Annotated in this window: 50 protein-coding genes (1 of these 50 running past the window's edge); 38 read left to right on the top strand and 12 right to left on the bottom strand. The window is 52.0% G+C overall.

Going from position 1 to position 57,671, the window contains the following annotated elements; all coding sequences use genetic code 11:
* The 5 genes from hisH to AC52PS_RS08715 form a co-directional block, all read left to right on the top strand.
* Positions 1–122, top strand: partial view of an imidazole glycerol phosphate synthase subunit HisH gene (gene hisH, locus AC52PS_RS08735; protein ID WP_495562675.1) — the 3' end only. 511 nt of this gene lie to the left of the window's left edge; only the last 122 of its 633 coding nucleotides appear in the window; its start codon lies off the left edge, out of view; its stop codon occupies positions 120–122.
* A gap of 29 nt (positions 123–151) precedes the next feature.
* A complete protein-coding gene (gene hisF / locus AC52PS_RS08730; RefSeq protein WP_495562674.1) occupies positions 152–931 on the top strand; it encodes an imidazole glycerol phosphate synthase subunit HisF in 780 nt (259 codons plus the stop codon).
* A gap of 97 nt (positions 932–1,028) precedes the next feature.
* Entirely contained in the window at positions 1,029–1,289 is a 261-nt protein-coding gene (locus tag AC52PS_RS08725) for an FmdB family zinc ribbon protein (RefSeq protein WP_495562673.1), read from the top strand.
* A 40-nt stretch (positions 1,290–1,329) separates the two neighbouring features.
* Positions 1,330–1,710 (top strand): ArsR/SmtB family transcription factor, encoded by a 381-nt coding sequence (locus AC52PS_RS08720; protein ID WP_495562672.1) that lies wholly within the window; start codon positions 1,330–1,332, stop codon positions 1,708–1,710.
* Positions 1,711–1,755: 45 nt separating this feature from the next.
* The gene (locus tag AC52PS_RS08715) at positions 1,756–2,874 is read left to right on the top strand and encodes a 3-dehydroquinate synthase (protein ID WP_495562671.1); all 1,119 of its coding nucleotides are present in this window, start codon (positions 1,756–1,758) and stop codon (positions 2,872–2,874) included.
* Here the strand turns inward: AC52PS_RS08715 and AC52PS_RS08710 are convergent.
* The 5 genes from AC52PS_RS08710 to AC52PS_RS08690 all read right to left on the bottom strand — a co-directional run bounded on the left by AC52PS_RS08710 (position 2,857) and on the right by AC52PS_RS08690 (position 9,930).
* On the bottom strand, positions 2,857–3,735 hold the full coding sequence (locus tag AC52PS_RS08710) for a hypothetical protein (protein WP_495562670.1): 879 nt from the start codon (positions 3,733–3,735) through the stop codon (positions 2,857–2,859). The genes AC52PS_RS08715 and AC52PS_RS08710 overlap by 18 nt on opposite strands.
* Positions 3,725–6,457 carry a helicase-related protein gene (locus AC52PS_RS08705; protein WP_495562669.1) on the bottom strand — a complete coding sequence of 911 codons (2,733 nt, stop codon included), beginning with the start codon at positions 6,455–6,457 and terminating at the stop codon, positions 3,725–3,727. The genes AC52PS_RS08710 and AC52PS_RS08705 overlap by 11 nt, the downstream gene beginning before the upstream one ends.
* A gap of 90 nt (positions 6,458–6,547) precedes the next feature.
* A complete protein-coding gene (gene hisS / locus AC52PS_RS08700; protein WP_495562668.1) occupies positions 6,548–7,876 on the bottom strand; it encodes a histidine--tRNA ligase in 1,329 nt (442 codons plus the stop codon).
* Positions 7,877–7,984: 108 nt separating this feature from the next.
* Positions 7,985–8,731, bottom strand: a complete 747-nt coding sequence (locus AC52PS_RS08695; RefSeq protein ID WP_495562667.1) for an aminotransferase class IV — start codon at positions 8,729–8,731, stop codon at positions 7,985–7,987.
* Between the two features lie 125 nt (positions 8,732–8,856).
* The gene (locus AC52PS_RS08690; RefSeq protein ID WP_495562666.1) at positions 8,857–9,930 is read right to left on the bottom strand and encodes an aminodeoxychorismate synthase component I; all 1,074 of its coding nucleotides are present in this window, start codon (positions 9,928–9,930) and stop codon (positions 8,857–8,859) included.
* 72 nt (positions 9,931–10,002) lie between these two features.
* Here AC52PS_RS08690 and pcnB point away from each other — a divergent pair, with 72 nt between their 5' ends.
* Positions 10,003–11,121, top strand: a complete 1,119-nt coding sequence (gene pcnB / locus AC52PS_RS08685) for a polynucleotide adenylyltransferase PcnB (protein WP_495562665.1) — start codon at positions 10,003–10,005, stop codon at positions 11,119–11,121.
* Between the two features lie 100 nt (positions 11,122–11,221).
* Here pcnB and AC52PS_RS08680 read toward each other — a convergent pair whose 3' ends face one another.
* Complete coding sequence (locus AC52PS_RS08680) at positions 11,222–12,406, bottom strand: DUF1570 domain-containing protein (protein ID WP_495562664.1); 1,185 nt, start codon at positions 12,404–12,406, stop codon at positions 11,222–11,224.
* Positions 12,407–12,523: 117 nt separating this feature from the next.
* The gene (locus AC52PS_RS08675) at positions 12,524–13,477 is read right to left on the bottom strand and encodes an Asp23/Gls24 family envelope stress response protein (protein WP_495562663.1); all 954 of its coding nucleotides are present in this window, start codon (positions 13,475–13,477) and stop codon (positions 12,524–12,526) included.
* An 84-nt stretch (positions 13,478–13,561) separates the two neighbouring features.
* Here AC52PS_RS08675 and AC52PS_RS08670 point away from each other — a divergent pair, with 84 nt between their 5' ends.
* The 8 genes from AC52PS_RS08670 (at position 13,562) to AC52PS_RS08635 (ending at position 22,064) form a co-directional block, all read left to right on the top strand.
* A complete protein-coding gene (locus tag AC52PS_RS08670; protein ID WP_495562662.1) occupies positions 13,562–14,023 on the top strand; it encodes a divergent PAP2 family protein in 462 nt (153 codons plus the stop codon).
* Positions 14,020–15,678, top strand: coding sequence for a hypothetical protein (locus tag AC52PS_RS08665; protein WP_495562661.1), 1,659 nt, complete (start codon positions 14,020–14,022; stop codon positions 15,676–15,678). Before AC52PS_RS08670 ends, AC52PS_RS08665 begins: the two co-directional genes overlap by 4 nt.
* 43 nt (positions 15,679–15,721) lie before the next feature.
* Positions 15,722–17,098 carry an RnfC family protein gene (locus tag AC52PS_RS08660; protein ID WP_495562660.1) on the top strand — a complete coding sequence of 459 codons (1,377 nt, stop codon included), beginning with the start codon at positions 15,722–15,724 and terminating at the stop codon, positions 17,096–17,098.
* A 1-nt stretch (position 17,099) separates the two neighbouring features.
* Positions 17,100–18,248: an RnfABCDGE type electron transport complex subunit D gene (locus AC52PS_RS08655; protein ID WP_495562659.1), complete on the top strand. Its 1,149-nt coding sequence runs from the start codon at positions 17,100–17,102 to the stop codon at positions 18,246–18,248.
* Positions 18,245–18,718 carry a hypothetical protein gene (locus AC52PS_RS08650; protein WP_495562658.1) on the top strand — a complete coding sequence of 158 codons (474 nt, stop codon included), beginning with the start codon at positions 18,245–18,247 and terminating at the stop codon, positions 18,716–18,718. The genes AC52PS_RS08655 and AC52PS_RS08650 overlap by 4 nt, the downstream gene beginning before the upstream one ends.
* Positions 18,715–19,329, top strand: coding sequence for an Rnf-Nqr domain containing protein (locus AC52PS_RS08645; protein ID WP_495562657.1), 615 nt, complete (start codon positions 18,715–18,717; stop codon positions 19,327–19,329). Before AC52PS_RS08650 ends, AC52PS_RS08645 begins: the two co-directional genes overlap by 4 nt.
* Positions 19,326–19,934 carry a hypothetical protein gene (locus AC52PS_RS08640; protein ID WP_495562656.1) on the top strand — a complete coding sequence of 203 codons (609 nt, stop codon included), beginning with the start codon at positions 19,326–19,328 and terminating at the stop codon, positions 19,932–19,934. The genes AC52PS_RS08645 and AC52PS_RS08640 overlap by 4 nt, the downstream gene beginning before the upstream one ends.
* A gap of 84 nt (positions 19,935–20,018) precedes the next feature.
* Complete coding sequence (locus AC52PS_RS08635; protein WP_495562655.1) at positions 20,019–22,064, top strand: alpha-amylase/4-alpha-glucanotransferase domain-containing protein; 2,046 nt, start codon at positions 20,019–20,021, stop codon at positions 22,062–22,064.
* Positions 22,065–22,231: 167 nt separating this feature from the next.
* On the opposite strand, the gene AC52PS_RS08630 is transcribed toward AC52PS_RS08635, so the two are convergent.
* The gene (locus AC52PS_RS08630; RefSeq protein ID WP_495562654.1) at positions 22,232–23,500 is read right to left on the bottom strand and encodes a tetratricopeptide repeat protein; all 1,269 of its coding nucleotides are present in this window, start codon (positions 23,498–23,500) and stop codon (positions 22,232–22,234) included.
* Between the two features lie 112 nt (positions 23,501–23,612).
* Between AC52PS_RS08630 and prfB the strand changes: the two genes are divergently transcribed.
* From prfB to AC52PS_RS08575, 11 genes are all read left to right on the top strand, one after another.
* Positions 23,613–24,717, top strand: a protein-coding gene (gene prfB, locus AC52PS_RS08625) for a peptide chain release factor 2 (protein WP_495562653.1) whose coding sequence is annotated in 2 segments (ribosomal slippage) — positions 23,613–23,672 and positions 23,674–24,717 — 1,104 coding nt in all. Because the reading frame shifts where the segments join, the coding sequence is not laid out codon by codon here.
* A gap of 18 nt (positions 24,718–24,735) precedes the next feature.
* On the top strand, positions 24,736–25,113 hold the full coding sequence (locus AC52PS_RS08620) for a response regulator (RefSeq protein ID WP_495562652.1): 378 nt from the start codon (positions 24,736–24,738) through the stop codon (positions 25,111–25,113).
* Positions 25,110–26,798, top strand: coding sequence for a PEGA domain-containing protein (locus tag AC52PS_RS08615; RefSeq protein WP_495562651.1), 1,689 nt, complete (start codon positions 25,110–25,112; stop codon positions 26,796–26,798). Before AC52PS_RS08620 ends, AC52PS_RS08615 begins: the two co-directional genes overlap by 4 nt.
* A 151-nt stretch (positions 26,799–26,949) precedes the next feature.
* Positions 26,950–27,843 (top strand): signal recognition particle-docking protein FtsY, encoded by an 894-nt coding sequence (gene ftsY, locus AC52PS_RS08610; RefSeq protein ID WP_495562650.1) that lies wholly within the window; start codon positions 26,950–26,952, stop codon positions 27,841–27,843.
* Positions 27,844–27,850: 7 nt separating this feature from the next.
* Positions 27,851–29,329 (top strand): hypothetical protein, encoded by a 1,479-nt coding sequence (locus tag AC52PS_RS08605; protein ID WP_495562649.1) that lies wholly within the window; start codon positions 27,851–27,853, stop codon positions 29,327–29,329.
* Positions 29,326–30,654, top strand: coding sequence for an FtsX-like permease family protein (locus AC52PS_RS08600; protein ID WP_495562648.1), 1,329 nt, complete (start codon positions 29,326–29,328; stop codon positions 30,652–30,654). Before AC52PS_RS08605 ends, AC52PS_RS08600 begins: the two co-directional genes overlap by 4 nt.
* A complete protein-coding gene (locus AC52PS_RS08595) occupies positions 30,647–31,390 on the top strand; it encodes an ABC transporter ATP-binding protein (protein WP_495562647.1) in 744 nt (247 codons plus the stop codon). Before AC52PS_RS08600 ends, AC52PS_RS08595 begins: the two co-directional genes overlap by 8 nt.
* A complete protein-coding gene (locus AC52PS_RS08590; RefSeq protein ID WP_495562646.1) occupies positions 31,387–32,823 on the top strand; it encodes an ABC transporter permease in 1,437 nt (478 codons plus the stop codon). Before AC52PS_RS08595 ends, AC52PS_RS08590 begins: the two co-directional genes overlap by 4 nt.
* A 48-nt stretch (positions 32,824–32,871) precedes the next feature.
* Positions 32,872–33,471, top strand: coding sequence for a hypothetical protein (locus tag AC52PS_RS08585; protein ID WP_495562645.1), 600 nt, complete (start codon positions 32,872–32,874; stop codon positions 33,469–33,471).
* Positions 33,458–34,531, top strand: a complete 1,074-nt coding sequence (locus AC52PS_RS08580; RefSeq protein ID WP_495562644.1) for a hypothetical protein — start codon at positions 33,458–33,460, stop codon at positions 34,529–34,531. The genes AC52PS_RS08585 and AC52PS_RS08580 overlap by 14 nt, the downstream gene beginning before the upstream one ends.
* Positions 34,532–34,602: 71 nt before the next feature.
* On the top strand, positions 34,603–37,146 hold the full coding sequence (locus AC52PS_RS08575) for an ATP-dependent Clp protease ATP-binding subunit (protein ID WP_495562643.1): 2,544 nt from the start codon (positions 34,603–34,605) through the stop codon (positions 37,144–37,146).
* A 103-nt stretch (positions 37,147–37,249) separates the two neighbouring features.
* Here AC52PS_RS08575 and AC52PS_RS08570 read toward each other — a convergent pair whose 3' ends face one another.
* Positions 37,250–38,440: a hypothetical protein gene (locus AC52PS_RS08570; RefSeq protein ID WP_495562642.1), complete on the bottom strand. Its 1,191-nt coding sequence runs from the start codon at positions 38,438–38,440 to the stop codon at positions 37,250–37,252.
* A gap of 87 nt (positions 38,441–38,527) precedes the next feature.
* Between AC52PS_RS08570 and AC52PS_RS08565 the strand changes: the two genes are divergently transcribed.
* The gene (locus tag AC52PS_RS08565; protein WP_495562641.1) at positions 38,528–40,432 is read left to right on the top strand and encodes a toprim domain-containing protein; all 1,905 of its coding nucleotides are present in this window, start codon (positions 38,528–38,530) and stop codon (positions 40,430–40,432) included.
* 10 nt (positions 40,433–40,442) lie between these two features.
* Positions 40,443–42,353 (top strand): DNA topoisomerase IV subunit A, encoded by a 1,911-nt coding sequence (locus AC52PS_RS08560; protein WP_495562640.1) that lies wholly within the window; start codon positions 40,443–40,445, stop codon positions 42,351–42,353.
* A gap of 188 nt (positions 42,354–42,541) precedes the next feature.
* On the opposite strand, the gene AC52PS_RS08555 is transcribed toward AC52PS_RS08560, so the two are convergent.
* Positions 42,542–43,615 carry a histidine kinase dimerization/phosphoacceptor domain -containing protein gene (locus AC52PS_RS08555; protein ID WP_495562639.1) on the bottom strand — a complete coding sequence of 358 codons (1,074 nt, stop codon included), beginning with the start codon at positions 43,613–43,615 and terminating at the stop codon, positions 42,542–42,544.
* Between the two features lie 107 nt (positions 43,616–43,722).
* Between AC52PS_RS08555 and AC52PS_RS08550 the strand changes: the two genes are divergently transcribed.
* A complete protein-coding gene (locus AC52PS_RS08550; protein WP_495562638.1) occupies positions 43,723–44,085 on the top strand; it encodes a response regulator in 363 nt (120 codons plus the stop codon).
* Here the strand turns inward: AC52PS_RS08550 and AC52PS_RS08545 are convergent.
* On the bottom strand, positions 44,057–45,322 hold the full coding sequence (locus AC52PS_RS08545; RefSeq protein WP_495562637.1) for an RluA family pseudouridine synthase: 1,266 nt from the start codon (positions 45,320–45,322) through the stop codon (positions 44,057–44,059). The two genes, AC52PS_RS08550 and AC52PS_RS08545, sit on opposite strands and share 29 nt — an antisense overlap.
* A 104-nt stretch (positions 45,323–45,426) precedes the next feature.
* Between AC52PS_RS08545 and AC52PS_RS08540 the strand changes: the two genes are divergently transcribed.
* Genes AC52PS_RS08540 through AC52PS_RS08510 form a run of 7 tightly spaced genes read left to right on the top strand, consistent with a single transcriptional unit; the run spans position 45,427 to position 53,696 of the window.
* Positions 45,427–46,257, top strand: coding sequence for a TrmH family RNA methyltransferase (locus AC52PS_RS08540; protein WP_495562636.1), 831 nt, complete (start codon positions 45,427–45,429; stop codon positions 46,255–46,257).
* Positions 46,258–46,316: 59 nt separating this feature from the next.
* Positions 46,317–48,290, top strand: a complete 1,974-nt coding sequence (locus AC52PS_RS08535; protein WP_495562635.1) for a PPC domain-containing protein — start codon at positions 46,317–46,319, stop codon at positions 48,288–48,290.
* Positions 48,287–49,018: an RluA family pseudouridine synthase gene (locus tag AC52PS_RS08530; RefSeq protein ID WP_495562634.1), complete on the top strand. Its 732-nt coding sequence runs from the start codon at positions 48,287–48,289 to the stop codon at positions 49,016–49,018. Before AC52PS_RS08535 ends, AC52PS_RS08530 begins: the two co-directional genes overlap by 4 nt.
* A 16-nt stretch (positions 49,019–49,034) precedes the next feature.
* Entirely contained in the window at positions 49,035–49,469 is a 435-nt protein-coding gene (locus AC52PS_RS08525) for a response regulator (protein ID WP_495562633.1), read from the top strand.
* Positions 49,470–49,489: 20 nt separating this feature from the next.
* A complete protein-coding gene (locus AC52PS_RS08520) occupies positions 49,490–49,702 on the top strand; it encodes a hypothetical protein (RefSeq protein WP_495562632.1) in 213 nt (70 codons plus the stop codon).
* Positions 49,703–49,725: 23 nt separating this feature from the next.
* The gene (locus AC52PS_RS08515) at positions 49,726–51,378 is read left to right on the top strand and encodes a bifunctional metallophosphatase/5'-nucleotidase (protein WP_495562631.1); all 1,653 of its coding nucleotides are present in this window, start codon (positions 49,726–49,728) and stop codon (positions 51,376–51,378) included.
* Positions 51,379–51,392: 14 nt separating this feature from the next.
* Positions 51,393–53,696, top strand: a complete 2,304-nt coding sequence (locus AC52PS_RS08510; protein WP_495562630.1) for a sensor histidine kinase — start codon at positions 51,393–51,395, stop codon at positions 53,694–53,696.
* A 121-nt stretch (positions 53,697–53,817) separates the two neighbouring features.
* Here the strand turns inward: AC52PS_RS08510 and AC52PS_RS08505 are convergent, their stop codons facing one another.
* The gene (locus AC52PS_RS08505; protein WP_495562629.1) at positions 53,818–55,281 is read right to left on the bottom strand and encodes an NADP-dependent isocitrate dehydrogenase; all 1,464 of its coding nucleotides are present in this window, start codon (positions 55,279–55,281) and stop codon (positions 53,818–53,820) included.
* A gap of 199 nt (positions 55,282–55,480) precedes the next feature.
* Between AC52PS_RS08505 and def the strand changes: the two genes are divergently transcribed.
* From def to AC52PS_RS08490, 3 genes are all read left to right on the top strand, one after another.
* Positions 55,481–55,969, top strand: coding sequence for a peptide deformylase (gene def, locus AC52PS_RS08500; RefSeq protein ID WP_495562628.1), 489 nt, complete (start codon positions 55,481–55,483; stop codon positions 55,967–55,969).
* Positions 55,966–56,958: a methionyl-tRNA formyltransferase gene (gene fmt / locus AC52PS_RS08495; protein WP_495562627.1), complete on the top strand. Its 993-nt coding sequence runs from the start codon at positions 55,966–55,968 to the stop codon at positions 56,956–56,958. Before def ends, fmt begins: the two co-directional genes overlap by 4 nt.
* A 42-nt stretch (positions 56,959–57,000) precedes the next feature.
* The coding region (locus tag AC52PS_RS08490; protein WP_495562626.1) for a PASTA domain-containing protein at positions 57,001–57,671 on the top strand (671 nt) is incomplete at its 3' end.

Genomic DNA, 57,671 nt, shown 5'->3' with positions numbered 1-57,671 from the left:
ATTATGGTTTTCCGTTTGTCTCAGCCTATGGCAGGGATAACCTGATTGCGTGTCAGTTTCATCCTGAAAAGTCCGGACCCGCCGGCTTGCGGCTGCTGGAGAATTTTATCAGGGATTTCTAGTTAAAAGATGATTCCAACGGAGGATGCAGATGCTTGAAAAACGGGTAATCGTCTGCCTGGATGTACGTGACGGGAAGACGACCAAAGGAATTAAGTTCAAAGGGAATGTTGATATCGGCGATCCGGTGGAAATGGCCCGTGATTACTATGAACAGGGCTGTGATGAACTGGTGTTTTACGATATCACCGCATCCAGTGAAAACCGGGGCATATTTATCGATGTGGTGGAAAAAGTTGCCAGAGAAATCTTCATTCCTTTTTGCGTTGGGGGCGGTCTTTCGGGAATCGATGATATCCGCAGGGTAATCTCCGCCGGGGCGGAGAAGGTGAGTCTCAACTCCCAGGCAGTGAAAAATCCCGGAATTATTTCCCAGGGGGCGGCGGTGTTCGGCCGGCAGTGTATTGTGCTGGGCATGGACGCCTTGAAGGATGAGCACATGCCCTCGGGCTACCAGGTGGTGATTAACGGGGGCCGCACAAAGACGGGAAAGGATGCCCTTGAGTGGGCGCTGAAAGCCCAACAGCTGGGAGCGGGGGAGATTGTACTGAACTCAATCGACACCGACGGCGTGCGCAACGGATATGAAATTCAACTCACTTCCATGATCAGCCGGGCGGTTGATATTCCCGTGGTGGCTTCCGGTGGAGCCGGACGCCCCGAGCATCTAAGTGAAGTCCTTACCCGGGGGCATGCGGATGCAGCCCTTGTTGCCAGCATGGTCCACTATGGTGATTACAGCATATCCCGGATCAAGGAAACATTAAGAAAGGACGGCGTCGCGGTGCGCATCCCGGAGAAGATAGTGTAACGGAATATCTTGTCCTAATGAAAAAAAACCGATATATTTATTCTGGAAGTACTTTCTTATATATTAAAATAGTTATATAGTATAACGGAGAATAGAAATGCCCTATTATGATTATGAATGTAAAAGCTGCGGACATGAGTTCGAAACGTTTCAAAGCATGTCCGATGCACCTCTTCAGGAGTGCCCGGAATGCCGGACCGCCAGTCTGCGCCGGCTCATCGGAGGCGGAAGCGGCGTGATATTTAAAGGCAGCGGCTTTTACATTAATGACAGCCGGAAAAAAAGCACCGGAGAGCAGGGCGGCGGCTCAAAGAGCAGCAGCTCACAGAGCAGTCCGGCAACCAGCTCCGCCAAATGAGCGGCTGTGACGCCAGATGGCTGGGTCTAAGGAGAAATGAATGAGCAATGTTCAACAAGTTGATTCCCTTGATACTTCCCGGGCGGAAGAATTTGCGGATGCAAACTGCCCTGAAGACGTTATGGCCGATGCGGCGCAAAAGCTGAAAGTATGCGGACATCCTGTTCGGTTGAAACTCCTGTGTATGATTTCCCAGCATGCCGAACCCTGTGTGAGTGAACTGTGGGTATGTCTCAACCAGCCTCAGCCTGTTGTGAGTCAACACCTGGCCATTTTGAAAGAAAAGGGAATCGTCCAGTCTGAAGTGAAAGGAAACCGGAGGATATATTCCATTGTGGATCCTTTTATTGACCGACTGGTTGGAAGTATCCGGAAAAAAGTGGATGAAGTGGAGATGGAGGATGCGGCACTGGAAGCCTGATCCTCCGCTTTACAACCCTCACCCTTCCGCTGTACTCTTTCCACCATGAAGAGACAGATGCAATTTACCCTCGGGGAGTTCTCCACCCGACTTAGCCTCCATGAAGAAGCAGCGGATGTAATGACAGATCTGCACAATCCTATGCTTCTTATCTGCGATGAAAACACTCTGAAACTGATTCAATCCCATTCCCTGCTTCCCGCCGGCACTCAGCTGCCCGAAGTCCGAAGCGAGGAAGATCTATCCGGGCTGGTGGAGACCCCAGCGTCCGCTCACTATGCTCCCCAGGCGGCGGTGGTGCTCCCTCCGGGAGAATCGGGGAAAACCCTTCCCAATGTGGAACTGATCCTGAAGACCGCGTTTTCTCTGGGATTTGCCAGGGACAGCAGTTTCGTGGCACTGGGAGGCGGTGCCGTCACCGATGCGGCCGCATTCGCATCTTCCCTGTTTATGCGGGGGAACACATTAATTCTTATTCCCACAACCCTCCTGGCCATGGTTGATGCAGCCTTCGGGGGAAAGACGGGGATCAACTATTACGGCTATAAAAATATGGTGGGGAGTTTTTATCCCGCCGGCCAGCTGCGGGTATACCCCGGCTTCCTCAAGAATTTACCCCAGCGTGAATACCTGAGCGGTCTGGCGGAAGTAATTAAAAGCGCAATGCTGGACGATGCCGAACTGTTTACATACCTGGAAAAGCAGCGCAGTTCGATTCTGAACCGGGATCCCCAGGCCCTGGAACATATCATCTGGAAGAGTCTTATGGTGAAAGGACGGGTGGTGTTGGCGGATCTCAGGGAAGGGGGAATACGGGCCCAGCTGAATCTGGGTCACACCTTCGCTCATGCCCTGGAAGCGGTGAGCGGTCTCGGTTTGTGGAGCCATGGGGAAGCGGTTGCCTGGGGGCTTCTCCGGGCTCTTGAGCTGGGCAGAGTTCTGGAGGTAACCCCCGATTCATATATCTCCCGGGTGGAGACACTTCTCAGGACATACGGGTACCGACTGGATTCAAGCGGCTGTCCGTCAGATAAGCTGATCCATGCCATGAAAAATGATAAGAAGAAAAAAGGCGGTCAGGTGGGATTTATTCTCCAGAAAGATCTGTGTGAAACGTTCCAACGGCCGGTAGAGGATGCGGCAATTTTACAAGTGCTCAACTGAATCGACTCCAGGAAGGCGGGCCGCTTCCTCCCAGTCGCTGAGACCGGGGGTGCAGGGGGCGGTATGGATAGTGCCCGGATGATTCCGGATGAAGGGAATCAGCCCTTGGAGTTCACCGGGCAGCAGCCTCTCAATCCAATCCGGGTCTTCTCGTCTCCGCTCCGCCAGCCGTCTGCGTTTATCGGTGGAGTAATTCCGTTTTTCCAGCATGGAACGAAGCACTTCAATATCCTTTCCGGAATAGCTGCATCCCTCCTGCTCTCCTCCTGAAACGGAAAGACCGATCCGGGCCAGCAGCACGGCTGCATCCCTGTCGCCTCCCATAATTCCCGGTAGAGCGTCATAGAGCCGGGCAAGAGTAATCCAGGGATCGGAGAATGAAGGCTCAAGGGCGATGGAGCGTAGCATGCTGTTTCTCACCACATCAATCTCCCTCAGGGCGGCAAATATTCCTTTCTGCTCCCCTAAAGCTCCTGCGGCAACCCCGTACCAGTACCAGGAACGGGAGGAATCCGGTGAGATCTCAAGGGCGCGGGCGGCCCATCCAAGCGCCTTCTCATAATCGCCGATGAGCTCGTTTTTCGAAAGCAGGCTCTCCTCAAGTCGTGTGCGGTTCACCATCGTCCAGGCTTTTCGCCACAGGAGCGCAGCCTGGAAAGCTGAAGCATCATCCCGACTCTCAGATACCGCTGAATTCTCAAGGCTGCGAATTGCCTCAAAGGCGGCCGCGTACTCTCCTTCTTCAATCAGCACATCGATGTCATCAAGGAGCTGGGCGGACAGATTCACCGATGAAAAAAGGATGCCGATAAGCAAGGGGAAGAGAAAACGGGATATGGAACCTAGTCTGTTACAGTTCATCTAATAATTGCGAAAAGTGCCGGTACAGCGATCCGCTGAGCTCCTTCAATTCCGGTATTCCCGGAGGCAGGGTATGGCCTCCCCCCTGGGATCTCACTGCCTCCAGGGCTGCAAGATCATCAAAGAGGGAATCAAGGCTTGCCAAACTGTCGCTCAAGGAGCTGCTGAAATTTTTCACAGCCTTCAGCCAGTACAACCCCTGGTTATCAGTATAGAGGGAAATAAAGCCCAGTTCACGATCATTTTTCTTCACCGGACTGATTCCCGGCATATACCCCAAAAGACTGCTTACTTCATCCGGGAGTTCCCAGGGGCTCACCTTGGCGGTCTTGGGCCAGTGTTCCCGGAAATGGGTTTCGGGACTGAGAATCCGGGCTATGCCCATGGCGTTGCCCAGCCGCTCCTGCTTCAAAAACAGATATTTTCGGTAGCTTACGATTATCCGGAGGTCCCGGTGCTGGGGGATGAGTTCCACATCCTCCCGGTGAGCAAGGGATGAGAGTTCTCTCCAGCTCAATTCCAGAATCTTCTTTTTTCCCTTAAACGGTTTCAGGGGAAATGTCTCACCGGCAATGCGGACTTCCATTCCATCGGGGCTGATTTTATCCTTCGGCGCAGCACGGCTCCCGTTTTTCGGGGATAGGTCTGCCTGGAATGAGCTGCTGTCCCTGGATACCTGATCCGTAGTGCGGATTTTCCGTCGTCCCATACCCGCTGCTGGTTTTTCCCCGGATTTGCTTCGCCCGCTTTCCAGTCTCCGGGCAAGCTCTTTGCTTTTCTTGCCTTTCTTGCCGCCGCCGGAATTCTTATCCAGTTGTCTGGCCAGCATGCCGGATATTTCCGGGGATATCCGCTTCAGCCACTCTGCTTTGAGAGGGCTGACGCTCCGGGCGAAGGTGCGGCTGGTTTTTACAATTTCTCCCGCTACCATGATATCCGGTGTTTCCCGGAACATCACTGATCCGGGGTGAATTTCAATTCTGTCTGCGGTGAGGCTCTTGTAGGAACTCCGCCCGGTTCTCACACAGATAAACTGCATCAGGCCTGTGGATACTGCGCAAAGGTAGGCGGCCAGCATTTCACCCTTCAGGGGAAAAACCGGGGAGGGTATGGGGACGCCCATTTCTGAGACGATCTCTCCCAACTGTTCCTTTACATTGGCGATCTCCGCCATAATCTGTTCATCCAGATAATAGCGCTTACAAAACTTTTCTTTGTTCTGACTGTCCCTGTAGGATCGAAGCATCTTCAAATAGCTTACGAAATCCCCCGCCTCATCCCGGAAATGATGGTGGGCGTTCCGGGCCTCGCTTTCTTCTCCCTGGGGAAGCAGAAAGGGGTTGTTGGTGGTGAGAAAGCTGGTTGCCGTTACCACATGATCCAGAACGTCCGGATATCTGTGCACCCCTTCAATAATCATTCTTGAATGCCGGGGCAGCAGGGGAAAACGGGCCATCTGCCGCCCGGTGTTGCTAAGACTCCTGTCTTCGTCCAGGGCCTCAAGCAAATTGAGGGTTTCTACGGCACTTGCTATGCCTCCCCTGCCCGGGGAAGAAATAAAGTCAAAGGACTCAAAATCCCTGATGCCCAGTTCCGCCATCCGAAGTACCACCTCAGACAGGTCTGTACGGTAGATTTCTTCCTGGGTGTAATCCGGACGGTATTGAAAATCATCCATGGGATACAAACGGTAGCAGGTTCCCGGCTGAGTTCTTCCGGCCCGTCCCCTCCGCTGGTTTGCAGACGCCTTGGAAATCGGCTTTTCCACCAGACTGGATGTGAAGGTCCGGGGATTATAAAAATTCATTTTCGCAAGCCCCGAATCTATTACCGTGGTAATTCCATCGATGGTGATGGATGTCTCGGCAATATTGGTGGCTACCACCAGTTTAATTTTTCCCGGGGGCGGGGGAGGAAAAACTTCATCCTGTTCTTCTTTGCTCAATCTGCCATAAAGGGGGAGAATGTAGAGCTTTTTCCGGAAGGGCTGGGAGTACAGGGCGGTGATGGTGTCTTTAATGATCCGTTCGCCGGAGAGAAATATCAGCATATCCCCCTGCCGTTTCTCATCAATAACATGTCCCACAATTTCCACAATTTTTTGAACCAGCGCTTCATCATTCCCCTGAACCGGAGGAGGAGCATAGATGGTGCTCACCGGGAATGTTTCCGTATCGATCCGAACTACAGGAGCGGAAGCGAAATAGGCTGAGAATATATCTGCGTTGATAGTGGCTGAAGAGATGATTAATTTTAAATCCGGGCGCAGCTCCAGACTCCGTTTCAGCAGTCCCAGAATAAAATCGATATTGAGACTCCGTTCATGGGCCTCATCCACCATGATAACCGAATACCGGCTCAGGTTGGGGTCTGCCTTCAATTCCTGGAGGAGGATGCCGTCGGTCATCACCTTGATCCGTGTATCTCCGGAGGTTGTGTCGTGAAAACGCATCTTGTACCCGCAGAATGATCGGGCCTGTTCGCCAAGTTCCCGATGCAGCTGCTTCCGGATATATTCGCTTACGCTTACCGCTGCAATGCGCCGGGGCTGGGTAATTCCGATAATACCCCGGTTCTCGAAACCTGCTTCGTGGAGAATGATGGGCAATTGGGTGGTTTTTCCGCTGCCCGTGGGACTCTCCACCACGATTACCTGATGGTCACGGAGTGAGCTGAGAATTTTCTCCCGCTGCTGGTACACCGGCAGATCTCGGGGGTTCATATGCCTTCCTCTTGGATCGTTGCTGTTGGGACCAATCCGGTACATGGGAAAAAAGCCCCGGCCCCGGTGAATAACCGGAGCCTCCGGTATCTATTTTTTCAGGTCCTTTCGGGCCTGCTCCAGGGCCTGCTCCAGGGTGATGCCCTCCCTGCTTTCCCGGGTAAGCAGATTCTTATAGTTTACCCTAGCTGCTGAGATTTCCGCTTCCCCGGCAATGATTCCCAGGGGGATGCGCTTCTTTTCCGCGTAGCTGAACTGCTGCCCCATTTTCTTGTTGAGGGGGTAAATTTCCACGGAGAGTCCCGCTGCTCTCAGTTCCCGGGCCATTTGGTTGTATGTGCCCAGGAAGGTTTCATCCATCATGAAAATCAGAACATCTGCAAATCGCAGGGACGCAGGGGCGTTCTCCTGCGCATCCTCCTGCTTTTTGCCCTCAAGTTCCTCCATGGCGGCCATAAGCCGGTCCAGACCGATGGAGCTTCCCACGCCCTGAATCTCCGTCTTGGTATAGAGGGAGGCCAGATCATTATAGCGGCCGCCGGAACATACGGATCCGATTCCCGGGAGTTCATCCAGGAATGTCTCGTACACAATACCGGTGTAGTAGTCCAATCCCCGGGTGATTGACGGGTTAATATGGAAGAAATCCCCCATACCTGTCGTATCCGCCAGCTCCAGAATTGTCCTCAGTCTCTTACTGTAATCAGAAGGACCTCCTGCAAGCCGTTCCATTTTATCCAGAGTAGTGGCATTGCTCTCTTCACTGTGGATAAAGCTGAGGATTTGATCCGCATTCTCGTCGCCTGTGAGCTCTTTCAGGGTTTCCCGGGTTTTCTCAGCCCCCAGCTTATTCAGCTTATCCACAGTACGAAGGATCTCTTCACTTTTTTCGCTGATACCCAGATGTCCGAGGAAGTCATTAAAAATACCCCGGTGACTGATGTGAAATTTCACTCCGGGAATTCCCATGTTTCCGAAATTGGCATACATCAGTTGAAGAATTTCAAAATCTGCGGCGGCGCTGTCCACCCCTACAATATCGAAGTCACACTGCATGAATTCCCGGTAGCGCCCTTTCTGAGTGTTTTCTCCCCGGAAAACTTTGCCGAAATGGTAGCGCTTAAAGGGAAGATAGACTTCGTTCACATGTGCACCCATGAAGCGGGCGAAGGGAACGGTGAGATCGAATCGCATGGATACATCCCGTTTCCCGTGATCCTGGAATCGGTAAATTTGCTTATCTGTTTCACCGCTGCCCTTTCCCAGGAGTACTTCGCTGTACTCCAGAATCGGGGTGTCGATGGGGACAAATCCGAAACTTCTGCAACTGTCTTCGATGCTCCGGAGAATATTTCTCCGAAGAATTTCCTGATCGGGGAGAATATCCCGAAAACCTTTTAAAACTCTGGGTTGTATCATGCCACAGAGTCTAATAAAACGGATGAAGATTGTACATAGCGGGTAATTTTCCCATCTTCCCGGGCCGTGGTCCAGCCGATTACCGGGAGAACAAGGCGGGGCGGCGGTTTACTCCGCTGTCAGATAATCCAGGGTTTGGGGGGCAATCCACCCCAGCTGCCCCGGGGGATTCAGTGCGTTTATAAACCCCAGGCGCCATCCGTCGGGAATCCGCCTGATATGGATGGGCCGTGGGACCAGCAGGTCCCTCCGGAGCATTTCTTCCCGTCTGCAGCCCTGCAGCAGGGGGGATGAGGGAGTGCGGCAGGCTTCCTCTTCCGGAGATGAGGAAGAGGGGCAGATGATAAGGTTGGTAAATGTTCCGTCGCTTAGGTATCCGTTCCGGGTTATGATAATCTCGTCATATCCTGGATGTTTTCTGTGCAGCTCCCTGAACAGACTCCGGTCGGAGTATTTTTTGGAGTATTCCACATCGGGCATCTCTATGACTCCGGCTTTGTGAATGAACCGGGGTTGAAAAACCTCCACCTGAATATGCATCTGCAGGGGGAGGGGCTGCTTACCCGGGGCATACTGAATGCGGATTCGTAGACGGGAGGGATTGGGCGTCTCTATGGAAGCCCGCTGGTCTCTATTCTCCAGCGGTTCAATGCAAAGCCCTCGAACGGTTTGGAACAAAAACTCGGGGTCGGGGGGCAATTGGGGCGAAAGGCTGCGGGCCATCCGCTCCATATGACGGTGAAACAGCGGTATATCCAGGGATCTACCGTTTCGAATACCCAGCATGGTCTCAAGGAAGCCGTAATTCTGCTCCAGATGGGAAACCAATTGTACCTGTGAATAATGCTGCTTCATGTAATCGCCTTCGTATGGGAGCTGTTCATGGGCACCTCAGTCTTTTCTCTGGCAGTCTTTTCTCCGGCATTCATTTCTCTGGCAGTCTTTGGGCATTCCTCAGGTGTTCTTCTGGTATTCATTCTTCAGCTGCCCCTGAGGGGAAGTCTGACCTTGGCCTGAAGTTCCAGATACTCGGCCTGTTCTTGACTATAGATAGTGATGCCCCCTCCGCTGCGGAACAGCAGGGAGGAGTTCAGTGCCGGACGCTCCAGATACCGGATCATCACCCCTGAGTTTATATTATATCCGTCGAAAATGCCGCACACGCCGGTGTAATACCCCCGGGGAGAACCTTCCGCCCGGGCGATAATCCTGCAGGTTTCCCGTTTCGGCGCACCGCTGACCGAACCGGCGGGGAGCAGCCGGGCTGTCATATCTCCCAGGAAATCCTTCCAGTCCCGGGGCAGCGCTGCACTGATTCGGCTGGATACCTGAAGCAGGCGGCCCCCTGCCACGGGAATTGGGTCGCAGTAGCGGAATTTTTCCACCTGGATATCCCGTCCAACCCGTCCCAGATCATTTCGCAACAGATCCACAACAGTAATGTGCTCCGCCCGTTCTTTTTCATCTGCCAAAAGCCTTTGCTCTTCCTGCCGCAGGTTCTGTTCCGGCTCTACCAGGGCGGTGCCTTTCATGGGATAGGTATAGATCCGTTCATGATGTGTCTGCACGAAGGTTTCGGGGCTGAAGATGAGAATTTCCCGGGGGATATCCTTCACATCCGGACAGCAGGGGTAGATCCATTCATCGGGTAGGGTGGAAAAATTCATATATACCCGGTATGGGGCTTGAACCTGGAAAAACAGATCTTTCAGCGGAAGCTCCGGTTCGGGCTCCAGCGGGGTGGGAAACGTGAGGTTGCACAGAAATGAATTTCCTGATTGCTGTTCGCTCTGCACCAATTGAAAAGCCCTGGAATAATCCGCTCTTGATATGAAGCGGGGGTTCAGGCTAATATTATTAAACATATTCGAAGATACTGTGGGATGTCGGCCGTAGTCGTTACGTCTGCCCTGAATATTGAAGAGCAGAAAGCTGTCGTGCATCCGGCTCAGAGGTACTATTACGGGATACCGCATTTCAAAATCAATGGCGAAGAAAAACGGAGTCCCGGACCGCCCCAGGCGGTTCATTTCGTTAATCCAATCTGAGTTCATACGTCAGAAAAGTAGCAGCATGATCCCCGTGCTGCAAGTATGTAAAAGAAGAATTATAACTGGGAGAACCTGGTGTTAGTACGCTACAAGACTTTAGAGAATGGAAAAGCCGTCAAGCAGGCGGAAGTGTATACCAAAGCTGAGCATCACATTCGTCTCGGCGATGTGGACAACGATGCGGTTAAAATTATCCGGCGTCTGGAAAAGGCCGGCCATGAGAGCTACATTGTGGGCGGTGCGGTCCGGGACTTGCTCCTGGGTAAGCGACCGAAGGATTTTGACATTGTGACCTCTGCGGAGCCCAACCATATCCGGAAGCTGTTCAGGAATTCACGGATTATCGGGAAGCGCTTCAGGCTTGTTCATATCTTTTTTAAAGATAAGAAGATCATTGAAGTTTCAACCTTCCGGAGCGCCGATTCCAAGGGCTTCAATAATGTTTTCGGGGAAATTGAGGAAGACGCTCTTCGACGGGATTTCTCCATGAATGCCCTCTATTACCACCCCCTCCGTGAGCAGGTGGTGGATTTTGTAAAAGGATATCCTGATATCAAGGCCAGGCGGTTGCGGGCCGTCATCCCCCTGGGAAGAATTTTTCAGGAAGATCCTGTACGGATTATCAGAGCCATCAAGTACGGTGAAAAAACCGGCCTGAAGCCGGGGTTCAGGCTGAAGCGAAAGATGCGATCCCAGGCAGAGCTTTTGAAGGGAATATCCTACTCACGGCTCACCGAAGAAATTTACAAGATACTGGGAAGCGGCTATGCCCGCCCGATTTTTCAGGCCCTCTTTGATCATAATATTACCGAGTACATCCTGCCCGGCCTGGATCAGTTTTTCCGGGGAAAGGATCCGCAGCATGTGAATAACCGCAATGTGTTTTTCGAGCATCTGGCAATCCTGGATGACATTATACACAAGCACAGCGAAACTCCCCGTAGCGTTATGATTCAGTATCTGGTGCGGGATTATGTCATGCGCATAGGTCCGTGGAAGGAGCAGAAGCGCATCCACTTTCCCGAGGTGTATTCGGGTATTAAGGACGTCCTCAAGCCCATGGTTCCGGCGAATAAAGATGTGGAAGATGTAGTAGTAACCCTCATGCGGGAACGTCAGGAAGCGTTAGGAGTTCCCAAGAAGCGAAGCCGACGCAGGAGAAGGAAACCCTCCCCCAAACGGAACTCAGGCTGATCCACACCCGAGGGGCTTGAATCAGCCTGAAAATGATGTTCTGATATTTAGATAATGCCCCAAAGAGTGTGGAAACCTGAAGCTTCCCGAAGCGCTGGAATTACCCTTCTATCCGCTCCAGAATGCGTGTTACCTTTTGTGTATAATTGGAGGGGTCCAGCTGTACGGTGGTCTCAAGGAATTCTTGAGCCTCTTCCAGCCGGTTATCGGCGAACGCATTCACGCCCATTGCATAATAGGTAAGGGCGGCGGTGCTTCCTTTTTCCAGAGATTTCCGATAGTTCAGTTCCGCCAGAGTGTAGTTGCCTTTATCGTAATTAATTAAACCCAGATAGTAATAGGGTATGTGGCTGATATCCCGGCGGTTAATGGCAATGAGGAAATACTCCTCCGATGCATCCAGGTTGCCGGTCTCATATTCGGCGATACCCCCTTCTATCAGCTCCCGATAGGTTTTCTTGTTCTGGAAGTATTCCAGGAAGCTGTTTTGAAGTTCTTCCTGATTCACCCACTGGAAAGCCGAGTTGTAAACCCGCTGGGAGTTGCGTATCAGGTCGGCCTTGGGGTCCATTGCCGAGATGGCGTCCCAGAGTATGCGGTTGTGGCTCCGGTTGTCCGTATTTATCAGGTAATTGATAATTCCCCATGCTTCCGGATAAAAGGCATCTATTCGGTCTTTTGCACGTTCAACATCGATGGCCAGAATTTCCTCAGGAGTCAGGGCTTCATTGCTTCTGCTGCCGAAAAGAATTTCTTTCAGGGTTTCCAGCCATGCCAGATTTTCCCGGTTATTCACCGCAACGAAGTTTTCGTTGAACCGGGCTTTTTCAAAATACACCGCAAACCCTTCTCTGAGCCAGAGAGGAGGATTGTCAATAAAAGCCCTGAGAAACTGGATGAATGCCTGATGAGTGAAGCTCTCGTCCAGCGTCTCGTCATCCGACAGCGTGCCCACAAGCTCTGAACGGGTTACATCGCTGTAATGCAGGTACACAAATTCGTTTCGTGTTTCATCGATTACACGGTTGAGATACCGGTCATATGCACCCTGGCCGGTAAAGATTTGTACTTTCATTTTGAAATCAAGACTGTCCAGATCAAAGTGAAAATAGTCGTTGAACAGGTCCAAATATGCTTCCAGCCGCTCAGCTGTCTGATCCGCATGGTTCTGGCTGATATGGGAGCGCACCCGGTAGTGACTGCTTTCGGACACGAAAGAGTCCTGGGCCCACATGCTCCCCGCCGCAGTCATCAGCATGAGCAGAATAAAGATACTCTTTTTCATTATGTACCTCCGATTACAGTATCGAACACGGCAATATTGTAGGTCAAATTTTATTATCTTCCAGATAAACTATCGGCAGACCTGGACATAAACTTGAGGCCCGGCAAATACCCCGTCTCAGCCTTTCCGTCCCGAACGCCTTTTTGGAATCTCTCCCGAAGTTTTTCTGCCTTCTGGAGTAGGGAAATCATCGATGCTGTCAATTGAAACATGGAGTTCTTCAATGATAATTCCCGTGTACTTTTCAATTTTTTCGATAATATAATCATGCAGACTGTGGAGACTGGTGGCCAGCTCATAACCGAACGGTACAGCCAGTCCCACATCGATAATGTATCCACCCTTGTCCTGGCGGACAATAATTTTGGTCAGGCGTACCGAGTTCAGCTTCTCCTGAACGCAGTGCAGGATCATCTGGCTTAAAGCCGCCTCGGAGATACTCACTAATCCCTTGCGGCTGAATTCCGGCCGGACTACCGACTTTTCAAACTCCGACTCTTTTGCGAAAATCCCCAGACCTCTCCGGAAAAATACCTTGATGGAATCCGCCATGATTCTGGGATATGTACGTTTCACTTCAATTGCAGGCACGGGAATTACATGTTTCCCATGATGCTTTCGGAAATGGATTGCCGTCTCGATCTCATCCGCGGTGGCGATATCTTCGATCTGAATTGTTTTTGCCGGGGGAGGAATCTGGAGCGTACTGCAGATTTTGGCGATCATCCTGGTGCTGGTTCCGATGATAAGTACCTTCTTGGTGTGACTCTGCTCAAGGTAGTGCTTCACTTCCTGTCTGTGCTGCTTATCGGTAAACAGGGCGGTTTTTACCGCCGACAGATAGGCTTTTTCCTTTTTCGCTGATTTTCCCGCAACTATGCGGTTGTTCTCAATAAGGAGTCCGTCATCAACAATAACCGGAATTTTGTACTTCTCCGCAATCAGGCCGGCCCGGAAACTTTTGCCCGTCCCGCTTTTTCCCACCAGGGCAAAAACTCTGAGTCCCCGCATACGCCAGATAGCCTTCGTCCATGCGCGGTGAATATTTGTTAAAATGCCATGTGAAGCCATGTGCCCTCGCTATTGTTGTCTTTCTCTTTACATTATATAACACTGATATGCTATTATATGCACATAATTCGCCCTGGAGTGTAGATGTTCGACGCGGTTAATCCGGTTTTCACCTCGGCTCTGTTGAGCTGGTTTGCAGCACAATTTATTAAGACAATTCTCAATGGGATATATAAACGCAGACTTCATAATGCAGCCGATATTATTGCCAGCCTTATGTGGCGAACCGGAGGAATGCCCTCAAGCCACTCGGCTTTGGTGACTGCCCTCGCGGTGAGCACCGGAATTCTTGAGGGAATAAACACCACCCTGTTTGCACTTTCTCTGTTCTTCGCAATTGTCGTGATCAGGGACGCCCTGGGAGTCCGCCTATCAACAGGACGGCAGGCTCAGGCTCTGAACCGTTTGGGGCGCACCCTGGAGGAACGTGAGCAGATAGATTTCGCCCCGGTGAAAGAGGTTCACGGCCATACTCCCCCTGAGGTGCTGGCGGGAGTTCTTTTGGGCGGCGGCATAGCACTCCTTTCCAGTCTGATGGCCTCATGAAACATAGCGCTCATTCTCTGGCGAGCCCTCTGTTCTGGGCTGCCAGGATAGTACCTCCGGGAATTCTGCTGTTGATGCTGGCGGCGCTGTTTTTTCTGATTCCCGGAATCAGTTCCATGGATAGCACTGTGGGCAACCCGGATCAGGCGGAGCTTCTCATTGTGGAAGTGTCCGGTTCAACCTCCGCCGCAGCCCGTCTCATGGAAAATTACGGCATGGGGAAGATCATCCATCGGGGCAATGCCACCCTGCTGTTCAATAATTTCTCCCAGACCGGGGAGCTTCAGCTTGAACAACTGCTCCAGCGGAATTCTCCTGAAGATCCCAGAGTCCCCCCTTATATACAGGATCTTGCGGGAATATTTGAATCTTCCCGTCACCCGGGAGGTCTGCTGTATGTTCCCGGCGGAAACCACGGAGGGGCGGATCCGGATGCCCTTTCCCGTCACCTTTCACGGAACGGAATGGCCAATTTTGTTCATGTGGACAACCGTCTTCCCCCCTTGTTCGGAGTGCTCATCTGGACGGTACTGTTTGTCCTGGTGCTGATGTACAACCACGGGCGCTTCTGGACGTTCATTGCCGGTGCGGTGGTGCTCCCCCTTTTCTCTGTGCGTATACCCATCCATTTTTCCCTCTTGATTATATATTTCATTGCGCTGAGGGACTTTTTCTACCGCCAGGACCTGGAGTATCAGAGAGAACTCAACCGGGGAGACGCGGGCTCACCCGCCCAACCGGGATTACGGGGTGTATTGAAATATTATGCCCGTAAGCTGTGGGGGCAGCATCCGTATCACATGTTCTGGATCGGCGGACTCGCCGCCGCCATTCTTCTCTCCGCATTGTTTTACGGCAGTCTGGAGAGCATCATGCTTATTCCCCTTACCCTTACCGGCTTTTGGGTGCTTTTGGGTGTAATGAATCATCATGGGCATCTGCGTACCCAACGGGAACATCCCCTGTTTTTTACCCGGGGTATTACCCCCTCATGGGATCTGCCCGGGAGAAAGGAACGGATTCTGGTAATCGCCGCCGTACTCATTGCAGTCAGCGTACCGGTGGTGTTCCGGGTGAATGCCGCAGGTTTCCCGGTGACCTTTATTTCCACGGAGCTACAGGGTAGTCTGGAGAATGGGGAGGAGACCGACCAACTTCTGGGGGAGATCAGGGATGTAATGAAGCTCAGGGTGGAAAATGAAACCCGTCGGGACCCATACCGGGCATTTTCTCCCGCCGCACTTCTGCTGGCTAACCGGGCCTACCAACAGGCTTTTCCCTATTTAGCCCTTCGGCAGAGCGATGCCCAGCAGGCGGGGAGATTTGAGGACGGCCGTGTGCTTCTTAGCAGATTCCGCCGTGAGGAGAATGGTGAGCTGGAATCCTACGATGAGGTGGTCTTGGAAATCGGGAGAATCTGGCTGAAAAATGAGCTGGAGAGCATGGCAGACAATTCTATGCTTCAATTGTATAGTGACGGAGAAAGATGGTATGATGTGCGCCCGGAAAGTTCCATTCCCGTATTCTCCCGGGTTTGGAGTCTGATCCCTGAGTTACTTCTCCTGCTGCTGGCAGCTTTTCCCTGGATAAGTAAAGGCCGCTTCGCGGTTATCAGCAGAATAATTCACCGTGTGAAACCCGGTGGAAGAAAGTGATCCGGGGCTCGGCGTTACCATTTCCGGCCATAAAGAGGTGATCGTGATAGCTCATGAAAAGGGAATTAAGCCCTATTCAATTATAGAACCGGACTTTTCCCGTCCGGTGTGGTCGGCATCCCTGCCGTATCATGCAATAGTACCCCTGCTTCAGCACCAGGGAGTGGAGGCGCTTCCCCTTGTAAAGAAGGGGGATCATGTGAGAGAAGGGCTGCTTATCGGCCGCTGTGAAGAGGGGCGGGGCGCGGCAGTTCACGCACCCATTCCCGGAGTTGTTGAAGATGTGGTGGATATGAAGCTTCCCAGCGGCGAAAGCTGCCGGGGAATACGTATCAGACTGGAAGGGCAGTTCGATTATCTGGGAAAACCCCGGGAACCCCATCCCTGGGAGGATCTGAGCCCCCTGGCTCTTATCGATCTGATATCAGAGAAGGGCCTGGTGCACATGGACGGTTTCACCGAGCCCCTTGGAGACATGCTGAGGGATATGCGGAAGCATAAGGCGGGTTCCATCGTCATCAATGCAGCCAGCGGTTACCCGTTTTTATCCAACGAAATCCGTCTGCTGAAAGAGCATCCGGGAGAGGTTGTGGAAGCGTTGAAAATTCTCTCGAGAATTCTCAGTACCGAAGATGTATGGTTCGTACATCCCGCATCCCACCGCCGCTATGTTATGGAGTTCCGGAAAGCAGCACAATCCCGGGGGGTGAAACTCCGGAGGAAAATTCGTTCCGACAAGTACCCGGCGGGAGACCCGTATGAACTCATTCATATGGTCTCCAAAAAAGAGCTGATGCCCCAGGCTGATTTTTCCAGTTCCCCGGTTGCCGTGCTGGCAGTGTCCACCCTCTTTGCCGTGTATGAAGCGGTGGTGCTTCGTAAAGCGCTGGTCGACAGGCTCATCACCATTGGGGGGGGAGCTCTGGGGGCAGCACGAACTGTCCGGGTGCGCATCGGAACCCCGATTTCCGCAGTGTTTGCAGAGGTTGGGGGCCTCCAGCGGGAGGCGGCGAAGCTTTTGGTGGGAAATCCCCTTCAGGGGTATGAAATCGTGGAGGCGGACAGTCCGGTTACCAAACAGGTCACTGCGGTGCTCGCCCTCACCCAGGAAGAGCTTGGAATCGAACAGGAACGTCCCTGCATCCAATGCGGTGCATGTGTGGATCATTGTCCCGCCAATCTGGAGCCGGTGATCCTTCATAAACTGCTTCGCCAGGACAGACTCAATGAAGCCCTTGAGGCCGGGCTGAACGCATGCAGGGTGTGCGGTATCTGCTCCCATGTGTGTCCCTCCCACATTCCTCTTACGGGAATAATCCGGGATGGTATGGTACGAAGCTCCCAGGAGCTGCAGGAGTCACAGGAGCTGCAGGAGGTCCAGGGGCAGCAGGCATCAGACACAATTATCAAGGGAGACTGATGTGAGTTCACGAATCAATATGCCAAGGAATCTGTCATCTGCAGCCCTTCCCCATTATTCAGGAGCCATATCGGCTTCCAGGGGGATGTGGACCATGTCTGTCCTGCTGCTGCCCCTTCTGATTTGGGGTATTCTCGTTTTTGGTTTTTACAGTCTTGCGGTGGTCACCCTTGCGGTTCTCAGTTCCCTTTCCGGGGAGCTGTTGGGGATGCTCTTCACCCGCAAATCGGATTTCAGTGTTCAGCTGTACATGGATGAATTGGGCAATGGCAGTGCAGTTCTATCCGGTCTTCTTCTGGGGCTGATTCTCCCGGTTACTGTGAGTCCCTTCATTCCCATAATTGCAGGAATTTTCGGCATGGTGGTGGTGAAATGGAGTTTCGGGGGGCTGGGTGCCAACTGGCTGAATCCCGCTCTGGCCGGAACCCTGTTCGCCGGGCTAAGCTGGCCGGGGGGCATGCAGTCCCGGGACTGGAGTACTTCGCTCATTCCGGGATTGAATTGGAACCCCGGGACAAGCCGCCTTACGGATATGGCCAGGATTAAGATGAACCTGATGAACGACGGTGCGGCCCGGGTATTCCGGCCGATGGAAATGATCGACAGAGAATTCACCACCGCAGACAGTCTTATCTCCCGCTTCCTTAATGAGCAAATTCTTCTGTCAGGGGGGACCAAACTTCCCGACGGATATATTGATTATATTTTGGGATTCAAGCTGGAGGGGATCGGACAGACATCCATTCTTCTGATTCTCCTGGTTTCGGTGTTTTTGTTTGCCCGGGGAATTATTTCCTGGCAGATTCCCACGGGAGGCGTTCTGGCTCTCAGCGGCTTAACCGCGGTATTTTCCGGTGTGAACTGGGGCAGCAGCCTTTTCACCGGAGATGTATTGTTTGCATTAAGCAGCGGCGGATTTCTGTTTATTCTTTTTTTCATGGCAACCGACCCGGTAACCACACCCTACACATCCGGAGGGAAACTGCTCTTCGGAGTGGGAGTGGGGGTGTTGGTCTTCCTCTTCCGGGAATTTTCCCTGCTTCCTGACGGTTCAGTGCTGGCGGTTCTTATTATGAACATGTTCAGCCCGGCGATTATTATTTTTACCCGGCCCAAACCGTTCGGTTTCGAGAAAAGGGGCAGGAAATGACCAGAAAAAACGGATATGCCATTCTTCAGTTTTCTCTCCTGATTCTGTTCTCCGCCATGCTGATCCTGCTGATTCTGTTGTTAAGCAATGGAGTGAGAGAAGACACCCTTCTACGATATGAGCGGCAGGCATTGGACACATTGAACCTCAGCGGACGGATTGTTGAAATACGCGAACTGCCCCAGGGCCCTGCGAGGAGAATATATGTAAGCTCAGACGGGGAGCAGGTGCTTCTTATGGAGCAGGATACCGGCCTTTCCCGGCTTCGGATTCTGGTTCATCTGGATGTCCGGGGAGAGTACGCCGCCCACCGTCTGGTGCACATACATAACCCCCTGGAGGGATGGTATATGGGCAACGGGCACATGTGGAATCATGGAGATAACCCTTTTGCATCCCGGCCCCCAGACCCCCAGTGGGCCCAACGGCTGCGGGGGATTATCCGTGAAGCAGGGGAGCTTGCCTTATGAAACATTTTTTTCAGCATCTCTATCGGTCAAACACGCTGTTGTGCACCGTTGCGGGAATCGGACCGATCCTGCTTCTTTCCTCAAGACTTATCTATTCATTGAGTATCAGCATGGTACTTTTGATCTATGCTTCGCTGCTTTTGCTCATGAATCTGATTATTCAAAATCTTTTCGATGAGCGTCTCTGGTATTCAGCAAGAATTCTTACCGCTGCAGTCTGGATAAGCATTATCGATATTCTCATGGGGAGTTTCTTTCCCCTGCTCAGATCAGACCTGGGGATTCTTCTTCCCATGATTCTGGTCATGAATCAGGGGCTCATGTTTCTGCTGCCCGGAGAGGTGAAATGGCCCGGCGGGAAGTCCCCAAGGACGGAAGACCGGGAGGTCGGTGCCTTGTTTGCGGGCCTTTTCGGATATATTCTGCTGCTGAATTTCATTGCGTTGCTCCGGGAACTCATCAGTTTCGGTTCGTTGAATATGCGGCTTCGTCCCTGGGATCCTGAGCTCCTGCAGACCCCCGGGCCGTTCATGCTGTTTTCCACCGTGTTCGGCGCATTGCTGCTTCTGGCGTATATCAGGTCTGCCATTGAATCAGGGAGGGAAGAATGAACACCGCATCCCTTGTGTTTATATTTACGGTAAGTCTCAATGTTTTTGTCCTGTACCTGGCAGGTATGGCTGAGATTCTCGGCAGCCCGGTGGGTGGACGGAGCATGATCCGGGACAGTCTGAAGCGCCACTGGCTGTATAAAGGCGGATATCTGCTGTTGTGGGGTGTCATAGCCATCCTTATTCAGCGATTGTGCATACTTCTGCCCCGGGGCGAAGCGCTTTTCATCAGCTTTTTTGCACTGGCCTATCTTATTTTCCGGTCGCTTTTTATTCTCATCCTCTCGAAAATTCGGGGGTTGGAGCACCGGGAAATTATCGTAAAGGCGGTTGACAGACTCTTCCGTGATCCTGTACTTCTCATACCCGTACTGGTAATCGGCTACTCCAGGCTCACCGTGTATCAGAGTCTGATTGTGGTTGCATCCGCCTGGGCCGGTCTGGGAATTTCCCTGCTGCTGTTTGTCTCCATCCGGGTCAAAGTTGATCTTGAAGAGGGCAGACCCCGGCTAAAGGGCAGTAATATGATGATTCTTTCGGCTGCGTTGATGGCCATGCTGCTTATTGCGTTGGATCAGGCGTTTTTTATCCGCTTCATGCCATAATTTTCAGTTCAGATGTTGAGAGAACGTCTGTGTGCGAGTACAATTTAGAATTATAGGATAACCGTTCAACGGTACACGTTTATCATGAATCAAACCCAGGTCATTTTCGGAAGTGCACATTCTCCTCCCCTCGGTCTCCTCACAGATGAAATGGAAAATCTGTATCAGAGCTATTACCGACCTCTTCTGAAAGTACTTTATGCCCATCCCCGGGTGCGCATGGTGCTCTATTTCTCCGGAAGCCTTCTTGAATGGATAGAGGAGCAGCACAGCGAATTTATTGATGTCATCGGCGAGATGGTCAAACGTCGACAGCTGGAGTTGATCGGCGGCGGGTATTACGCACCGGTGTTCGGGCTTATTCCTAAACAGGACCGGATTGGTCAGATTGAACTGCTTACCACCTACCTTCGGCGAAATTTCGGCCGCCGACCCAGAGGCTGCTGGGTTACCGAGCAGATTTGGGAACCGGTAATGCCCTCCAGTTTTAAGTCCGCCGGAATGGATTTTGTGTTTCTGGATGAATACCATTTCTGGAAAGCAGGTTTTGAGGAGCGGGATTTCAATACTCCATGCATTACAGAGGATCAGGGTAAAACCATGGTGGTTTTTCCCATCTCCCACGATGTCAGACAGAATTTCTGGAGTATGAGTCCCGATCAAATCCAGAAAAAAATCGAATCGGTTCAGGCTGACCGTGAAGATCAGGTGCTCACCATGATTCACGGAATACATCAGGATGCGGAAGACGGTACCCTTGACCCCCGGCTGATTGAAGAGCATATGGAAAAAATTTTGGGACGGCTGGATTCTATGGTTCAGGAAAAAAAACTTGAGACCCTGCTTCCCGCCAAATATCTCCGGAAAAACCGCAGGAGATCCCGGGGTTACTTTCCCGCAACATCTTTCGATGAAATGCTGGCATACGGTTCCATCAGTGCATTGGAGCGCTATCTTCGCCGGAAAGGCACCATTACCTCGGGTGTGGGGCGCACCGGGTATTATTACGGAAGCATTTTTCGCCAGAATCTGGGGCGCTATTCGGAAGTCAATCTGATGTACGCCAAAATGCAGTTTGTGCAAAGCTTAACAGCCCAGATTCGGGGAGATAAATACCGCAAACAGGCAGCCCGGGAAGAACTCTGGCACGGACAGACCCATATGCCGTTCTGGCATGGGGAAAGGGGCGGTGTCTATTTCAATAACTACCGCAAGGAAATTTATTCTTCCCTGATCCGCTCGGAGTTGATGACCAGGGAAAAGGGAATTTTTGCTCCGTCGGTTACCAACTACGACTTCGACATGGACGGCATAGATGAATACCTGTATCAGGGAAATTTCATTAATGCATATGTCCATACCCAGGGCGGGATCCTGTTTGAACTGGATTATCTCAGCTCTCCATGGAATTATCTTGATAATATGGGCCGGTACCCTGAAGTGTATCACGGTCCCGTGCAGGAAGCCCGGGGCTATGACAACTATCCGCGCCGCAGTTTTGTGGACCATTTTCTGAACGAGGAAACGGGAATTCATGAGTTTGAACAAATGAGTTTTGAGGATTCCGGGAGTTTTATTTCCGACGCCTATGAGGTTATGGGCAACGGCAGTGCTCTGAAAAAGAAAACTGAGCTTACCCTCAGCTGTGAAGGGAACATCCACGTTGAGCATGAGCCCATTCCCATGAAGCTTGAAAAAACATACCACTTCGACAAAAAATCCGTTGTGGTGAAATACCGAATAGAAAACGTATCTGACCAGAAAGCTCTGCAGTATTTTGCTCCCGAATTGAATCTCAGCTTTATATCTAATGACGTGCAGTACCTGCGTCTCTATTCAAAGCTGAACAAAAGCAAAAAAGTGGAAATCGGTCCCTCCCTTTTAGATATTGAAACTTCCACAGGGTTTATTTTTGAAGATCTCTTCAACAAGGTAAAGATTGATATGGACTTTTCCCAGGATGTTCCCTGCTGGAGCATTCCCCAGATTACCGAGCACCTGGACAGAGAGCGCTGGCGGGAAATTTATCAGGCTTCCACAATAATTCCCCGATGGAAGCTGGATCTCGAACCCGGCCAGGCCATGGAATGCGAGATCAGTCTTTCCTTCTCACCTCTCCCCAGACGCTGAAAGAGATAGTCGCTGACAGGGCCAGACGCCGACAATGCCAGACGCTGACAATGCCGGACGCCGACAATGCCAGACGCTGACAGGGGAATATTCCTTTCCTGAACCTTCCTCAATATAGGCATCTACTCCGCTATTGTAGTGGAATTCGTGTGAATGTATGAATCAGTTCAGGAAAGTTCTCCCAGGATGTGGTCCATCCAGGGGGTAATGGTGCTGTAATTGTCTTCCTGAAGCAAAAGAAACTGAAGAAAGGCATCCTGAATTCTGCCCAGAAAGTAGAGGCTCTGGGCGTAATAGTATCGGGTCCTGAAACCCAGCTCGCCGGGGGGGGAGAGGCTGAGAAGCCGCTCCAGTTGTCTCCGGGCAATATCGTAGTTTTCCAGGGCAAAGCTCCCCTGAACAATTTCTGCCAGAACCCGGTCCCGGTCTGCAGTTTCGAGAAGATTACGTTCCGAAGGGAGAATATCCGGCAGAACCTCAGGCTCCCTGTCCAGTGTTATGGGATCCAAAAGGGCGGCGACGGCATTCCGGGAATCTTCGCCGATGGTTGTGGGAGAAGGGATTTCTTCCCCCGAAGGAGGAAGTCTGTCGCCGCTGACCACTGAGGTGTTCAGCATGAGAATGGGGAGTGTCTCACCCGACCCCTGTCTGAGGGAGGTGAATCCCGTTCCAAGGGGCAGCTCCACGGATTCGGTCGTGGTGTTCTGCCCTGGTATAAGGATTTCTTCAGCTTCGGCGCTTGAAAAATCATCAATCACGGCATAAAAATACGGAATTCCCGGCAAAACAAAATCACTGTAGGACTCCTGACCCGGAGGCAGTTCGCCTACTTTAACCGCCGACTCCAAATCTCTGGAATTCAGGATCTCAGATGTGCTTCTGAATAGACTGATATTTCCGTAATTGCCAACCACATCATAGCTGATCTGAATTGAAGCGTCGGAAGGGGACGCTTTAATGGCAGCAATACCTGGGGCACGCGATTCTTCAGCGAACGAATTGATCACCGTTGCAAGCACGGTCTTGTTCTGAAAGGGGATTAAAAGAGGGATTTCATTTTCGTTTTCGTCCAGGGTGAGCAGGGCGTAGTGGTAGCCGCCGTTTTCCCTCAGTTCGTCCACATAGGATTGGGCACCCTCGGGAATATCGGCCAGAGGTGTTGCCCGATTCAGGTTCTCCGGAAAGATTTCATCTTCGCTCCGGTACAGGCGGTATACCTCATTCTCCAATTCCGGAACATCTATCCAGGTTATCCGGACCTTATTGCCTGCAACGGCGGTTCGAAAGCGGCTCACATAGGGAGTAAACACCTCTGCCTGTGTAAAATCCTCCTCCTGGAGTTCCTGGGAATGGACTGCAGCCCCGGGTATTGCAGAGGAGGTGAGAACGAGGGTGAGAATAATCAATTTTTCTGCGACGGCGTTTGCACTTTTCATTGCTTCTGTTACAATAATCGGCAATTTCCCTGTTGTCTATATATCTATCTCCGGCTTTATACCCGGTTTACCAAGGAAATTCCATATATATTATAATGTAAGAGAGGAATACATGCTTGAAGAACTTCAAACGCCCATAAAAGAGCTGCAGAGCTTAATCTATGACACATGGAGGTCTCTTTGACTCGGATGCGCTGAAAGAGGAAGTGGCCCGGCTTGAAGGACAAACCTCCGATCCTGAGTTCTGGAACGATAGAACCCGGGCTGAAAAGATCATGACCCAAATCAAACAGATGCGGGACAGGTGGGAGCCCTGGGAGGAGATGACCGGGCAGATCGATGACCTGCTGGATCTTTTTGAAATGGCCAAGGCTGAAGGGGATGACTCACTGGAAGATGATATCCGGGGCACTCTGAAGGAGCTGGAGAACCGCTACGATAAACTGCGGGTTCTTGAACTTCTTTCCGACCAGCATGATCCCTCCAGCTGCTACCTTACCATCCATTCGGGTGCCGGAGGCACCGAGGCCTGTGATTGGGTGAGCATGCTTTTAAGAATGTACAGCCGATGGATAGAATCCCGGGGCTATAAAGCCCAGACCCTGGATCTTCAGGAGGCCGAAGGAGGCATTAAGTCCGTTACCCTTGAGGTGGACGGAGCTTACGCCTACGGATATCTGAAAAGTGAAACCGGGGTTCACCGGCTTGTGAGAATATCCCCATTCGATTCTTCCGGGAGACGTCATACATCCTTTGCATCGGTATATGCGTCCCCGGTGATTGATGATGAAATTGATGTGGATGTTTCCCCGGATGATATTCGAGTGGACACCTACCGTGCCGGTGGCGCCGGAGGCCAGCATGTGAACAAGACCGATTCGGCGGTGCGGATTACTCACTTGGAGACCGGCATCGTCGTCCAGTGTCAGAATGAACGGAGTCAGCACAAGAACAAGGACCGGGCAATGAAAATGCTCAAGTCCCGTCTGTATGATTATTACAAAGCGAAACAGGAAGAAGAAAAACAGGAGAATGCCGCGGAAAAGCTGGATATTTCCTGGGGATCCCAGATTCGCTCCTATGTTTTTCAGCCCTATACCATGGTGAAGGATGCCAGGACCAAAACGGAAACCGGCAACATTCAGGCCGTCATGGACGGCGGCATAGATGCTTTTATCGAATCCTATTTGAAAATGAAATGGGATGAGAGTCAGTAAATACCGGAGGCCGGTGAAATGAATGTGCTTGTAGTTGATGATTTGCCCTTTATGCGCATGCTTATGACCCAGGCGGTTGAGGAAGCGGGATTTCAGGTCTCCAGGCAGGCGGTGAACGGCAGGCAGGCTGTGAGATTGTTCAAAGAGAATCCGGAACTGCTTACGCTCATGGATATTAACATGCCCGTGATGGATGGCATGAAAGCCCTGGAAAAAATGCTCCATATAAACCCCCGGGGAAGCATTATTATGTGCAGCACCATAGATCAACGGGATTTAATACTCAGGGCTCTGAATATGGGAGCCCTTGATTATATTGTAAAGCCGTTTACATCCGAACGGGTTGCAGATGCCCTCAGTCGGGCCCGCCGTCGGGCGGGGCGCGGAGGAGTATGATCCCCATTTTCCGACGATATCTGCAGATTTTCCTCCTCATAGCTCTTTTCCCCCTGCCCCTCCACGCCCGGGGGGCCGGTGAAGATGCCGCGGGAGATGAGGGAGCACATTCCGCTGGGCAGCAGCTGGATGCGGAATATTCCAAAGCCTGGAAGGTGGGGGTGCTCCCCTTTATTTCTGACGACAGTGACGTTCTGCGAAGTATTCCTCTGGCTAAAAGCCTCCCAGAAGCGATTGTGGAAGCCCTTGCATATATCAGGTTCCGGACGCTCAGCGCCTCAGAACGTGAAGGATATTCAAATGTGGTTCGGGAAGCTCTCCAGGAGCGGGATGAGGAAGGGAACATCATCGGCCTACCCGAAATTCTTCCTCCCGAGAGGCGTGAGCTGGAAGTCGAAAACATCACCGGGTTGTCAACAAGCTACTACCGCAACTATGCCCGGGGGCTCCGGGCGTATCTTGCAGGGGAAGGAACCTTTCATCCCCGTCTGCTTGAAGATATGTCCCGACAGTCCGATGTGGACCTATTTATCGGCGGGCATGTGCAGATTCAGGACGGCTACGCGTTTGTGGATATTGTGATTTTCAGCCCCTATATTCCTTCTCCGGCCTCAGCGGTTCTGGCATCCCGGCTGTTCAGCATTAGAAGCATAGAAGCTCTGGATTCAATTAAGCAGTATATCTCCCGGGAGATCGGCGGCGATTTGTATAACGCCCCGTTTGCCTCCATGGAAATCAGTCTTCCAAAGGTCCGGACCGACGGAATTTCAGCAGAACCAGCCGTCTCTTCGGAAACAGATGTTGCTCCGGAAACAGGGGATGCGCCGAGAATAGGGGGTGAAGCGGAATCAGGGACTGCGCCGAGAATAGAGGGTGAAGCGGAAACAGGGACTGGGTCCGAATCCGCCGAGCCTGCCACGGCAGCCCTCTCCGAAAATACCCCGGAAGGAGGTCCGCCACAACCACCGGAAACGAATACCGGAGAGAACCCAAGCATGGATCGATACCGGGTCTACATCGATGGGGAATATCGGGGCACGGCTCCTGCGCTTCTTTCCGTACTGGAGCCGGGGCTCAGGAGAGTACAGATATACCTGGCTGACCGGATGGTTGTGGACAGAAAGGTTCAGCTCAACGGGGGAGAAACCGCCGGGATCACCCTGCCGCCTCCCCGGGAGCCCCAGGGACGTCTGGCCCTCCATACGGTTCCCGCCGGACTGCAGGTGTTCGACGGAAGCAGCCGCCTCGGGGTTACGCCCCTGCTTCTGGATCTGGAGCAGGAAACCCGGTATCTTCAAATCAGGGGAGAAGAGATCCAGAATTCCTATCTCCTTCTGGAACCGGATGTGGGCAGAATGCTCAAACTCCGTCTGCCGCCGGACAGCGTGGACTGGAAGCTCCAGATGCAGAGGGACCGCCGCCAGTTTTACGGGGCCCTTGGAATGACTCTGATCTCCGGAATTACGTCTCTCATTTCCCAGGGAGTGAACCTTAATCTCAGTGCCGCGGATTTTCTGAGCTGGCCGGCGGAGGAGCAGGATATTCACCGGGTGAAAATATACAGTGCCAGGACCGTCACGTTCACCGCTCTGAGCATCGCCGTGCTGAGCTCTGTACACAGTATTGATCAACTCATACAGTATCTGCAGACCGCAGAGCAGGCCCGGGGAGTACTTGATTATTGATCCAGCCAAAAAATGGGGGACCCGTACAAATTGAGTGCGAAAGGTCTTGGCAAATTTCAAAATCGCTGATTTTTGAAATTGCCTCACCAGATAGTATTATAGACGGGTACTGATTTCTCAGAGCTTCATTATAAGGATATTGGAAGGCAGCATGTTTAAACATTTCAGAAAGAAGAAGAAACTCACAAGCCGTATCGGGCGGCTTTTTCAAAAGGGGCCTGACACCCAGGGGTTCTACGAAGAGCTGGAAGATGCCCTCATAGAAGCTGATATTAAAGCTTCCATTGCCATGGACATTTCCGATGAACTGCGAAATTCCTCACAGGCGGGAAAAATCTCCTCTCCCGAGGAATTGCGGATTTTTGTCAGGGATGTTATCAGCCGTATGATTCTTACCGTAGATCTTGATCCCCGGCAGGAAGATAACGTCATATATCTGGTGCTGGGGGTAAACGGGGTGGGGAAAACAACTTCCATGGCCAAACTGGCCCGCCGCTGGCTGGATGCCGGGCGAAACGTCAGTTTTGCAGCCGGAGATACGTTCCGAGCAGCTGCGGTTGAGCAGTTGGGGGTGCACGCCCAGCGTCTGGGGGTGAAAATTTTCCAGCAGGGCCAGGGCGCCGATCCTTCCGCGGTAATTTTCGACGGTCTGGAAAGCATTAAAGCCAAAGGCGAGGGAATACTCCTTGCGGACACCGCTGGGAGAATGCATAACAAAAGTCAGCTGGTAAAGGAATTACAGAAAATTGACCGGGTAATCCGCAGCAAGGTGGATGACCCATCCTATAGACGGATTCTGGTTATCGATGCAACCACCGGACAGAACGGTATTCAGCAGGCGGAAGTGTTCCATGAGGCCGTGGGAATAGACGGCATAATTCTCAGTAAGTATGATTCACGGGCACGGGGAGGTCTTGCTCTGAGTATCAGCAGAACATTGGGAATTCCTTTTGCTTATATGGGTACCGGTGAACGCTATGAAGATATACGCCCAATGGACGCCGATGCCCTGGTTGACAGCATTATGTCGGCAATTGAAGGGTAGTCCGGTCATGAAGAATCCCTTCCCGGCGGCTCTGAAATGGGCATGCTGTTTACTGTTGTTGTTCACAGCCCAGCCAGTTTTGTGGGGGCAGCAGGATTCCCTTCCCGGCTCTCCCAGGGGGCAGGAACCTGCCCGGCAAGAGGAATCGGACCGGGCCCCTTCTGCGGACCGGGAATCCCCTGCGGACCGGGCTCCTTCCGCGGACCGGGAATCCCCTGCGGACCGGGAAGCAGAGCCTGTTTCTGTCGAACTGCCGCACAGCTACGCGTATCTTCCCGAAGATATGGGGGCCTTGGACCTGATTATCGGGGATCTTTCTCGGGGATATGTGGAGAGCCTGTATTCGGCCTCCAGGAGATGGATTCCTGGGGATAATCTGCGTTCCCCGCGGGTACAGACCATGAGCACCGTACTTCCCCCCGCCGCTCCCACCCCTGAAACGGGAGGTGAGGCGGAGTACCTCATGCTGATTCAGGAGTGGGATCTGGATGAGCTTCCCGGCCCCTTAAGAAGCAAGTCCGCATCGCTGTTCACCGGTTATCGGCTGAGATTGGAACATCTATATTTGTTGTCCGGAGATGGGGAGGACGGAGAGAGATATCTGGGCACCCGGCTGAAGCTGCACGGTATTGAGCGGGCATTTGAGGACAGCTCCGGATCCGGGGGAGACCCACATCTCCTTCCCGGCGCACCTCTGTTATCCTGGCCGGGCATTCACCCCTCCAAGACACAGGGAGCTGTCAATGCTGCCTCCGAAGTCCGGGGTTCTGTAACCGAGACCCTGCTTCTGCTGGAACTTCATTACAACTCCACGGGTAATATCAGTCTGTTCATTGAGAATCTATACGATAGGTCATTGGGCTTTTTATCCCAGACCCGATGGGAGAACGGCCGGATCCGGGAGTTTTCCTACGCCCGGGACGGTGACCGGGGGTTCAGAGAGATAATTCGGGATGAACAGCGGGATATTCTCAGTCTGCGCCGCTATGATGACGGGGGGAGAATTGAATTCAAAAACTCCCCTGAATCCAGGGTCGAGATGCGATACAGCGCGGACGGAGGGCGTAGGGAAGAAGAGCAATTCCCCGGCGGCGGAAGGGAAATCAGGCGCTACCGGGATGACAATCTTCTGGAATCTTCCCGGCGTGAGTATCCCGACGGCAGGGTTGAAGAGCGCAGTTTCAGCTATAATGATCAGGGTGATATACTGATGGAGCGTTATGAGGGACCTCTTGGCGTTCTGGAAACCAGCTACAGTTACCGGGAAGGACGTTTGGCTGAAGTGGTGAGTACCAGGGACGGCAAAATATTCCGGAAGCTTGAGTACGAGGGGAATGAAGTGTTGGAAACCCGGTATATCCGGGGGGAGGCGGTTCTCAGGGTTGTGTATGAGGGGGAGCGGCGCATATATGAGGAAGAACTTGTGAATGGTGAGGTGGTGCGACGTCGGGAATACGGTCAATCAGCGGCTGGAGGTAGTGAATGAATAGATTTTCAAGGCAGAATAGCGCCAGGGTAAGGACCTTTAGGCGTCTTGAATGGATTTTGTTCATCGCCCGGCGGCTTCTCCGGAGCAGGCGGAAATCCCGAAGTTCGGTAACCGCATCCCTTTCGGTTCTCGGTCTGGCAATGGGTGTGTTAACCATGATCACCGTCATCTCTGTTATGAATGGTTTTCAAATGAACACCATAGAGGATCTCATAGAGTTGAACAGTTTCCATATCAGAATTCCCATGGGAGCGGCCAACGAATCCGGGGATGAGGCCGTTGTTTCCAAACTGCCGACCACCCGGGAGCTGGAAGATATTCGGGGTGTTTCACTGGCCTTTCCTATTATTGAGACTCAGGCTCTGGTACAAGGCTATTTTAGCGGCACCCAGTCCATTGTTCTTAAGGGTATCGATCCTGAGCTTATTGCCCGTGACGGGGAGTTCGCCCGGCGGCTGAAGCTTGAGCGGGGTACACAGATTCCGGAAGACTCAATTATTCTGGGACGGGAATTGTCCCGTTTTCTGGGTGTGCAGCGGGGAGACTATATTCAACTTACCGGCCTGGGGGGAGATTCCATATCCCTGCGTGAACCGGTGAGCATTGAGCTGCGTGTGGCAGATACATTCGAAAGCGGATATTATGAATTCGACCGGAACTGGGGGTTTATCAGTCTGGATACCGCCAGAGAGCGTTTTCAGGCGGGGTACCGAATGGAATTGGCGGTGAAAATTGATAACCGCTTTGAAGATATTCTTGTAATGCAGCGGATACGCTCCCGCTTCCCATCTCTGGGCGAAAAATCCATTACCAGCTGGAGGGAGTTCAACCGGAGTATTTTCGGTGCTCTGAGAGTGGAGAAAACCATGATGTTTTTCCTGGTGGGCCTCATTTTCCTGGTTGTGGGGGTGAATATCTTTCAGGGACTGCGCCGCTCGGTGCATGAACGGATGGAAGATATCGCCGTTTTGAAGGTGATGGGAGCATCCGACAATGATGTGAGGAGCATTTTTGTAGTTGAGGGGGTGCTTATCGGATTATTGGGAACCCTGATCGGCCTAAGTGCCGGCATCCTTATTTCTGCCAACATAAACGGGATCTTTTCCGCCGTTGAATCCGCGGTGGTATTTTTGAGCCGACAGACGAATTTCAGCATTTTTTCCCCCAGCTATTTTTATCTGGAACAGGTGCCGGTGAGCATTATTCCCGGTGAGCTGCTGGGGATATCTCTGCTGTCCTTTTCCGCAGCCATGGTCTCCGCCCTGGCTGCATCCAGAAGAGTATCCAGCCTGAAGCCCAGAGAGGTGCTGAACGATGAGTGATGTTCTTGCAAACAGTCAATTTGAGCAAGCGGGGAACAACGAGGAGCAAAACGAGATGAACGGCCATGCATACCTGAGTGTTGAAGGTTTGGAAAAACGCTACGGCAACGGCAATGAAGGCATTACCATCCTGGATGATTTGAGTATGGAATGTTCCCGGGGTGAAATCACCATTATTACCGGAGAAAGCGGCTCGGGCAAAACCACCCTTCTGAATATTCTGGGCGGACTGGACAGCGCTGACCGGGGAACTGTGACCGTGGAGGACATTCGGGTGAGCTCCCTGAAAGAACAGCAGCTTTTTGCCTACCGTCAGAAAAAGCTGGGCTTTATTTTCCAGTTCCACCATCTACTCAGGGACTTTTCGGCTTTGGAGAACACCATTCTTCCGGCTCTGATTGCCGGAGAGAAGCGCCAGGATGCGGAAGCCAGGGGCCGGGAGCTTCTTTCCCGGGTCGGGTTGGGCGAGCGGCTGGATAATCTTCCCCACCAGCTATCCGGAGGAGAGCGGCAGCGGGTGGCCATTACCAGGGCTCTGATTAATAATCCTGCCCTCATATTGGCCGACGAACCCACCGGAAGCCTGGACGAGGAGCGAAGCCGAGAGGTTGAAGATGTCCTCTTCGAGTTGGTTCGCAGCCGGAACGGAACAATGATCATTGTAACCCACGATCAGCGTCTTGCTGCAAGGGGAGACCGATCCCTTCATCTCACCAAGGGGAGGCTTCAGCAGTGAATTCATCGGGCAATGACCTACAGGGTCTGTCGGGCGGCAGGGGGAGTCTGAGCTTCCTCTCGTCCATAACCCTTCGCTTTCTCTTCGGTTCCGGGGGCTTCCGCGGGGGAAAATCCCGGCGGGGCAGCAGTTTCCGCAGGGTCCGTGGAGGAGTTATCGGCATAACTCTCAGTCTGATACCTTTAGTGGTGGTATTCGTCGTGGCAAACGGAATGATCAGCGGAATTACTGCCAGGTATCTGGAAACCGGCAGCTATCACATTCAGCTGGTATCCCGGGGTCGGGCGGGAGCAGAGGCATCGGCAACACAGGTGCAAAAGGCTCTGGAATATCCCCAGGTGATTGGTGCATACCGTGAAGTACAGGGACTGGGACTCCTTGCCGGAGGCAAGGGGCACAACGGAGTGCAGATCAGAGGGGTCGATCCTCAGCTATATGCGAAGGACCGGGGGTTCCGCCGCTACATGGAAGTAAACTCAGGTGAGTTTAATCTGGAGGAGCGCCGATCCATAGTTATCGGACAGAATGTTGCAGCAACCCTTGATCTTGAAACAGGTGATCGGGTGAGGGTTATTACCGCCCGCAGTGACAGTTCCCGGGGGCTGTTGCCCAAGGTGAGCAGCTTCACGGTTACCGGCATTGTTTCCAGCGGGTATCGGGAGCTGGATGCACTCTGGGTTTTCATGAACAGTGAGGACGCCATGTCGGTCATCCCCCCGGGTGAAGCCCGGGAAATCATTGGAATTAAGGTGAGCGATCCGTTTTCCCTGGATCCCCAGGCCGGAAACCTCAGTTTCATCGATCTTCCCGGCAGTGGTATTGCAGAGAACCAGGGGGAAACGCCATTCATTTACCGCTTCCGGCAGGGGTTGGATACCGACTGGCGGCTGTATACCTGGTTTGATCTGGAACGCAGCCAGTATATGAGTTTTATTACCACCAGAAACCTGCTTCTGTTTATTATGGTACTGATTGTTTTAGTTGCCGCTGTGAATATTAGTGCGGCTATGATTATGCTGGTGCTGGAGAAACAGGAGGAAATTGCCGTTCTGAAAGCCATGGGAATGAGGAATTCCCAGCTGATGACGGTCTTTGTTGCTGCCGGGGGAATCACCGGTTCCATCGGTACGGTTCTGGGGCTTACACTGGGAAGCATCGCGGCGTATAATGTGAACGGCATTGTCAGAATACTTGAATTTATTGTAAATGCAGTGGGATTCCTGAAAACCCGGCTTATTTCTCCCAGGGATGTATATATTCCTTTCGAGCTGTTTAATCCGGATTTCTATCTGAGCAGTATCCCGGTGCACCTGCATCCTGCGGATGTTCTCTGGATGGCCGCAGTTTCTATTCTGCTGAGCATTATAATGTCTCTTCTTCCCGCCCGCAGGGCCGTTCGGCTGGATCCGATTTCCCTTCTGCACCGGCATTGAGTTTCCCGGAAATTCACCGGGGAATTGGTACATTACCAAGGAGCAGCTATGTCAATTTCTGACGATAAAAATCGTATTACCCCTGAAGATCCCGCCGGCAGCCCGGGCGGTGAATCTGCCTCCCCGCAGATTTGCGAGATTTGTTCCAGCGATGAGCAAATTCTGGTTCTTCAGCAAATGCTCGGCACCAGGGAGAGAAGGGTTCATATATGTGCCAACTGCGCGGCGATTCTGGGAATCGAGCGGCCGGAAAGCGGAATCCGCCCCCAGACCGGTGATTTGCTTGCTGCAGTGCTGGATCCGGGGGGGGTGGGTCCCCGGGACAGCAGGGTGTGTGAATCCTGCGGAATCAGTTACGCAGAGATCCGGAGACAGGGAGTTGCGGGGTGCGCCCGCTGCTACGATGAATTCAAGAGCGAGATAACAACCCTTCTGCGCCGGGTGACCACCCGCAACAGTCACCGGGGCAAACTTCCCCGGCGGTTGTGGAGGGTGAAAAGCCTGCTGATTGAAAAACCCGAGCTTGAACTTGAGCTTCAGCGGGCCTTGGTTCAGGAGAACTATGAACTGGCAGCCAGGCTTCGATCCAGAATAGCCGAGCTTGCAGGGGATCAACTTGACGGGGAGGCGGGAAATGGCAATACCTGATAATTGGTCCGCCGTTCTGGCAGATCTTCCCCGGTGGATGAGCAGCGGCGGAGCGGAGGATGATGTGGTGCTTCTCTCCCGAATGTCCCTGAACCGAAATGCCGAGGAGTTTTTGTTTCCCCAGCGTATGGACAGTTCTTCCCTTCTTCCTCTGCTGTCGGGCTGCGATGAAGCTGTGCGAAAGATGTACACCCAATCACGCTCATATGAGCTGGGTGCTTCGGACGCACACAGCATGGCGCTTTTGAGAGAAGAACTCTGCCTTCCCGATCCATGGGCTCCCAGCCGGCCCGGGCAACGGCTCTACCGGGATCAATCGGGTGACCGGGCATTTTTTGTCAACGGTGAGGACCATTTTTCTCTGCTCAGTTTCATGCCCGGTTTTCAACCGAACGAACAATACGGTCAATTGGAGCAAATGGATGATATTCTGGAGCAGCGCTTCAGCTACGCGGTCTCCATGGATCTGGGGTATCTGAGAAGCAGAATCGACCGGGTGGGAAACGGAATAGAGGCGGATATCCTGCTTCATTTACCGGCTTTATCCCGGTTCGGAAATTTCAGTGAAGTGTTGGCACATGCCCAGAGAGAAGGAATGCAGCTCAGCTCCTTCGGTTCCCAGGGCGATTCCAGCCTGGGGCAGGTCTATCAACTGAGCTGCAGAGGGGTTCTGGGCGATAATGAGGCGGAAACACTGGAAAAGCTTGCTCTAGTGGTGGTAGAATTCATACATTATGAGAGGGAGGCCCGCAAATCCCTTGAGGAAAGCGGGACCCTCGAATTTGTAGATGTACTGTGGAGGGATTATGCCGTTCTGCGGCATAGCAGGCTGCTGGGACTCAGAGAGAGTTTTGAGCTTTTGAGCCGTCTGTCCCTGGGACAATCCCTGGGGATCCTGCCCGGAGACAGAGCGGTGAGCAGGGCGTTGTTTTTTCTGACGCAGCCTGCCCACATCCGCCTAGTTTCAGGCTCTGAAGGGGAAGGGGATGAGTCAAAACAGACGGTGGATGAATTTGCCCGGCAGCGGGCCGATATCTTTCGCCTTGGTCTTTCTTCCTGAATCCCTGAATAATTCCGCTTCAGTAACCGAGTATGTAAAAAAGGCCGTGCAATGTATGGCAAGGAGTATTCATGTTTAAGGGTCTTACGCAACGAGCGCAAAAAATATTAACCATTCTCGCCCAGGATGAAGCCAAGAGGTTCCATTCGGACCAGCTTCTTCCGGAGCATATAATGATCGCGATTCTGAAAGAGGGAGGCGGCCTTGCATACAAGGCCCTCCTGAAAGCAATGGTTGATCCTGCCAGGATGCAGGTGGAACTGGAAAAAAACCTTCCCCGCAAACGGGGCGGGTTCATTTTGGGCGATGTACCTCCAAGCCCCCGGGGAAAGAAGGTTTTGGAAGATTCCGCCGAGGAAGCGCGGCAGCTGGGTCATGAATTCATCGGTACAGAACATTTGCTCCTGGCCTGTTCCAAGGAAGGGGAGACCAGAACCTTTCTGGATGAGCAGCAGTTGAGTGTTGAAAATCTGCGGGATATAGTTATGGATCTTGCTGGTTACAGCAAAAGTTCCTCAGGCTCTTCGGAATCCGTTTCATCCCAGCCCGCCGGCGGGAGTGAACGAAAGCGCAGCGGGGGCCAGCAGAAGAAGACCACTCCCAATCTGGATGAGTTCGCCCGGGATCTTACCGCAATGGCCAAATCCGGGGAACTGGATCCGGTAGTGGGACGGGTGAGGGAAATTGACCGGGTTATCCAGATCCTTGCCCGCCGGAATAAAAACAATCCCGTCCTCATCGGTGAACCGGGGGTTGGAAAGACGGCAATAGTTGAAGGACTCACCCAGAAAATTAATGACGGCAGCGCTCCGGATGTGCTCCTGGATAAACGGGTTATGACCCTGGACCTTGCGGCGGTAATTGCAGGTACCAAGTACCGGGGTGAATTTGAAGAGCGATTGAAGCGAATCATGAAAGAGATTGCCCAGGCAGCCAATATTATTCTGTTTATTGATGAACTCCATACAATTATCGGAGCAGGAGGAGCGGAAGGGGCGATAGATGCTTCGAACATGCTGAAACCCGCCCTGTCCCGGGGGGAAATTCAGTGTATCGGCGCAACCACACTCAACGAATATAAAAAATATATTGAAAAAGACGCTGCTCTTGAGCGCCGCTTTCAAACAGTGATGGTAGATGAGCCCGATATTGGGCATACCATAGAAATTCTCAACGGGGTGAAGGACTGCTATGAAGATTTTCATAATGTTTCCTATACCCCAGGAGCTGTTGAAATAGCCGCAACCCTGGCCCACCGCTATATAACCGAGCGCTTTCTCCCGGATAAAGCCATAGACCTCATTGATGAAGCGGGTGCCCGGAAACGGATAAAGCATTCGGTTCGCCCGGATGAAATTCAGGAGCTTGAGAAAGAGATCGAGCGTTTGAACGATGAGAAAAGCAATCTGGTCATGTCCCAGAATTATGAACGGGCTGCGGCGGTACGGGATGAAGTGAGACATCTGAAATCCCGGGTGGAAGATATCAGACAGAATTGGAAAATCACACTGAAAACCGAAGCGAAGGTTGTGGATTCAGAAGATATTCAGAAGGTGATATCGGATATCACCGGTATTCCCATTACCCGTCTGGCGGAAAGCGAAAGTCAGAAACTGCTCAGCATTGAAGATGAACTGCACCGCAGCGTGATTGGCCAGGATGATGCCATTAAGGTGATATCTTCAGCCATCCGCAGAAGCCGTACGGGTCTTTCAAGTCCCAACCGGCCCATGGGTTCCTTCATTTTTCTCGGACCCACCGGGGTGGGGAAATCCTTGCTGGCAAAAACTCTGGCAGAGTTTCTCTTTGGTAATTCCGATGCTCTGGTTCGTATCGACATGTCAGACTTCATGGAAAAACATAACGTGAGCCGGCTTGTGGGATCTCCTCCGGGCTACGTGGGCTATGAAGAAGGGGGGCTGCTTACCGAAAAAATCCGCCGTAAACCCTATGCCGTGGTTCTCTTCGACGAAATTGAAAAGGCCCATCCTGATGTGTTTAATCTCCTTCTTCAAATGCTTGAGGAGGGTGAGCTTCAGGATAACCTGGGGCATAAAGTGAACTTTCGAAACACTGTTATTATTATGACCAGCAATGCCGGCGCCCGTGAAATCACCCGTGACGGTGCCGTGGGTTTTAAAACCCAGGAAGGAATTCTGGATTACCGGGAAATCCGTTCCAGTGCCATGAATGAACTCAAGCGTCTGTTCAGGCCGGAATTTATTAACCGTGTGGATGAAACCGTGGTTTTTCATAGTCTGAGCCGGGAGCAGGTAATGAATATCCTGGATATTCAGCTTGGAGAAGTACAGCAGCGTATGGCCGAGAAGGAAATGGTTCTTGAAGTTGTGAAGAGCGCCAAGGATTATCTGGCTGAAAAGGGCTACGACGCGAAATTCGGTGCCCGGCCTCTGCGTAGAATTATTCAACGGGAAATTGAAGATCCCCTGGCAATGGAAATTATCCGGGGCAAGTACGGATCTGGAAGTCATGTGGTTGTGGGAATGCGGAAAGGTGAAATCTCATTCTCGGAAAAATCCGATAAGAATTCCGGATCCTCCAACAGCTCCAAAGCAAAGCCTGTTACAGCCGGGAGCAGTAATAGCAGTAACTGAACCGGCTATTCCTGAAATGGATCTACAATTAGAACAAGAACCGGACGCCCTGTGCTTCCGGTTCTTTTTTTAATTTTCCACCAAAGTGATGCTGGAGAGGTCTTTATGAATAGTTGCCAAGTTCCAGAAAAGTTGAGATCATCTCTTCCAATCCCCGGGCCCGGACAGCATTAATAAGGTAAACCTCCTCACCATAGAGACCTTTTAAAATAATGCGCCCCTTTCCTTCGGTGCTGATACTCTCCAGTGCCTGGAGAAGGTCCCTGCCCACCGGAATATATATGCGTTCCAGTCTGTACGCCGGATCTATGAGTTGTTCCCGGTATTCCGCCTCCGGGAGGGTGAAGAGAAATGAGCCCGCAAGTTCAATATCTCCGCCGTAAAGTCCGAACGGCCGTTCTTCCGTTCCGCCGACCTTCTGGAGAACCAGGTAGAGGCTGAGTCCCACCCCGGGCCGCTGTTGAATTTCCAGATACGCAGGAATTTGTCGGCTGTGTCTCTGATTTTCCAGACTCAGATAGGTGATTCCCATTTCATCCTGCTGCTGAATGATGTTGCTGCCCTCCAGAAGTCTGCCCGAGCTCCGTCCGATGCTGGATGGATCGAAAACCGTACCGTCCTGAATTGATTTTTCCATGACATCTTCGTCTTCATCGAACCGTTGCCGTTCTTGAGACGATGCTTCCTGGGGCTCTGCCGGGGCACGGGACTGAGGCTCTTCGGGGGCTGGCAGGCGTTCACCTCCATCCCGGGGTGATGATGGTCCTGCTTCCGATGATGCCCCTGTCTGGGGGCTGAACAGGGAGCTGGCAAAATCCGCTTCTTCAAGGGCCTGGCTGAGACGCTCAATTTCTTCACGGCTTTTTTCATATTCACGGCGCAGTTTTTCAAGCTCTCCCGAATTGCTGCGGGCCTCGTTTTCAAGGGCTGCAACGGCTTCGGGTAGATTCTCACTATTTTGGCTTTGGGTGATCTCCTGAATCCGTGTCAGAATCCCTTCCAGCCTCTGTATCTCCTGTCTCAGATCATTCCGCTCGTTTCGTACCCTGGTCAGTTCATTTTCCAGACGAAGGGTCTGTTCCTGAAGCCCTTTCCGGGAGTCGGGGCCCCCTGCGCAGGAGCCGAAGATCAGGGAGAGTATTAGAATTGCCCCTATTTGTTTTGCAATATTTCCTTCCTGTTTTGTAATCCTTCTTCCGGATGCCCGGAAGTGCATTCCCCGTATGTTCTGCAGGAAGATATTTCCCCCAGGTCTGCGTCTGTTCATCCCCGCAAGGATCGTAGTATCTGTCATGTTTCCCCCGCTATGAGAATCGGCATTCGGGCTTCCCCGCTTAAGGCTACTTCTCCAGCACCAGTTGATATGATATGATACCGAATTATGGGACGGGGAACAAAAACTACGAAAAAAACTGCGGCACAATCTTCCGCATATGATGAAAGCAAAATTAAAACCCTCAGCTCGCTTGAACATATCCGTCTACGCAGCGGAATGTACATTGGCCGGCTGGGCGACGGTTCCAATCAGGATGACGGTATTTATATCCTGCTTAAGGAAGTGATTGACAATTCGGTGGACGAATACATCATGGGCCACGGCTCCACCATCGATATCACCATCCAGGGAAACCGGCTGAGTGTACGGGATTACGGACGGGGCATACCTCTGGGCAAAATCGTCGAATGTGTGTCGGTGATCAACACCGGCGCCAAGTACAACACAGAGGTGTTCCAGTTCTCGGTGGGACTGAACGGTGTGGGCACCAAGGCGGTGAATGCACTGAGTGAAGATTTTATGGTTCAGGCGTTCAGGGATGGGAAGTATGCCCGGGCGGATTTCTCCCGGGGAAATCAGAAGGATGAAAAGAAGGGAAAAACTCAGGAGAGGACCGGGACGCTGATCAGTTTCGTACCGGACCCGGAGATATTTCCCGAATACCGCTTCAATCTTGAATTCATCGAGGAGCGGCTGTGGAATTATGCCTATTTGAACTCCGGACTGACCCTCAGGCTCAAAGTACTGGATGAGAACGGCAGGACCATCAGCGCAGAGGAACATGAAAGCTCGGGACTGAAGAAAAACGGCTGGCAGGTATTCCATTCCGAAAAAGGTCTTCAGGATCTTCTTGAGCGGGAAGTGGGGGATGAACTTCTCTACGACATCAGCTACTACAAGGCACAGCATCTGGAGTTCGCGTTCACCCACGGACAGAGCTACGGAGAGACCCACTGGAGTTTCGTAAACGGCCAGTTCACCTCTGACGGAGGGACCCATCTTTCGGCATTCCGGGAAGGCCTTCTCAAGGGGGTTAATGATTTTTATCAGAAATCATATTCCGGAGTTGATGTTCGGGAGGGGATTGTAGCTTCCGTGGCGGTCAAACTGGAATCTCCGGTATTCGAAAGTCAGACGAAGAATAAACTGGGAAATACGGAAATCCGCAGCTGGATTGTACAGGAAACACGGGAGGCGGTTGCAGACTTCCTTCATAAAAACAAGACAGCTGCCAAACGAATTCAAGACAAGATTATTCACAACGAGAAGCTTCGAAAGGAGCTGAATGTTGTCCGGAAAGAAGCCAAGGAAGCGGCAAAAAAAATCGCCCTGAAAATCCCCAATCTCAAGGATTGCAAATATCATCTGGGAGATAAAAAACGGGGTGAAGAAAGCACCATATTTATTACCGAAGGTAAGTCTGCCTCCGGATCCATGGTGGGTTGCCGTGACGTGTACACCCAGGCCATCTTCTCCCTTCGGGGAAAAATCCAGAATATGTTCGGCAGGAGCCAGGCAGCCATTTATAAAAACGAAGAGCTGTACAATATGATGATGGCTTTGGGTATCGAAAACGGAATTGAAGGGCTCCGTTATTCCAGGATTGTGATCTCCACTGACGCCGACCACGACGGATTTCATATCCGGAATCTGCTTCTCACATTTTTCCTCAGCTTCTTCGAGGATTTGGTGGTGCAGGAGAGGGTGTATATTCTGGAAACGCCTCTTTTCCGGGTGAGAAACAAACAGGAAACCCGCTATTGCTATAATTTGAAAGAACGGGATGAGGCGCTGAAAGCGATCCGAAACCCTGAAGTTACCCGGTTTAAGGGGTTGGGGGAAATCAGTCCCAACGAGTTCGGCCAGTTTATCGGGGAAGATATACGGCTCTTGAAGGTAAACATTAGAACCATTAAGGGGCTTCATGACACCATGGACTTTTACATGGGGAAAAACACCCCCGAACGGAAATCGTACATCATGCAGAATCTCCTGGATGTGAGCGACTGAGGATACAACCATGGCATATGTAGAAAAACTGTTTAATTCAAACTTCCTGGAATACGCCAGCTATGTAATCAAAGACCGGGCAATTCCCCATATTGACGACGGGCTAAAGCCGGTTCAGCGGCGGATCCTTCACAGCCTTCTGGAAATCGATGACGGAAAATTTCATAAAGTGGCCAATGTTGTGGGTCATTGTATGAAGTATCACCCCCACGGCGACGCATCCATAGGTTCCGCCCTGGTGGTGCTTGCCAACAAAGAGCTTTTTATCGATACACAGGGGAACTTCGGGAATATTTTCACCGGCGATGACGCATCCGCCGCCCGGTACATCGAGTGCCGGGCCCTTCCCTTTGCGAAGACCATGCTTCACAACCCCGAGCTTACCGAGTATGTACCTTCATATGACGGGCGTAATAACGAGCCGGTTGTCTTTCCTGCGAAAATGCCGGTGGTGCTGGTGCAGGGTGCCGAAGGAATTGCGGTGGGTATGAGCACTAAAATTCTTCCCCACAATCTTCTTGAGGTGATGAAGGCGGTGAAAGCCAGACTCCGGGGAGAGCGTCTTGAGCTGTACCCCGATTTTCCCACCGGCGGACTGATGGATGCATCGGCCTACGATGAGGGACTGGGATCTGTTCTTGTGAGGGCAAAAATCGATACGTCGGATCCCAAGCGTCTGGTAATTAGGGAACTGCCCTTCGGCACCACCACCGAGAGTCTCATCAGTTCCATTGAGAATGCAGCGAAAAAGGGCAAGCTGAAAATCGGCGGCATTAATGACTTTACCACAGATAGTGTTGAGATTGAGATCCAACTCTCCAGGGGTGTGTACACCCAGGATGTGGTGGACGCACTCTTTGCATTCACCGATTGCGAACAGACCATCAATGTGAATCTTCTGGTAATTAAAGACGGTCAGCCCGTTGCCATGAAAGTATCGGAGGTTATTGACCACCATGCCCGGCAGCTGCAGGCCATCCTGAAAAAAGAGCTGGAGCTGGAACTTGGACATCTCAAAGATAAGCTTCATGCCCGAACCCTTGAGCGCATTTTTATCGAGGAGAGGATTTACAAGAGAATTGAAGAGATGGATACCGCAGAAGGGGTTCGCAGCGCCATCCTGGACGGTTTCAAGCCGTTTCTGAAAGAAATTAAGAGGAAAATTACCGCTGAGGATCTTGAGCGTCTTTTGAAAATCCCCATCCGCAGAATCTCTCTGTACGACATAAATAAGGCCCGGAAAGAAATCGAGGAGATCAATGCCCGAATCAAGCAGGTGCAGGCGTACCTGAAAGATATCGTGGGCTACGCAGAGGCCTTTATCGACAGAATCATCCAGGACCGGAAGGACGACTTCCCCAGAAAAACCAAGCTTACCAGCTTCAGTAAGGTGGACGCCAGGGAAGCAGCGGCCAGAAACCTCACCCTCCGCTATGATACGAAAACCGGGTATCTGGGAACCGCCGTCTCCGGGGGGAAGTCTCTGTTCCAGGTCAGCGAATTTGATCGTGTTCTCATAATTAAAAAGGACGGGGATTATTCGGTTCATCCGGTGAATGAAAAATTCTTCGCCGGAAAGGGTCTGTTGAATGTGATTTTGGCAGAAAAAGATGAGATGTCCAAAATTACCCACACAATTATCTATCGCAATGAAGAGACGAAACAGCTCTATATTAAGCGGACGATAATTGAAAAATATATCCTGGAAAAAAACTATTCCATGGTTCCCGAGGGCGGAAAACTGAGCGCGTATTCCACCAGAACCAAAGGAACCATCACCTTGAACTACAAACCGAAACCCAATCTGAGGGTTCTGCAGGAAGATTTCCGCATAGAAGATTTCCTGGTAAAGGGAACCGAGGCCAGAGGGGTGAGACTGAGCACCAAGGAAGTGAAGAAAATCAAAATCAGCGCCAAATGATGAGCTCTATCCGACGCGATAGGGCCGCTGCGCCAGCCCGATCCGACTGGACGTGCCCGGTACCGACGTGTCGGGGCCTATCCGACGCAATAGACCGGCCGAGGCGGCCCATACCATCGGGGGCAGTGGAGGCCGGATTATGGATGAAGGTGCCGAGCGCCTCCCACATCCCCCCCTTCGGTGGACGTTTAGTCCACTGATTCGGCATTCAGAGGGTATTCTCGATCATTCTCCGGGACAGTCTCATTCCGGGGAAGGGGCATTTTAATCACATATTCATAGCCCCTGTGGGTTTCCATGTACACTTCAGCCCTGATCTGTCGTGCCAGGGCGGTAATTATTCGGGAACCCAATCCTGTACGTTTTTTCGAGTCCCGTCCCACTCCGTTATCCGAGATGATGATAATCCGTTCAGCCCCGTTTTCCCTTCCGTACAAATTAATTCTTGGTTTCTCCGTGTCTGAGCTGAAGGCGTGTTTGCAGGAGTTGGTGACGATCTCCAGAATGATCAGACTTAACGGCGTGGCGTTTCCCAGGCTGATACCGCTTTGAAACTGAAGGTCGACATCAAGTTCAAGTGCCGGAATATGATAGCTGCGGATCACCGAATCGACCAGCTTGGGTAGATGACTCTGAAGATTCACAGATGTCCGGGTTTCGTCGGAATACACGTTATCGTGTACCGAGGCGATGGTCCGAACCCTTCCGGCCAGAATATCAAGGTGTTCTTCAGCCGATTCTTCGGGTTTCTGAAGGGCATTGTTTCTCTGCATCTGAATCAGGCTGAGAATGAGTGTGAGATTATTCTTCACCCGGTGATGCAGTTCCTGCACCAGAACTTCCTTGTCCTGAATCTGCCGATTCAGTTGGGTGGAAATCTGTTCAATGCGCTGTATTCTCTCCCGCAGCTCCTGGAAATAGTTTCCCAGAAGTCCCATGCTGCCGCCTACAGTCATCCCGAAAATTTGGGCGATTATCTTACTCTCCGGACTGAATTCAGGGTGGCCTAAAATGGCAAACAGGAGCAGATTGGCCGGCAGACCCAGGCTCCCGGCAATGATTCCCCCGGTGAAACCGAAACCCAGGGCTCCGGAGATTACCGGGAGTGCAACTGCATAATTTGCCGAAACACCCATCCTCCTTCCGAAAATGAGCACAATTCCCCCATACAGACTCAACGAGAACAGCAGGACTATCCAGCGGAAGCGGCGAAAGTAGGTATCATGTATGATAAACAATTTTCCGGCATTGGGTTCACGCAACGTGGAGCTCCTGGAAGACGGGGGTTTACTGCAGTATATCCTCCAATTTCATCCTTTCCAACGCTGAAAACATTGATCTGTGTTTGCCCCCCGGGTATACTTTCAGCATGAATGAGACGGTACTGATTGTAGAGGATGAGGCCTTGGTGGGCCTGTCCATGCAGGATACTCTAATCCGCTACGGATTCAAAATTCCCATGGTTATCGATAATGCCGATGAACTGATTCCGGCGGTCATGGATTATCGCCCTGATCTAATCCTCATGGATATTCGGATCAACAGTTTTGTTGACGGCGTGGATGCCGCAGAGCGCATTCGCCTGGTTTCGGATATTCCGGTGGTCTATGTTACCGCTCATAACGACCACGCCACCCGGGGCCGGGCGGCCAAAACTAATCCTATGGGGTATTTAGTGAAACCTGTGGAGGAACTCACCCTGGTTAATACGGTGAAAAGCGTGCTCTCCTGACCCAGTCCCGTACCGGGGCTTCAATTCGAATGCAGCGTTTTAAAAACGTATGAAAAAACTCAATCTTCTGGTGATGCAGGAGAAAACCCTCCCGGTTTGTCAGGGGGGCGCCGCCGTAGAGTGTATCACCCAGAATCGGATAACCTGCGGCAGCCAGATGGCAGCGGATCTGATGACGCTGCCCCCGGCTGATGCGGATTCTGCAGATACTGCTGCCGTCAGGGGTGGGGCTGCTGGAAATTATCTCGGTTCTGGCCGCTCTGGGGGTGCCGCGAAATTTTGGATTCCGGGTTGAGCGGCGGGGGCCGGTCCTTACAGCCGTCCACTGGCCGTTTTCCGGGTCTTCCTGAGTTAATGCAAGCATTTTGCCGGAAGATCGCTTGCTGCTGTGGGCGATAGGATAGCTGATGCTCAGGGGCAGGGGACCGGAAATTCTGCCCGTAACTGCGGCAACATACTCTTTGTGTACCGGATCACCCCCCCCGGATCCCCGAATCAGATCCCGGAAGATCCGGAAAGCTTCGCGGTTTTTGGCGAACAACAGTACTCCGGACGTCCAGTTATCCAGCCGGTGGAGAAGAAATCCCTCCCGCTCTGCCAGCGGGTCCGGCTCCTCCTGGTCGGCTTTCCCGCTATCCGAATCGTTCGTGGAAGGAAGTATTTCCGGATATTCGACGGCAAGCATTTCTAAAATCGATTCCCCCCGGCCGGAAACTGCGTTTTTTAGGGGATGACATGGCAGCCCTGCCGGCTTATCTACCCCGATGATCCAGTCATCTTCATAAAGTACCTCAAGAAGAGCACCTGAACGGGATTGCTCCGGGAAATGGGACGGCGATTTCAAGGGAGAATGTACTGGAGAATCCGCCGGTGAATCCGCCGGAGAAACTGCAGAAGAATCCGCAGAAGAATCTGCCGGCGAAAGCGCCGAAGAAACCGGGGCGGAAGCCCGTCTATGGCTGCGATCTTTCCTTCCCTGCTCCCCGTAGAAGCTGATTTCTATGTTCATTCCCTGTTTCAGAATGAGTCCCTTGGATGCAGCCTTTCCGTTTACCTTCACTTCATCTGCTTCGATTCTTTGCTGCCAGAATCTTCGGCTCTTTCCCGACAGCTGCGGGGCTTCAGGAAAAACCCGGCGGCTGAGAAAGATATCTAGCCGTGAACCGTCTTCCTGGTCTGAAATGGCTGTGTGAATGGGCTGCGGGGGATCCGGAAATTCCTTGCCGTACTGATTCATGGTTCTTCATGTCCTCATTCCAGAAATCATTCCATCTACCGGAGGCGGAAATCCGGATTGGGAGATCTGGACATACCCGGACAGACTAAACTATAGTTTCCTCCATGAACAGCGGAGAACGCCCCACCTATCATATTTCCAGCATCCGCAATTCCAGAATTAAAGATGATGTGCGGCTCAGGGAACGGCGGCATCGGCGTCTCAGCGGCTTAATGACTGTTGAAGGATTTCCCGAGTTTCGGCTTGCCTGGGAGAGCGGGGCACACATCCAACGTCTGTATATCTGCCCCGATCTGCTGAAAGAAGATGAACGGGATTTCCTTTCCCTGCTTCAAAATAGGGGGGTAAACCCGCTCACTGTCACGCCTCAGGTAATGAGTAAACTTGCATACCGGGAGCACCCTGACGCCTGGCTTGGGGTGCTTGCCTGGGACCGGCCGGATCTTAATGATCCCCGTATGTCCGGGGAGAACTCCAGCGGCTTATACATTATCGCGGAGGATTTGGAAAAGCCCGGCAACCTGGGTGCAATTCTCCGCTCGGCGGATGCTTCGGGTGCCGCGGGGGTAATTGTGAGCCAAGGCAGGACGGACCTGAGTAACCCGAATGTGGTCCGGGCCTCCAAAGGGGTGAATTTCACCATGCCCTGCACCGAAGCGGATAATCAGGAGACCTGGGAATGGCTTTGCTCCCGGGATATTCCGGTGCTCATCGCTGATCCCGGTGCTGTGAGTCTCTGGGAGACATCTCTTCCCGTGCCCGCTGCGGTGGTGCTGGGGGCCGAGAAAGAGGGGGTAAGTCCCTTCTGGCGGGAGCGTGCTTCCCTGAGGGTGGGGATCCCCATGGACGGAAGGGTGAACAGCCTGAACGTTGCCCAGGCGGGTACGCTCATTATGTATGAGTACCTTCGAAGAAAAAATCTGGAAATCCAATAGCTGTGGCGATAAGATAGCATCTATAATCAGCCAACCTGCGAAAACATCCTGGAGGATACATGAAACGATTATTTATTTTCTCTCTTTGTCTGCTTTTTACAGCAGTTCTCACTGCACAAACGGAAATTTTGAATGTAAACGGAAGTCTCGATGCGTCTGAGGCCGGCGATTCAGTGGAGTGGTTTGAACTCAACCTGGATACCGGAGCATTTCTCAGTGCCGAAGCCGTTAGTCTCGATTTTTCCCCGCGGCTTCTCATTGAGGATCCTGACGGGGGAATCAGGGAATTTACCGGACGGGGAAGCAGTGCCCGGGCAACATTTTTTGCCCTTGATGAGGGAAATTATCGTGTGGGAGTTGCTCTCCAGGAAAACCTTTCGGTGGGAACAGGTTCCTTTATTTTGAAAGTGCAGCAGGCCGCCGGGAATACAGCCCTGGAAGCCGGAGCTACTCTCAGGGGCGAACTGGATGGATCCGATTCCTGGGATCCGGTGGATGAGCGGTATGTGGAATGGTATCCGGTGGATCTTCAGCCAGGGGCTCCCCACAGAATTCTGCTGGAGTCCACCGATTTTGATGCATTCATGTACCTCCAGTATCCTGACGGAAGGGTAGAAACCATGGATGACGGCCGGGGCCGGGACAGTGTAATTACCCTGTTTCCTCCGGAAGAGGGTTCGGTGATGGTAGGAGCCAGCTCATACGGTGGAAGCGATACCGGACGGTATTTCCTGTCAATGGAGATACTGGAGGACATTTCGGAGATAGAGAGCAATCGCAGCGTACAGGGACGGCTGGATGCATCGGGTGGAGGCAGCCTGTATATTTTTCAGCCCGATTCAGCAGGAGCCTACCGCATTGTTCTTGAGTCCGACGACTTCGACAGCATCCTCAGGGTGAGGGGAGCCGATGGATTGTACATGGAAAACGACGATATGCCCGGTTCGGGAGGAACAAACTCCGCCCTTTCACTGAGCGCTTCTGCAGGGGAGCGGCTGCTGGTGGAAGCAGCAAGCTGGAGCGGCGGAGGGGGAGAATTCCGCCTGGAGGTGAGTTCAGCCACCAGCATTGAACTTGGTGAAGAAGTGGAGGCTCAGCTGCCCGGTTCTTCCCAATACCAACTCAGTGGAGATGCCGGGGATTTCATTATGGTTGAAGTGCTCAGCGATGATTTCGATACGGTTCTGGAGATGACCGACTCCCGGGGAAATATTATTGAAAATGATGACAGTCCTGCAGATGATTGGTATTACCGGTCCCGGCTCATCTATTTCTTTGAGGAAGCCGGCAGCCTGGCAATACGCGTAAGCTCCTACAGCGGCGGTGAACAGGGCAGGTATATTCTTCGCAGCCAGATGTTGGATATGGATCCCCCGGAAAACTATCCCCGAGGCTATTCCCTGTCTCCCGGCGCGCCTGTGCGGGGGATGATTTCTCCCACTGACGAACGCTTTGATACCGGACCGGGAGACGTGTACGGCATTGAAGCACGGGCGGGCGAACAGATTCGCGTTACCATGGAAAGCGAATATCTGGACAGTTATCTTACCCTGATTGCACCCGACGGAAGTTCATACACAGATGATGATTCCCTGGGAGATTATGACGCGGAGATTGATATTGCCGCTCCCGTAGACGGGTCATACCAGGTCATTGCCAGCGCAGTATATGGGGAGAATACGGGAATTTACGAACTTGAGTACAGCTCATCCGGTCAATTGGATTTTCTTCTGAATGAGTCGGGCTCGATCTCCGACGACGACCAGAGGGATATCCGGGGCGTCAGATTCGACGTATATGACCTTTCGCTTGTCAGCGGCCAGGAAGTGAGTATACGCCTCTCGAGTCAGGATTTTGATACCCGTCTCTATGTAAATGACCCCCAGGGAGAGCCCTATGCCGAGAATGACGACTATGACGGCACCAATTCCCGGCTGGATGTTGTGGCCGAACAGTCGGGTGAATACCGTATTGTGGTTATGTCATTCAGTGAAAATGCCAGGGGTGAATATCAGCTTCAGGTTCTTGAATGAAACAGGGAGACTCATCCAGTCACACACTCTCTCCTCCGGTGGAAATTCTCTATGAAGATAATCATCTGATTATTGTGAACAAGCCATGTTCCATGCTTGTTCAGGGTGATACCACCGGAGATGTTCCCCTTCTGGAGGAATTGAGGGAGTATATCCGCATTCGGGATGCCAAACCCGGAAACGTTTTTCTTGGTTTGGTGCACCGTCTTGACCGGCCAACCAGTGGAGCAGTGGTGTTTGCAAAAACATCCAAGGCTCTCACCCGGATGAACCGTCTCTTTCAAGGCAAGGAAGTAAAAAAAATGTACTGGGCCTTGGTGGATGCCCTTCCTCCGGACACCCGGGGTGAGCTTCGCCACTATCTCCGTCGGGATTCGGGTAAGAATAAAAGTTTCGCCGGTACTTCCCCGGGCAATGGGAAGAAGGAAGCTGTTCTGAGATACCGCCTGCTACACAGCCTCCAGCGATATCATCTCCTTGAGGTGGAGCTTCTCACCGGCAGACATCATCAGATCCGGGCTCAGCTTGCACAGATCGCTGTTCACATTCGGGGAGATCTGAAATATGGTGCAGCCAGGAGTAATCCCGATGGAGGTATCAGTCTTCATGCCCGGAGCATCTCGTTTGAACATCCGGTGAAGCATGTCCCTCTGGATATAGATGCGGATCCGCGAACTGTTCAGGGAGATGATCTGTGGAAAAAATTTCCCATATACGATAGCATGTAATACATCAGGAGGATTCATGCCCAAAGTGTTGATTGTGGATGATCTTGAGTCCAACAGGTATGTGTTGAAGACCCTGCTTAAACTCTTCGGCCCCAAAGCAGCTGTGGATGTGCTGGAGGCCTCCAGCGGAGTTGCTTCAGTGGAAATTATTAGAAATGAAAAACCCGATTTAATCCTTATGGATGTTAAAATGGAGCGGGAAGATTCGGGAATAGAAGTGGTAAAGGTGATTCGAACCATACCCGAGTTCCGGGATACACCGATCTGGGCGGTTACCGCTCAGGCAATGGACGCACATGATGGTATGGAATCAGATAAAGAGCGCAGCCTGCGTGCGGGGTTTACCGAACACATTACCAAACCCATCAATCAGGCACAGATGCTTCAGAAAATTGCCGATACACTGGGTCTTCACATCCCCGAACGGATCAGGCAGCGAATGGGAATATAATTCAGGCTACAGGAAACGCTATGAGCAAGGTTGACAAATTTTATGCCGAGGAAGCTGACTTCCTACTCCGGGAAAACATGAACAGGCTCAAGGGACTCATAGACCTGTTATGCCTTGGAGCCATGGACGATATGAATGAGGAGGAAAAGGAAGAGTTCCTTCAAAAAATACAAAGCAATATGAACAGTTTTTTTGATACTTTGGAGGACAGTATTCTGAAGCGGAAAAAGTAGGTATCAGTTTTATGAAGCAGCACATGTTTATGAAGCAGCACATGTTCCGTTCCTTTTTCGGCGCCCTTCGGGCTCCAGGAACATACGGTATTCTTCTCCTGTTATGGGCAATTCTCATGCTTTCCGTATCCTGTCAACGAAGTTTCACCCCCCACCTTGATATTATCTCCGTGCATTCCCTGAAGGGCCAGATATTTTCAGATGTCCGGGAGACCGGTGACGGGGAGGTGAGACACAGGGGTTTCAGCCTTCTCTCGGGAGGACTTAATCAGTTCCGGAGCAGGACTCCATTCCCCCACCTTTTTATCGCAGACAACAACAGTATTCACGGCAGCCCCGAAGCCTACTTTTCACGGGGATTACATATAATTGAACTGCTGAATTATGCGGAATGCGATGCTCTCATTGTGGATACCCGTGAGCTGTACTTCGGCCTGCCCCGTCTCAAGGAATTGGCACATGAGGCTGATTTTCCACTGGTGAGTGCGAATATCCGTCTGCGATACAGCGATCAATCCCCTGATTTTATTCAACCGTATTATTATCATCCCCAATACAATATTCTGGTCATCGGGCTTTCAAGTCCCAACCTGATGGAGCGCAGCTTGCCGGCACATAACCAGACGATTAAGCTTATCCCCTCCCGGATTGCCGTGGAACAGGCTATCAGGCAATTTCAGGAAGAGACCGGCAGGAACTGGACGGCGTCTCAGGCTCCTTTTGTAGAGAGACCATTTGTGATGGTGAATGCCGTCAGTCATAAACTTAATGCAGGAGAAGTGTCGGCGTTTCCGGGAAGTATGGACCCTGAGCCGATCGATCTGCTGGTATTAGGTGAACGGGATCTGCCCATTGACGGACTGGTGGAATCCGATGTGAATCTAGCTGCTATGGATCCCCGGTGGACCGGCAAAATGGTTCTTGTTGATGACAACCGAAGCGACCGGGGGGGCTTTCTGGATCGTATTCGCATCATTAATGGCAGTGTTCAAAAATATACCGAGCTGCCCCTGTATTCCGGCCAATTGGAGCCTGACAGGGAGATCAGTGAGCCCCTTTTTACCATTCGGGAGGAAACGGGAAGCATTCTGGGTCAGAGGATCGCCGACAGTGTTGAGGAGATTACCCATACCTTTTCTGGAGATTCGGAACTGGCACATATTGTTTCCAATGCCATGCTGGATTACAGTTCTGCGGATGTGGCCCTCATCAACAGCGGCTCCATGCGGGGAGGCGTTGATCAGGGACCGGTTACAGTACACGAAGCCTATGCTCTCCTCCCCTTTGAATCGGGCCTGTACACCCTTGAGGTCAGGGGTGAACAGCTATTACGGATCCTGAATCAGTCGGCGTCCCGTTATGCCGATCCGGAAGAGGAAAAAGGTTTTCTCCAGGGGGCGGGCCTGGAATATGCCGTATCCCTGGATGATGAAACATACGTGGTGAAGCCCTGGGATGTACGTATCGGGGGCGAAGCTCTGGATGAAGGGGGAAATTACACCCTTGTTACCACCACCTTTCTCCACGCCGGTGGTGACGGATATGACGAATTTCGTGAACTGCCCATACTCAGGGAACATAACGAGACGTTGTTGGCTGTTTTTCTCAGATACCTTAACTCCACGGAAGAGATCCGGCCCTCCCCGGAGCCCAGGATCCGACTGAAACTGAATTAGCGAGGCCCGAATATATGCAGAATATCCGTCTGCCCCTGCTGTTGAAGCTGGCGATAATATTTCTCGCGGTAATGGTTGTTCCAGCGGCCATAGTTGCGGTGTATGTGAAACAGCAGTTCGATGAGATTAATTATATTAACCGTCTTGAAACACTGGAGTACGGCCGGACCAGCCTTTCTGCCCTCCTTGAAGAAGAATGGAGGAACTTGTTCTCCGTTGCGAGAAGTCTTGAGGACAGCGTAACCATATTCCTGAACGAAGAGACGCCCCTCTCCCGCCAAATTATCAGTAAAGGAAGAGGGCTTAGTGTCTTCAATTCCCAGGGGGATCTGCTCTTCGATGCTTCCCTGGACTGCTGCAGCGCTGAAGAGGCATTTAGAACCATATTTCAGGATCCCGGCAATTATTCGGGATATCTGGCCCAGGAAGAGCGGGGCGATGGAGCCATTCGCTTTATGCAGAATGAAATTGTACTGAATTATGCGGTAAAACTTGAGCAAAACAATCAGCAGGCCGTTGCACTGATCCAATCCAGCATAGGATCCCATGTTTTTGACATGCTACGCCAGGTTTCGGATCTGCGGACAAGTATATTCTTCCTCCCGCGGGAGTCGTCTGCCCAAGGGGAACAGGCTGAGAACCGGAGGTTTTCCGGCAACCGGGAGCAGTATTCCATACCTCTCATGTTCTCCACCGGCATCAACGAGTACGGTGAACGCCTCTCCCGACTCATTGTAAGCGGGCGGGAGTATGAGATACTCATTCGGGGAACGCAGCGCTTCAATAGTGAGGAAGGAACGCGAATCTATTTGAATTCCCCCTTCAGTGAAATTATTACCGACGATGAGCGAAACGAGATGGTGGGGATCCTGCCCCTCCTGGTGTCCCGGGAGGGCTTGTACGCCGCCGAATTGGCCATCCCCCGGGAAATTCAGGAATCTCCTCAGGAAATTGAGTATCTCTGGGTGATAATATCCGCATTGTTTATCCTGGTGCTCCTCATGAGCCTGTTGATCACCATGTATGTGGTTGCGCCTATAATGAGTTTGAACCAGGGTGTGGATAATCTCCGGAAAAGTATCGGGTCGGAACGGGGATTTGAAGAGCTCAAAGTTGAAAGCAATGATGAAATCGGGGATCTGGCCGGCTCATTTAATCTCCTGGCGGGGGAGCTCACCATGAGCCTGGATAAAATCCGCCAGCAGCGCCGGGAAATCCTGGAGTACGCCCAGAATTTGGAAGATAAGGTGAAGGAACGCACCCGTGAAGCAGAGGCCGCACGGGTGAGGGCGGAAATGGCCAACGTTCATAAGTCGAAATTCCTGGTAAACATGAACCATGAATTCCGAACCCCTTTGAACAGCATCAGCGGAATCACCGATCTCCTGCGCTACGGGGCGTATGAAAAAAACGATGAAATTGCCCTGGTTTTGGAAGAGCTTCTGCAACAGGTGCCGGAAGGAACATATCCCTTAACACGGGAGTTCATGGAATTTCTCTTTGAAGAAAGCAATCCGTATTATTTCATGCTGGAGAAAATCAGGGAAGAATTTGAGTACAGCGCCGGTGCCACAGGTATCCGGGACGGGGAAGACTCGGGCGGCGGCGGAAAGCCGCTGGACGATCAGGATGAGTCTGAAATTCTCTGGCAGGAATCCCTGGAACAGATCCGCAAACTCATACAGGAAGAGGATCGGGGGAAAATGAAAGCCTACGCCAATATCAGCGAAGGGGGGAAAACCCTGATCCATATTGTGGATGATGTAATCAACCTTTCCCGGATCGAATCCGGAGCCATCGACATTCATCCGGAAGTCTCCAGTCTTAGCGAGATTGTGAACTATGTAATGGTTCACAGCGAAAGCTATTGCCGTGCAAAGAACAAAACTGCTCTTATCTCCCTGGAACGGATCAATGATCCCCAGCTTCCCGAGCATATTTACATTGATCATTATCGGGTAAAGCAGATCCTCATGAATCTCATGAGCAATGCGGTAAAATACACGGAGCGGGGTAAAGTGGTTCTGAAAACCCGGAAAATTCGAAGGGAGGGCCGGGATTTCATCCAGTTTATTGTCAGTGATGAAGGCATCGGCATAGATCCGAAGGATCATCATCTCCTGTTCAGGGAGTTTGGACGAACCTTCAATGTACGGGATATAGAAGGTACGGGACTGGGGCTGGCAATCAGCAGAAAGCTGGTGGAAGCCCATGGCGGTGAGGTGGGCTTCGATTCCACTGCGGGGAAAGGAAGCGATTTCTGGTTTATTCTTCCCCTTGAACTGCCTCCCAGAAACGGCTCATCCAAGGGGGACTGAGCACCACCCCCTGGATTGTCCGCCTCCCGGATTTGCAGCCTATGGAAATAAGCCGGCTTACCCGCCCCAAACCGGCACGGCAGCAGCTCGGCAGCCGTTTCCACACTCTTTGGGGCATTATCTATTCGCCCTGGGCCATGCTGTAGCCTGCTTCTCCGTCAAAATAGTACAAATTCTCAGTTTTAATGATCTCCAGGCCTGATCCCATGATCAGTTGTTGAATCTCAATAACCGATTCGGGCTCAAGACCTTCCGCCTTTGCCGAGACAGGCGGCTCTTCCATGAGAAAGCGGCAGCGCCAGTGATCTGTGGTGAATGTCTCAGGAAAGCCCTGGGGATACACCTTTACTCCCCGGTTGGTTATCACTTTCAGGCGTAAACTGCTTCGTGACGCCCCTGCGATGTCGTTCAATGTGTTCCCCAGTTCATCGGGGCTGATGCTTCCATGGTCGATAAAAACGTCCACCCCGGCCAGAACCTTTCGTACATCCGGGCGCTGGTAATCGGGAATAGTTATTTCGGGCATATCCGGACTGAATCGGGCACCGTGGAAAAAACCCGGTGTAGCACCCAGGCGCTCAATCACCGCATCGGCGAACTCATCGGTGTTCGCAAGGTGGGTGCTGTGACCGTCGGAGTATATTTCCGCCGTATGAATACCGTCCTCAATGGTTTTCAGCCAGGCATTTTCTATTCTCTGGGCGGTTTCGGGCATACCGATGTGCACCAGCATCATCACCGAGGCATTGATCAGCCCTGAAGGATTTGCCAGCTTTCTTCCGGCGATATCCGGAGCGGATCCATGTATGGCCTCGAACATGGCGGCGTTTTTCCCGATATTCGCCGAACCGGCCATACCCACAGATCCGGAGATTTCCGCAACCACGTCGGAGATAATATCACCGTAGAGATTGGGGGTAACCACTACATCATAGCGTTCAGGGGCGGAAGCCAGCCGTGCCGTTCCGATATCGATGATTTGCTGTTCGCTTTCAATTTCCGGGTACTCTTCCTTAATCTCATTGAAAATCCGGTGAAACATGCCGTCACTGATTTTCATGATATTGTCTTTAATCATCACCGTTACTTTCTTTCGTCCGTATGCCCGGGCATATTCGAAGGCATATCGGATCACCCGTTCGCTGCCGGGTCTGGAAATCAACTTCAGTGCTTGAGCCACATCCACCGTCTGGCGGTGTTCAATTCCCGCATACAGATCCTCTTCGTTTTCCCGAACGATTACCACATCAAGGTGAGGATGATAGGTTTCCACATAAGGGGTGAATGAACGGCAGGGACGCACATTTGCAAACAGCCCCAGGGTTTTGCGAATGGTAACATTCAGACTTTTATAGCCTCCGCCCTGGGGGGTGGTAACCGGTGCTTTCAGAATAATCCGGTTGCTGCGAATACTGTCCCAGGCATCTTGATTCATGCCTGTACTGTTTCCCGCAAGATACTGGCTCTTGCCGATTTCAATAAACTCCGGTTCAATTTCCGCCTTTGCCGCGGAGAGAATTTTCAGGGTGGCATCCATGATTTCCGGTCCGATACCGTCACCCCGTGCCACGGTGATCTTTTTCATTCATTCCTCTCTTTACTCAGAGGCTTTCCCCGAAAGCACATTCTGAAGAAGCCTCAAAATTAGGTCGAAATACGCAAATAATTTTGTACATATATACCTGACTTAAAAAACCGGGTATTTACCATTCCACTATAGGGGCAGATACCCGGGGTGGCAAGGACAGATTGACTTTTCCTGCCCCTTTGCCTACATTATGGCCATGTTAGATTTGGTAATACTTCCGGATGAGCGTCTACACAGGATATCTTCCCCTGTGGCAAGCATTAATGGTGAACTTGCATCCTATTGCGATGAAATGATTGAAACTATGCATGAAGGCAGCGGCATAGGTCTGGCGGGAGTACAGGTGGGACGAATGGAAAACCTTTTTGTGGTTCATGTTCCCGATGATCATCCGAGAGTTTTTATTAATCCTGAAATTCACGGCTTCTCTGAAACGCTGGCGCCTTACGAAGAAGGGTGTTTAAGTATTCCCGGCGTGTACGCCGAAGTGCATCGGCCCGAAGCGGTGCAGGTCAGAGCATGGGATCAGAACGGAAGAGAGTTCGATTTGGAAGCTGACGGAATTCTTGCCCGGGTTATTCAACACGAATACGATCATCTCCAGGGCAAGTTGTTTTATGAATATCTGAAACCGGGACAGCGCAAGCGTCTGCTGGCCGCCTATGAGAAGAACCGGAAGAAATGAGAATACTCTTTGCAGGTACGCCTGCTTTTGCACTCCCATCGCTGAAACAGCTCCATGAATCCTCCTCCCACCAAGTGCTAGCCGTACTCACCAATCCTGATGCTCCGGGCGGAAGGGGACGGAAACTGAAGCAAAGTCCGGTAAAACAGTATGCCCTCGAGCAGGACATTCCGGTCCTCCAGCCTGCCCGGCTGGGAAAAGAGGCCAGGGAACGTGTAAAGGAACTTGACCCCCAGGGAATGGCCGTGGTCGCCTACGGAAAAATTTTCGGCCCCAAATTTTTATCCGTATTTAACGGCAATGCCGTCAATCTTCATCCCAGCCTTCTTCCCCGGTATCGGGGGCCCGCACCTCTTCCGGCGGCAATACTCGCCGGCGATTCTGTGACAGGAATCAGCATTCAGAAACTGGCTCTGGAAATGGACGCTGGAGATATTCTCATTCAGGAACAATTGCCCATACATATTAATGATAGTGCTGCCACCCTGGGTGAAAAGGCTTCCGTCCGGGGTGCCCAATTGCTGCAGGATGCTCTGGACGGCCTTGAAAGGGGGACGCTTACCCCCAGCGTCCAGGAAGAATCTTGTGCGAGCTATTGCAGTCTCCTCCATAAAGATGATGGAATTGTGGATTGGAGCCGTCCCGCCGAAGAAATTCACCGGCTTGTACGGGCGTATACCCCCTGGCCCCTTGCTCATACCCGATGGGAGGGCAGGGGAGTGAATATTCTGGAAACCCGTTTACTCGCTCACGAACTGGAGGAAACAAACGATCCGGATCTGAATCGGAGAATATCAGAGCTTGTGGAATCCGCCGGTCCGGTACCGGGAACGGTAATCGCTATGGACAAGACTCTGGGAATTCTGGTACAAACTGGAGACGGCATCCTGGTGCTTACCCGGCTTCAGCTGCATACCAAGAAGGCGCTTGATTTCATCAGTTTTATTAATGGAAACTCCGGGTTTATATCATCGGTCCTTGGGGGATAAAGCATTCCTATGAAACAGATCTTCGGAAATATACAACGCAAAATGAAAACACTTCTCCCCGATCCCCAGGAGCATCCTGAGAATCGGTACTTTAAAATTCTGCTGTGGGGGTTTCTGGGCATTTTTGCCCTCGGCATACTGGCCGGAACCGTCTCCCTGTTTATCACCCTGCAGGGAGCGGAAGATACCCTGATACCCAATCTCAAGGAGATGGAACTTGTTTCCGCCCTGGAAGAACTTCAGAGCAGGGGACTCAACGTCAGAGTTCAGCAGCGTTTTGACAGTAACCCGGAACTCAGGGGGGCGGTAATAGATCAGCGCCCCGATGCCGGAAGTCAAGTACGGGTAGGCAGAACGGTCCAGCTCATTGTAAGCAAAGGACCGGTTGTTGATCAGGTGGGAGATTACCGGGGGCTTACCCTGGATGATCTGCGCAGGCAGTTGGCAGCCCAGTTCGCCACCCACGACTCCCTCCTGGAAGTTCGGAGCGAAAATATCAGCTACATCTTCTCCGAAGAACCTGAGGGAACCATCATTTCCCAGGAACCCCAGGCGGGAGCAAATTTGAGCGGATATACAGATCTCAATCTGCTGGTAAGCCGGGGACCGGAGGTGCTGGGTGTGGAAGCACCGGAAACTCTGGGTCTGGATTACCGTCAGGCTCTGGGGCTTCTTGCGGGACGGAGCATCCCGTTTGTGTTCCGCTACAGTTC

The sequence above is a fragment of the Salinispira sp. genome (genome assembly GCF_059431795.1).
This window is presented reverse-complemented; position numbering and strand designations above follow the sequence as displayed.

What these genes read in the sequence shown, in the direction of transcription:
- AC52PS_RS08570 (WP_495562642.1), bottom strand. Translation starts at nt 38,440, where the DNA reads ATGACAGATACTACGATCCTTGCGGGGATGAACAGACGCAGACCTGGG.
- AC52PS_RS08675 (WP_495562663.1), bottom strand. Translation starts at nt 13,477, where the DNA reads ATGGCTTCACATGGCATTTTAACAAATATTCACCGCGCATGGACGAAG.
- hisF (WP_495562674.1), top strand. Translation starts at nt 152, where the DNA reads ATGCTTGAAAAACGGGTAATCGTCTGCCTGGATGTACGTGACGGGAAG.
- hisS (WP_495562668.1), bottom strand. Translation starts at nt 7,876, where the DNA reads ATGATACAACCCAGAGTTTTAAAAGGTTTTCGGGATATTCTCCCCGAT.
- fmt (WP_495562627.1), top strand. Translation starts at nt 55,966, where the DNA reads ATGAGAATACTCTTTGCAGGTACGCCTGCTTTTGCACTCCCATCGCTG.
- AC52PS_RS08565 (WP_495562641.1), top strand. Translation starts at nt 38,528, where the DNA reads ATGGGACGGGGAACAAAAACTACGAAAAAAACTGCGGCACAATCTTCC.
- AC52PS_RS08530 (WP_495562634.1), top strand. Translation starts at nt 48,287, where the DNA reads ATGAAACAGGGAGACTCATCCAGTCACACACTCTCTCCTCCGGTGGAA.
- AC52PS_RS08635 (WP_495562655.1), top strand. Translation starts at nt 20,019, where the DNA reads ATGAATCAAACCCAGGTCATTTTCGGAAGTGCACATTCTCCTCCCCTC.
- AC52PS_RS08715 (WP_495562671.1), top strand. Translation starts at nt 1,756, where the DNA reads ATGAAGAGACAGATGCAATTTACCCTCGGGGAGTTCTCCACCCGACTT.
- AC52PS_RS08615 (WP_495562651.1), top strand. Translation starts at nt 25,110, where the DNA reads ATGATCCCCATTTTCCGACGATATCTGCAGATTTTCCTCCTCATAGCT.
- AC52PS_RS08630 (WP_495562654.1), bottom strand. Translation starts at nt 23,500, where the DNA reads ATGAAAAGTGCAAACGCCGTCGCAGAAAAATTGATTATTCTCACCCTC.
- AC52PS_RS08650 (WP_495562658.1), top strand. Translation starts at nt 18,245, where the DNA reads ATGACCAGAAAAAACGGATATGCCATTCTTCAGTTTTCTCTCCTGATT.
- AC52PS_RS08515 (WP_495562631.1), top strand. Translation starts at nt 49,726, where the DNA reads ATGTTTATGAAGCAGCACATGTTCCGTTCCTTTTTCGGCGCCCTTCGG.
- AC52PS_RS08505 (WP_495562629.1), bottom strand. Translation starts at nt 55,281, where the DNA reads ATGAAAAAGATCACCGTGGCACGGGGTGACGGTATCGGACCGGAAATC.
- AC52PS_RS08520 (WP_495562632.1), top strand. Translation starts at nt 49,490, where the DNA reads ATGAGCAAGGTTGACAAATTTTATGCCGAGGAAGCTGACTTCCTACTC.
- AC52PS_RS08705 (WP_495562669.1), bottom strand. Translation starts at nt 6,457, where the DNA reads ATGAACCCCCGAGATCTGCCGGTGTACCAGCAGCGGGAGAAAATTCTC.
- def (WP_495562628.1), top strand. Translation starts at nt 55,481, where the DNA reads ATGTTAGATTTGGTAATACTTCCGGATGAGCGTCTACACAGGATATCT.
- AC52PS_RS08535 (WP_495562635.1), top strand. Translation starts at nt 46,317, where the DNA reads ATGAAACGATTATTTATTTTCTCTCTTTGTCTGCTTTTTACAGCAGTT.
- AC52PS_RS08585 (WP_495562645.1), top strand. Translation starts at nt 32,872, where the DNA reads ATGTCAATTTCTGACGATAAAAATCGTATTACCCCTGAAGATCCCGCC.
- AC52PS_RS08580 (WP_495562644.1), top strand. Translation starts at nt 33,458, where the DNA reads ATGGCAATACCTGATAATTGGTCCGCCGTTCTGGCAGATCTTCCCCGG.
- AC52PS_RS08510 (WP_495562630.1), top strand. Translation starts at nt 51,393, where the DNA reads ATGCAGAATATCCGTCTGCCCCTGCTGTTGAAGCTGGCGATAATATTT.
- AC52PS_RS08575 (WP_495562643.1), top strand. Translation starts at nt 34,603, where the DNA reads ATGTTTAAGGGTCTTACGCAACGAGCGCAAAAAATATTAACCATTCTC.
- AC52PS_RS08545 (WP_495562637.1), bottom strand. Translation starts at nt 45,322, where the DNA reads ATGAATCAGTACGGCAAGGAATTTCCGGATCCCCCGCAGCCCATTCAC.
- AC52PS_RS08710 (WP_495562670.1), bottom strand. Translation starts at nt 3,735, where the DNA reads ATGAACTGTAACAGACTAGGTTCCATATCCCGTTTTCTCTTCCCCTTG.
- AC52PS_RS08550 (WP_495562638.1), top strand. Translation starts at nt 43,723, where the DNA reads ATGAATGAGACGGTACTGATTGTAGAGGATGAGGCCTTGGTGGGCCTG.
- AC52PS_RS08605 (WP_495562649.1), top strand. Translation starts at nt 27,851, where the DNA reads ATGAAGAATCCCTTCCCGGCGGCTCTGAAATGGGCATGCTGTTTACTG.
- AC52PS_RS08640 (WP_495562656.1), top strand. Translation starts at nt 19,326, where the DNA reads ATGAACACCGCATCCCTTGTGTTTATATTTACGGTAAGTCTCAATGTT.
- AC52PS_RS08695 (WP_495562667.1), bottom strand. Translation starts at nt 8,731, where the DNA reads ATGAAGCAGCATTATTCACAGGTACAATTGGTTTCCCATCTGGAGCAG.
- AC52PS_RS08680 (WP_495562664.1), bottom strand. Translation starts at nt 12,406, where the DNA reads ATGAAAAAGAGTATCTTTATTCTGCTCATGCTGATGACTGCGGCGGGG.
- AC52PS_RS08665 (WP_495562661.1), top strand. Translation starts at nt 14,020, where the DNA reads ATGAAACATAGCGCTCATTCTCTGGCGAGCCCTCTGTTCTGGGCTGCC.
- AC52PS_RS08670 (WP_495562662.1), top strand. Translation starts at nt 13,562, where the DNA reads ATGTTCGACGCGGTTAATCCGGTTTTCACCTCGGCTCTGTTGAGCTGG.
- AC52PS_RS08595 (WP_495562647.1), top strand. Translation starts at nt 30,647, where the DNA reads ATGAGTGATGTTCTTGCAAACAGTCAATTTGAGCAAGCGGGGAACAAC.
- AC52PS_RS08645 (WP_495562657.1), top strand. Translation starts at nt 18,715, where the DNA reads ATGAAACATTTTTTTCAGCATCTCTATCGGTCAAACACGCTGTTGTGC.
- AC52PS_RS08725 (WP_495562673.1), top strand. Translation starts at nt 1,029, where the DNA reads ATGCCCTATTATGATTATGAATGTAAAAGCTGCGGACATGAGTTCGAA.
- AC52PS_RS08560 (WP_495562640.1), top strand. Translation starts at nt 40,443, where the DNA reads ATGGCATATGTAGAAAAACTGTTTAATTCAAACTTCCTGGAATACGCC.
- ftsY (WP_495562650.1), top strand. Translation starts at nt 26,950, where the DNA reads ATGTTTAAACATTTCAGAAAGAAGAAGAAACTCACAAGCCGTATCGGG.
- AC52PS_RS08620 (WP_495562652.1), top strand. Translation starts at nt 24,736, where the DNA reads ATGAATGTGCTTGTAGTTGATGATTTGCCCTTTATGCGCATGCTTATG.
- AC52PS_RS08690 (WP_495562666.1), bottom strand. Translation starts at nt 9,930, where the DNA reads ATGAACTCAGATTGGATTAACGAAATGAACCGCCTGGGGCGGTCCGGG.
- AC52PS_RS08600 (WP_495562648.1), top strand. Translation starts at nt 29,326, where the DNA reads ATGAATAGATTTTCAAGGCAGAATAGCGCCAGGGTAAGGACCTTTAGG.
- AC52PS_RS08540 (WP_495562636.1), top strand. Translation starts at nt 45,427, where the DNA reads ATGAACAGCGGAGAACGCCCCACCTATCATATTTCCAGCATCCGCAAT.
- AC52PS_RS08720 (WP_495562672.1), top strand. Translation starts at nt 1,330, where the DNA reads ATGAGCAATGTTCAACAAGTTGATTCCCTTGATACTTCCCGGGCGGAA.
- AC52PS_RS08525 (WP_495562633.1), top strand. Translation starts at nt 49,035, where the DNA reads ATGCCCAAAGTGTTGATTGTGGATGATCTTGAGTCCAACAGGTATGTG.